Origin of the sequence: Streptomyces sp. NPDC094034, assembly GCF_040303865.1 — a bacterium.
In the GTDB taxonomy this organism is placed as follows: Bacteria; Actinomycetota; Actinomycetes; order Streptomycetales; family Streptomycetaceae; genus Streptomyces.
The window spans coordinates 1-57671 of record NZ_JBEOUD010000037.1 but is presented as its reverse complement, the minus strand read 5'-3'; the positions used below and the strand labels follow the sequence as shown (position 1 = coordinate 57671).

Sequence of the window (57671 nt, the reverse complement as noted above, 5' to 3'; positions counted from 1 at the left end):
ACGGGGGTCGGGTTGCCGTGGACATCGGTCCGGAAGTCCGTGTAACCGTCCCGGGGCGCCAGCCCGAGGACGTCCGTGCGCCACTGCCCCACCCAGTCCGACAGCGGTGGTGCGAGGGGCCTGTTGACGCGGGCGTGGTCCTCCATGTTCGTAGCCGTCGGCCGCAGGCCGGGACCCGGTGAGTACTCCCGGGAGGCGACGTGGTGCGGGTAGAGGGAGGCGAGGACGTGCGGGACCCCGAGCCGCTCAGCGATCTGGTGCGTCACCTGCCGGGAGGACGGCGAATAGACGATGAGGTCGGCCCCGCCCGAAGCCGCGTCCCACATTTCCCGCATCATCAGGGGGAACACCCGCGGGAAGAGCGCCATGGTGGACTCCCGCAGCCGGCGCTGCACCTGTGGGTCGTCGTTGTTCAGGTACAGCCCGCGGACCTCGGGGCTCGACTGGAGCCGGACCAGTTCGTCGTTGAGCGCAATGAACGGAACATCGAACTCCGCGGCGAAGTCCCCGTAGAGACGCGGCCCGACGAGCGTGGCGGCGTGTCCTGCCCGGTTGAGTGCGTGCGCCAGGGCCAGGTACGGCTGCACGTCGCCACGGCTGCCGTCCGTCACATAGACCAGAACCTTCAATTCCGTTCCTTCCTCGGGACCAGACCGGGTGCCGCTCTGACACGGAGCGCTGCCGAGGGCATCGACGCGGCTCGCAACCGGCGAACGCACGCGGTGGAGGGGGCGGCGGGCGCGCCGCGCATCAGTGTGCTGTGGCCGTGCCCCGCTCGGGGATCGTCCCGGCCGTGCCTCGGGCGGGATCGTGTAGACCATACAGGCAGCACACCACCGGACCGCACCCCACATCTCAACTCCAGCTCCCCCAAAGCCTTTTGTAGCGTTCCGGACGAGCCCCGGCACTGCCGGGCCCTGGAGGCGTATGCGTGTGATTTCCGCTTCGATTGTGTCCTTGATCACTTGCAAAATGCCCCGGCCGCAGGTCAAATCAAGGGGTTACGGTGCGATCGGCCACGGGGGCATCCGAGGATGCGGGCCATTCCCGCCGCAGGCATCGCCGTGTCCCGGCACTCGTTCCCCTGCTACTCCGCCTGCTGAGCGCCCTCGTCCGGAGCGGCTCCGAGCATGGTTGTGACAACCCGTCGAAGTAGCGAAGGAAGCCAGGGAACAGGTGGATCAGAGCAGAAGGCGGATGGGTGAGTCGTCGGCCCCGATACACCACGGCGAGGTGCTCCAGGGGATGTTCCGCGACCGGGGCACGGCGCGGCGCGGCCTCGTCACACTGCCCTGCCCCCTGTACTGCGTGCGTGCGCGCTTCGCGTCGGACGGCATGGCCGACGTCACCGTCTCTCCCGGCTGGCGCACCAAGGCTCGCACGGCCGCGCGCCTGGCCCTGTCCGCCTACGGCCTGCCCCCGGGCGGGCACCTGGAGATATCCAGCGATGTGCCGCTCGGGCGCGGGTTCGGATCGTCCACGAGTGACGTCCTCGCGGCGATCGGAGCGGTCCAGGACAGGTACGCGCTGCGCCTGACCTCGGCGGAGAAGGCACGGCTCGCGGTGCGCGCCGAGATAGCGTCCGACTCGATGATGTTCGAGTCGACGGCCGTGCTCTTCGCCCAGCGGGAGGGCGAGGTCATCGAGGACTTCGGGCATCCCCTTCCGGCGATGTTCGTCCTCGGCTTCGGATCCAGGCCGGCACAGGGGGGCCGCGGAGTCGATACCCTTTCCCTGCCGCCCGCCCGCTACACCGATGACGACGTCCTGGAGTTCGCGGAGCTGCGCGCCATGCTCCGCGAGGCCGTACTCGCCAAGGATGTCGCCCTGCTCGGCCACGTGGCCACTGCCAGCACTCGGCTCAATCAGCGGCACCTCCCGGTCCCGCAGCTGGACCGTATCCTCAACATCGTTCAGGAGGCCCGGGCCCTGGGCCTCCAGATCTCGCACAGCGGGGATGTCGCCGGGCTGCTCTTCGACCGCGACGACCCCGCGCTCACCGTCCGCTCCACACACGCCGAGGAGTTACTGCGCGACATCGGCATCGTCGAGTCATGGAAGTTCGCGACGAACGGATGAATGAGTTCATGACTATCCATCAATCGACCGTCTATCCCTCGGTGATCGAGGCGGTCGAACTACCCAAGGTCATCCATATCGGCGGCAACCTTTACGCCGCCGCGTTCACCCTGATGAAGCTCCTGCCCGCCCGCCACATCATCGACAGGGCCATCGCCGCCGGAGACATCACACCGGGCACGCCGGTCATCGAAACGTCCTCCGGCACCTTCGCCCTCGGACTCGCCCTGGTCTGCCGGCAGCGGGGCCTCCCGCTCACCATCGTCGGTGACCACTCCATCGACGACGACCTGCGCAACCGCCTGGAAATGCTCGGAGCCGAGGTGGAACTCGTCGAGGACCACGGGCAGCCCGGCGGTATTCAGGGGGCCCGGCTGGCCCGGGTGGAGGAGCTGCGCCGGGCCAGGCCGGAAAGCTTCGTGCCGCGGCAGTACACCAACCCCGAGAACCCGGCCGCCTACGCCTCGGTGGGCCGGCTTGTGTCCCGCACTTTGGGAACCGTCGACTCCCTCGTCGGGCCCGTCGGTTCGGGGGGGTCCACGTGCGGCATCGCCTCGACCCTGCGCGCGGACACACCGACGCTGCGCCTCATCGGCGTTGACACGCACGGCTCGGTCATCTTCAAGGCACCGGAGGGCCCTCGGCTGCTGCGAGGTCTGGGCAGCAGCATCGTCCCGGGGAACGTCGTGCACACCGCGTACGACGAGGTCCACTGGGTAGGGCCGGGCGAGGTCTTCCACGCCACCCGCGAACTCTACCGCCGCCACGGCCTGTTCATGGGTCCGACGAGCGGTGCCGCGTTTCTCGTGGCCTCGTGGTGGGCAGAGCGCAATCGCGACTCCACGGTCCTGGCTGTACTCCCGGACGAGGGGTACCGCTACCAGTCCACCGTCTACAACGACGCATGGCTGCGCGGCCAGAACGTGCCCGTGCGGCCCGCCGACGGCCCCCGCCTCGTGGAGAGGCCGGGAGAGGGCGACGGGAGCTGGTCCAGACTCCTGTGGAACCGCCGCTCGTACGACGACGTCGCGGGCGTCTCAACCGACCGCCAGACACAGGAGAGTTCCACGTGACCCAGCCCGTGCTCCTACTCGTCGAAAGCAACACGACGGGAACCGGACGCCAGTTCGCCCAGCAGGCGAGGACGCTGGGCATCCAGCCGGTCCTGCTCTGCACAGACCCCGGACGCTACCCGTACGTGGCCGAAGACGCCGTGCGCACCCTCGTCGTCGACACGTCGGACGACGCCGCCGTCCTCGTCGCCGCCCGACGTCTACAGGAGCAGGCTCCGATAGCCGGGGTCACGTCCAGCTCCGAGCACTATGTGGCTACGGCCGCCGCCACCGCACACGCCCTCGGCCTGCCCGGCCCGGACGTCGACGCCGTACGGGAATGCCGCGACAAGGCACGACAACGACAGCGGCTGCGGGAGGCGGACGTGAGCGTCCCGCGCCACGAGCGGGTGCACAGCGCCGACGAGGCACAGGCCGCCGCGTATCGCATCGGGTACCCCGTCGTGCTGAAGCCCGTCCAGGGTTCCGGCAGTCTCGGCGTGCGGCTGTGCGCGGACGCCGAAGAGGTGTCGGTCCACGCGGCCGCCCTGACATCCGCCGCCGTGAACGAGCGCGGCGTGGCCGTGCCCCGGGACGTCCTCGTCGAGGAGTACGTGCGCGGCGTCGAGTACTCCGTGGAAGTGTTCGGACACACGGCCGTGGTCGTCGTCGCGAAGCACCTGGGCCCGCTGCCGGACTTCGTCGAGCTGGGTCACGACGTTCCGGCCCCGATACCGGAAGACACCGCGGCACTGCTTCGGAACCAGGCCGTACGCGCGGTGAAGGCACTCGGACTCGGCTGGGGAGCCGCACACGTCGAGCTGCGCATGGACGGCGACGACGTCCGCGTCGTCGAAGTCAATCCGCGGCTGGCCGGCGGCATGATCCCGGAGCTGGTCCGTCACGCCCTCGGCATCGACCTGGTGGCCTGTCAGATCGGGGCCGCCGTCGGTGCTCCCTCGGCCCACACCCCGTCGGCGGCGGGCAAAGCCGCCGCGATCCGGTTTCTCACCTCCGACCGTCCGGGCTTCATCGCCGACCCCACCCGGACAGAGCGGGCCCTTGAGACGGCCCGTTCGGCAACCCACACCGAGACCGCCGTGCTGTACCGCGCTCCCGACGATCCGATCGAACCCGCCCGCGACTTCCGGGGCCGGCTCGGACACGTCATCGCCTCCGCCGCCGACGGGGCCCTTGCCGGGGCATCCGCCGACGAAGCACTGCGCGAACTGGCCGGCGCGCTCCGCCCGGCGCCCCAGGGGGCACAGTGATGGGCTCCGAACGCACCACGGACGCAGCGGCCGAGGCGGCGACGCGACCCGGTGTGGACACCGGAAGGCTGAGCACCGGACTGAACGACGAGGCCCACGCGATCGTCTACGACCAGTACCTCTCCGGCGGCGACGTGGCGGACGGACTCGGCGAGGAGCTCCGTCTCATCAGCGAGGTCGACCGCGCCCACCTGGTGATGCTCACCGAGCGTGGGATCGTCCAGCCGGCCCACGCGTCCGCTCTGCTGCGGGCCATCGACGACCTGCGCCGCACCGACTTCGCAGCGGTACGAGCCAGGCCCATGCCCCGGGGTATCTACCTCGCGTACGAGGGCCTGCTGACCGAGCGGCTCGGCGAGGGGATCGGCGGTGTGATGCACACGGGCCGCTCCCGGAACGACCTCAACGCGACGACGGCCCGACTGCGGGGCCGTCGGCACTTCCTGCGCCTGGTGGACGCCACCGAGGCGTTCGCGAGGACCCTTCTGGACAAGGCTGAGGAGCACAGGGCCGTCGTCATGCCCGCGTACACCCACGGGCAGCCCGCGGTCCCCATCACCTACGGGCACTACCTGGCCGGCGTGGCCTGTTCCGTGCTCCGCGCGCTCGAAGACCTGCTCCACGCCGGGCGGGAGCTCGACGTCAACCCACTTGGCGCCGGAGCCGTGGGCGGCACGTCCGTGCCCATCGACCCGGAGCGCACGAGCGTCCTCCTCGGGTTCGCGGGCCCGGCCCGCAACTCGGTCGATGCCGTTGCCTCCCGGGACTTCGCCCTCAGGCTGCTGGCCGCGGCCTCGGGGCTGGGTGTCACCGTCGCACGTGTCGCCCGGGACCTCTCGGCCTGGACCTCCGAAGAGGCCGGCCTCGTCCACCTCGCGGACGACCTGGTGGGCTCCAGCTCGATGATGCCGCAGAAGCGGAACCCGTTCCTCCTGGAGCACGTCCAGGGCCGGGCGACTGCGAGCCTCGGCGCGTTCACGGCGGCGGCCTCCTCGATGGCCACCGCCTCCTACACCAACGCCATCGCCGTGGGCACGGAGGCACTGCGGCACACATGGCCCGGGCTGGGGAACGCGACGGACGCCGTGACCCTGCTGCGGCTCGTCGTGCACGGCGCCGAACCGGATGCGGAGCGCATGCTGCGGCGCGCCGTCGAAGGCTTCACTCCCGCCACCTATCTGGCCGAGCGACTGGTCGCGACGGGGATGCCGTTCCGCAGTGCGCACCACCTGGTGGGCAAGACGGTGGTGCACGCCCTGGACACGTCCCGGTCCTTCGCCGAGGCCGCCCGTGACGTTCCGGAGATCACCCGGCTCGCGACCCACCCCGGCGCGCCTGAATCCACCAGAGAGGTGGACGACTGGCTGCACCCGGCGGCTGTCGCGCGGGCCTGCGCATACGGCGGGGGGCCCGGCGGCGACTCGACAGCTCGCGCCGTGGCCGGACTCCACGCCGATCTGGAGAAGGCGCGGGCCGGATCCGATGAACGCCGGACCCGCTGGGCCGCCGGCGCGGCCGCGCTCGATGAGGCAGTGGGGAGACTGGTGTGACCACTCCCGGGGACGGCCCCGTCCTACGCGGCCGTGGGCATCACTACCAGTTACGACATGTAACGAGGACCGTGACCGTTGGGTCAAGGCCCTCGCTACCGTATCGTCAACAATTGTGTCCGAGGGGGGACTTGAACCCCCACGCCCGATAAAGGGCACTAGCACCTCAAGCTAGCGCGTCTGCCATTCCGCCACCCGGACGAGTGGTCGAACCGCAGCGTGTGGCCGCGGCGACAGAGACAACGATACCAGGGGTTCGAGGTGGCTCTCACCCGTATATCCGGTGGTCAGGGGTCCATGGCGGTCGCGCTTCGATGTGCCGAACACCTCGCGCGGGGTGGTCGATACAGTGCGTCGCGCTCCCGCCACAGAGCGTCGTCGCGGGGAGTGGAGGGGTGCCGAGCGCTCCCTCCGGGGGGATGGGGAGCGCTCGGCACCGCAGGGGTTATGGCATCAGGTGGTAGCCCGGGAAGTTGCCCGGCGGGCGCTCTCCCGGCGGGCCGTCCGTCACCGCTCGTACGAGGAGTTCACCGCCGACGAACGCGCCGCGCCAGGAGTGGCCGAAGCCGCCGAACAGTTCGTCCCGGTCCCCGCGGGAGCGGGGTTTGCCGTGGCCGGTCTTGAAGGCGCGGATCTGCGGGGAGAGCCGGGCGTAGGTGGCCGGGTCGTCGGTGGAGAGGGTCGCGACGAGGGCGCCGTTGGAGGCGTTCATCGCGGCCAGTAGTTCCGCCTCCGTATCGACCAGGACGATGGTGTCGACCGGGCCGAAGGGTTCCGCGTGGTGCAGCGGGGAGGACGGGGGCGGGTTGAGCAGGGTGACGGGCGGGAGATAGGCGCTGGTGTCCTGGCCGGGCAGGAACAGTCCCTCTTCCAGCGCTCCCTGGTGCAGTGGGACGGCGCCGCGGCTGATCGCCTCGGACACCTGGTCGTTCAGTTCCTTGGCCTTGGCCGCGTTGATGAGCGGTCCGAAGTCCAGTTCCGGCAGCGGGTCGCCGGGCCGCTCGACCGCGAGGGGATGGCCCAGGCGGATGGAGCGTACGGCGGGGAGATAGGCGGCCAGGAAGTCGGCGAAGAGCGAGCGCTGGACCACGAAGCGTGGATACGCGGTGCAGCGCTGCTTGCCGTAGTCGAAGAGTTTGGGGATGACCGCGGTCAGTGAGGACCAGTCGCTGAAGTTCCAGATACCCCAGGTGTTCAGGCCCTCCTGTTCGAGGATATGCCGTTTGCCCAGGTCAGCGACTGCTGTGGCGATTCTGGCGCCGGTGTCGCGGCCTCCGACGAAGGAGACACAGCCGATCTCGGGCGCGCGCACGAGCGCCTCGGAGAGTTCGCCGCCGCTGCCGCTGACCAGGGTGAGGGGGACGCCCTCACGGGCGGCGAGCGCGCAGGCCAGGGTCAGACAGGCCACTCCCCCGTCGGTCGGCGCCTTGGCGATCACCGCGTTGCCGGCCAGCGCCTGCACCAGCATCGCGTGGATCAGGACGGACATCGGATAGTTCCAGCTGGCGATGTTGGAGACGGGGCCCGCAAGCGGGGTCCGGTCCGCCAGCATCGGTTCGATGCCGTCCACGTACCAGCGCACGCCGTCGATCGCCCGGTCGACATCGGCCTGGGCGAGCCGCCATGGCTTGCCGATCTCCCAGACGAGCAGGAGGGCGAGCAGTTCACGGTGTTCGGTGAGCGCGTCGAGCGTGGCCGTGACGCGTGCCGCGCGCTCGGACAGTGGGACATCGCGCCAGGCGCGGTGCGCGTCCAGGCAGGCGCGCACGGCCCGCTGGGCGGTTTCGGAGTCAAGCCGGGGCGGGCCGGCGATGGGACTGCCGTCGACCGGGCTGGTCGCGGGCACGGCGCGGCCGTCGGACTTCCAGGACGCGGCCCAGAGGTTACGCACACGGTCTTCCTGGAACGCCTCGGGTGCCACCGTGAGGCAGCGGTCCCATGCGTCCGACCAGGCTGTGCCCGGCTTGAGTATCAGTGGGGAAGTGGTGAGGGTGGGTGCCATTGAGGGTCTCCGCTCTAGCGTGGCGGGAGTTGCATGGCTCGGCTCTCGTCCGTAGTGAATCGTGATCCGGATGGGGGGAGGCACACACTCCCTTCAATTATGGGCGACGTCACGTGACGTCGCGAGGCGGTCGAGTACCAGCCGCGCGGTCTCCGAGGGGGTTGAGCCGACCCGCACGCCGACCGCCTCCAGGGCCTTCTTCTTCGCCTCCGCGGTACCGGAGGAGCCGGAGACGATCGCGCCGGCGTGTCCCATCGTCTTGCCTTCCGGCGCGGTGAATCCGGCGATGTAACCGATGACCGGCTTGGTGACACGCTCGGCGATGTACGCCGCGGCGCGTTCCTCCGCGTCGCCGCCGATCTCCCCGATGAGAACGATCAGTTCTGTGTCGGGGTCGTCCTCGAAGGCGGCGAGGCAGTCGATATGGGTGGTGCCCACGACGGGATCGCCGCCGATGCCGACGGCCGAGGAGAAGCCGGTCTCCCGCAGCTCGTACATGAGCTGGTAGGTCAGGGTGCCGGATTTGGAGACGAGTCCGATCCGGCCGGGCTTGGCGGCGATGTCCGCCGGGATGATGCCCGCGTTGGACTGCCCGGGGCTGATCAGTCCCGGACAGTTGGGGCCGACGATCCGGGTGCCCCGCTTCTTGGCGTACGCCTGGAAGGCGACGGCGTCATGGACGGGGATGCCCTCGGTGATCACGACCGCGAGCCCGATCCGCGCGTCCGCGGCCTCGATGACCGCGGCCTTGGCGAACGGTGGCGGTACGAAGACGACGGTGACGTCCGCGCCCGTCGCCGCCATGCCCTCGCTCACCGAGCCGAAGACGGGTACGGCACGGGGGGTACCTCCCCGGCCCTCGGGGCCGTGGGGGACGTCGAATTCGACGGTACGGCCCGCCTTGCGCGGGTTCACACCGCCGACGATGTCGGTCCCGGCGGCGAGCATCCGCCGGGTGTGTTTCATGCCCTCGCCGCCGGTCATGCCCTGGACGAGGACCTTGCTCTCCTTGGTCAGGAAGATCGCCATGGTCTGTCGCTCTCCTTATGCCGCGTGTCCCGCGTATCCCACATGTCCGATCGCTATCCGACGTTCGTCAGGACGGCGGCCTGCCGGGCCGCTCCGTCCATGGTGTTGACCTGCTCCACGAGTGGATGCGCGCGGTCCGCGAGGATCACTCGGCCGCGGGCCGCGTTGTTGCCGTCGAGGCGCACCACGAGCGGCTTGGTCAACCGCACCGATTCCAGGGCCTGGACGATGCCCTCGGCGACGGCGTCGCAAGCCGTGATGCCGCCGAAGACGTTGACGAACACGGACTTGACCGCCGGGTCGGAGAGGATGACCGTCAGGCCGTCCGCCATCACCTGGGCGGACGCCCCTCCCCCGATGTCGAGGAAGTTGGCGGGGCGGGCGCCGCAGCCGGCGACCACATCGAGGGTGGACATGACGAGGCCCGCGCCGTTGCCGATGATGCCGACCTCGCCGTCGAGCTTGACGTAGTTGAGCCCCTTGGCCGCCGCCAGGGCTTCCAGCGGGTCACCGTGCTCCTCGCTCTCACGGTCACCCCAACGCTCTTGGCGGAAGCGCGCGTTGTCGTCAAGGGTTATTTTTCCGTCGAGGGCGAGAATCAGCCCTTCTTCGGTACGGACCAATGGGTTGACTTCGACCAGAAGGGCATCCTCCCGGACCAGCACACGCCAGAGCGCCTGGAGTACGGGGACGGTCTCGGGGGGTAGTTGAGCCGCCCTCGCGATCTCCGCCGCCTTCGCTTCCGTGACCCCTTCCGCGGGGTCGACGGGGATCCTCGCCACCGCCTCCGGGCGGCTCGCCGCGAGCTCTTCGATGTCCATGCCGCCCTCGGCGGAGGCGATCGCGAGGAAGGTGCCCGCGGCCCGGTCGAGGACGTAGGAGACATAGAACTCCGATGCGATACGCACTGGTTGAGCCAGCATCACCTTCCTGACGGTGTGGCCCTTGATACTCGTGCCGAACATCTGACGTGCGGTCAATTCCGCTGCGGCCGGGTCGATCGCGAGCTTCACCCCGCCCGCCTTGCCCCGGCCTCCGGTCTTCACCTGCGCCTTGACGACCACCCGGCCACCGAGCCGTTCGGCGGCGAATCGGGCCTCTCTCGCCAGCTCCACCACTTCGGCCTCAGGCACCGCGATGCCATGGTCCGTGAAGAGTTCCCTCGCTTGGTGCTCGTACAGATCCATGCCGGCTCCCTTTTTGACGAAAGTGCCGCACGCCCCCTGGACACCATCCGCAGGATGCGGGATAACAAGCTTCATACAGTATTCGTCGACTGTATGCAATGTACCGCGAGGGCGAGAGCCCTCCCGTATGCGAAGGGACAGGGGCCTCCTCATGCCGGACAGAAGCGAGCGAAACACACGCCCCCGTACCCACGGACCACACCAGGTACAAGTAGAGGAGTCCCTCCATGACTCAGGCACTTGAGACCCCCAGGACGACCGCGTCGGGCAAGGCACTCTCCGGTGTACGGGTACTGGACATGACGCATGTTCAGTCCGGCCCCTCCGCGACCCAGTTGCTCGGCTGGCTCGGCGCGGACGTGCTGAAGCTGGAGGCTCCGACCGGCGACATCACGCGCAAGCAGCTGCGCGACATCCCCGATGTCGACTCGCTGTACTTCACGATGCTCAACTGCAACAAGCGGTCCATCACCCTCAACACCAAGACCGAGCGCGGCAAGGAGATCCTCACCGAGCTGATCCGGCGCTCCGATGTCATGGTGGAGAACTTCGGCCCGGGCGCCGTGGACCGCATGGGTTTCACCTGGGAGCGCATCCAGGAGATCAACCCGCGGATCGTCTACGCCTCCATCAAGGGCTTCGGCGAGGGCCCGTACACCAACTTCAAGGCGTACGAGGTCGTCGCGCAGGCCATGGGCGGCTCGATGACCACCACCGGCTTCGAGGACGGGCCCCCGCTCGCCACCGGCGCGCAGATAGGCGACTCGGGCACCGGCATCCACGCTGTCGCCGGCATACTCGCCGCGCTCTTCCAGCGTGAGCACACCGGTCGCGGCCAGCGCGTCAATGTCGCGATGCAGCACGCCGTCCTCAACCTCTGCCGGGTCAAGCTCCGCGACCAGCAGCGGCTGGCGCACGGGCCGCTCGCCGAGTACCCCAACGACGACTTCGGCGACGACGTACCGCGCAGCGGCAACGCGAGCGGCGGCGGACAGCCCGGATGGGCCGTCAGATGCGCGCCGGGCGGCCCCAACGACTATGTGTATGTGATCATCCAGCCGGTCGGCTGGCGGCCGGTCACCGAGCTGATGGGGCGGCCCGAGCTGGCCGACGACCCCGACTGGGCGACCCCGGAGGCCCGGCTGCCCAAGCTCGGCAAGATGTTCCAGCTCATCGAGGAGTGGACGAGCACGCTCCCCAAGTGGGAGGTGCTGGAGAAGCTCAACGGGCACAACATCCCGTGCGGCCCGATCCTCTCCACCAAGGAGATCATCGAGGACGACTCCCTGGCGGCCAACGAGATGGTCGTCGAGGTCCCGCATCCTCAGCGCGGCACGTTCACCACCGTCGGCAGCCCGCTGAAGCTCTCCGACTCTCCTGTTGACGTGGTCACCTCACCTCTGCTCGGTGAGCACAACGAGGAGGTGTACGTCGGCGAGCTCGGTCTCGACGACGAGGAACTGCGACTGCTCAAAACGAACGGAGTCATCTAGCGGTGGACATCACTGAGGAGCGTCAGAAGGCCGTACGCGCTGTCCTGGACGCCGCACTGGCCGAGGGACGTACGGCCCTGACCGCGCCCGAGGGCAAGAGCGTCACCGACGCGTACGCCATCCCCACCCCCGCGGAGGGCCTCGCCGAGTGCGCCGACGAGGCGGTGGCCCTCGCCGACCGGATCGGATTCCCGGTCGCGCTGAAGATCGTCTCGCCGCAGATCACGCACAAGACGGAGGCGGGCGGCGTCATGACGGGCCTGCGCTCGACCGCGGAGGTGCGCGGGGCGTTCACCGGGATCGTCACCAACGCGCGGGCGTACGACCCGCAGGCGCGGATCCTCGGCGTACAGGTGCAGCAGATGGTCCCGGCGGGCACCGAGGTGCTCGTCGGTACGGTCACCGACCCGACCTTCGGCCCGATCGTGGCCTTCGGTCTCGGCGGTGTCCTGGTGGAGGTCCTCAAGGACGTCACCTTCCGGCTCGCGCCGGCGTCCAGGGACGACGCGCTGTCGATGCTCGACGGGATCCGCGCGGCGGAGGTTCTGCGCGGGGTGCGCGGCGGCGCGGCCGTCGACCGGGACGCGCTCGCCGATCTGGTGGTGAAGGTGTCGCGGCTCGCGGCCGACTTCCCGGAGATCGCCGAGATCGATCTCAATCCGGTGTTCGCCTCGGCGAGCGGGGTGACGGCCGCTGACGTGCGTATCCTGCTGGCCTCCGAGAAGCCGGTCAGGCGCCGTACGTACACCCGCGAGGAGATCCTCGTCTCGATGCGGCGGCTGATGAAGCCCGCCTCGGTGACGGTGATCGGGGCCTCGGGCGAGCCGGGCAAGATCGGCAACTCGGTCATGCGGAACCTGATCGACGGGGGCTTTCCGGGAGAGATCCATCCGGTGAACCCCAAGGCCGATGACATACTCGGCCGTAAGGCGTACAAGAGCGTGATGGACGTCCCGGGCCAGCCCGATGTGGCGGTCTTCGCGATTCCCGCGGCCCTCGTCCCCTCGGCCCTCGAAGAGGTCGGCCGCCGGGGCATCCCGAACGCCGTGCTGATCCCCTCCGGTTTCGCCGAGACCGGCGAGCACGAACTCCAGGCGCGGATCGTGGAGATCGGCGAGGAGTACGGCGTACGGCTGCTGGGACCGAACATCTACGGCTACTACTCCACCTGGCAGGACCTCTGCGCCACCTTCTGCACCCCGTACGACGTGCGCGGCGGCGTGGCGCTGACCTCGCAGTCCGGTGGCATCGGGATGGCGATCCTCGGCTTCGCCAGGAGCACGGGAACGGGTGTCTCGGCGATCGTCGGCCTCGGCAACAAGTCGGACCTCGACGAGGACGATCTGCTGACCTGGTTCGGCGAGGACCCGAACACCGAGTGTGTCGCCATGCATCTGGAGGACCTGAAGGACGGCCGCGCCTTTGTGGCGGCGGCGCGCGCGACCGTACCGAAGAAACCGGTCGTGGTCCTCAAGGCCGGGCGTACGGCGGCCGGCGCCAGAGCGGCGGGCTCGCACACCGGCGCGCTCGCGGGTGACGACGCGGTCTACGACGATGTGCTGCGGCAGGCGGGCGTCATCCGGGCGCCGGGCCTCAACGAGATGCTGGAGTACGCGCGGGCACTGCCCGTGCTCCCCACGCCGCTGGGCGACAATGTCGTCATCATCACCGGCGCGGGCGGCTCGGGCGTACTGCTCTCCGACGCCGTCGTCGACAACGGCATGTCGCTGATGGAGATCCCGCCGGACCTCGACACATCGTTTCGCGCGTTCATCCCTCCCTTCGGCGCGGCGGGCAACCCGGTGGACATCACCGGGGGCGAGCCGCCGGCCACGTACGAGGCGACGATCAGGCTCGGCCTTGAGGACCCGCGGATCCACGCGCTGGTGCTGGGCTACTGGCACACGATCGTCACTCCGCCCATGGCCTTCGCCGAACTGACGGCCCGGGTGGTCGCGGAGTTCCGGGCGAAGGGCATCCGGAAACCGGTGGTGGCGTCCCTCGCGGGCGACATCGAGGTGGAGGAGGCCTGTCAGTACCTCTTCGAGCGCGGAGTGGTGGCCTATCCGTACACCACCGAGAAGCCGGTCGCGGCGCTCGGCGCGAAGTACGCGTGGGCGCGGGCGGCGGGGCTGTTGTGACACATCCACCGGACTTCCACCGGCCGGTCCGGGGGTCGCACCCCGGACAGGACACCGCCGTGTGGACGCGAGCGACGGGGCTGCTGACCGTCACTCGGAGGCAATACCTGACACACCATCAAATAGACGTGGTGTTAAGCCCGTTGGGAGGAAGTCGATGACCTGACCAAGTCGGGTGGCACGAAAGTTCGGACAGGGGGCGCTGGCCAGTTCTTTCGATGCAAGGGGTGTCTACACCGCATGACTACCACTCAGCTCTCCAGCACCGTTCCCTTCAAGGAGGTGACGGATGCCAACGGCCGTGTGTTCCGGATCGGTGAGTCCGACCGGGACATCATGGGCCGTGCGCGATGGACGATGGTGCTCTTCCCGTGGATCGGGATGATGGGCATCAGTTCGTCGGAGTACGCGTTCACCTCGGCGGAGGACACTCTGCACGAGGCCCATCTATGGAGCAGCGGGCACATATTCTGGCTGATGGGCGTCTGGATATTCTTCCAGGCGGCCGTGGCCTTCCCCGCGGGGCAGCTCCGTGAGAGCGGCAAGCTGCCCGCCCGGTACGCCATGATGCTCGGCGCGCTGGGTACGCTCCTCGGCTATCTCTCACTTGCCTACGCGCCGCATGTGATCGTGGCGTACATCGGCTTCGGTATGTTCAGCGGCATCGGCGCGGGTCTGGTCTATGCCACTTGTGTGAATATGGTCGGCAAGTGGTATCCGGAGCGCAAGGGAGGCAAGACCGGCCTCGTCAACGGCGGTTTCGCCTACGGCTCGGTGCCCTTCGTCTTCCTCTTCACCTCGTACATGGACCTGAGCAACTACCAGACGGTTCTGGTGATTGTCGGTGTCATCTGCTGTGCAGTGGTCGCGGTCTCCGGCTGGTTCTTCAAGGACCCGCCGAAGTACTGGTGGCCCGCCGAGGTCGACCCGCTGAAGACGTCGGACGACCCGAGGATCCGGCGTGCGCTGGAGAAGAACCCGCCGGCGGTCAAGCAGTACACACCGAAGGAAGCGGCACGTACCCCCGTGCTGTGGATGATGTGGTTCTGTCTGCTCTGCACGGCCGGCATCAATATCTTCGGAATCGCGTTCCAGGTGCCCTTCGGCAAGGACATGGGGTTCGCGGGCGGGATCGTGGCCACCGCGATGTCGCTCAAGGCGATCGTGAACGGCACGGGCCGCGGTGTCATCGGCTGGATCTCCGACCGGTACGGACGCCGTAACACCCTGATCTTCGTCTGTCTGGTCCTGGGCAGCGCGCAGTTCGGTGTGCTCGTCTCCGGGTCCATGGGCAGCATGCCGTTCTTCCTCTTCTGCTCGATGGTCTCCGGCTTCGGTGGCGGCGCGATCTTCCCGCTGTTCGCCGCGATGACGGCGGACTACTTCGGAGAGAACAACAACGCGTCCAACTACGGCATGGTCTACAGCTCCAAGCTCATCTCCGGCCTGGTCGGTTCGGGTATGGGTGCCGTCGTGGTGGCCGCCTGGGACTACGAGGGCGCGTTCATCATCGCCGGAAGCATCGGACTCGCCTCAGCGGTACTCGCCTTGTTCCTCAAGGCGCCAGGAAGGCCGAACAGCAAGAAAATCGAACCAAACCCGAACCCGATTGGCCGTGAAATCGCTTAATGTCAGCAGAACCTCTTTCCGGTAGGTCCGCGTCGGCTACGGCCGGCGCGGGCTACCGCGAAATCACAGATGATCGTGGCCGCGTCTACCGCATCGGCGAGACCGACCGACACATACTCGGACACTCCCGTAAGTTCATGGTGTACCTGCCATGGGCGGCCATGATGGCCATCAGCGTCTTCGAGTACGCCTTCGGCTCGGCCGAGAGTGTCCTCTCCGCGGCGCACGGCTGGTCCCAGAGCAACACCTTCTGGATCCTCAGCATCTGGGTGTTCTTCCAGGCGGGTGTCGCCTTCCCGGCAGGCTGGCTGCGGGAGAAGGGGATTCTGACAGCGCGCGCCGCCACACTCATCGGCGCCGCTCTCTCCTTCGTGGGCTTCCTGTCCATCTCGCACGTCAACAACGTGTCGGCCGCGGTCCTCGGATTCGGCCTGCTCGGCGGTGTCGGATCGGGTCTCGTCTACGCCACCTGCATCAATATGGTGGGCAAGTGGTTCCCGGAACGCCGTGGTGGAAAGACGGGATTCGTCAACGGCGGATTCGCCTATGGCGCGGTGCCGTTCATCTTCATCTTCAACTACGCGTTCAACCTCGGCAACTACCGGACGGTGCTGGACCTGATCGGGGTCTATGTCCTGGTCATCGTCGCCGTCTGCGCCCTGTTCTTCAGGGATCCCCCGCAGAACTGGTGGCCGGCGGACATCGACCCGCTGAAGATCGCGGCGAACAGCAGGAACGCGAAGACCCTGGCCAAGAACCCTCCGGCGGCGAAGCAGTACCGGCCCATGGAGGCCATCAGGACGGGGATGCTCCCGCTGATCTGGGTGCTGCTGGTGATCACCGCCGGTGTGTCCATCTTCGGTATCTCCTTCCAGGTGCCGTTCGCCAAGGACGTCGGGTTCGGACCGCTCGTCGCCGCCTCGTCGGCCGGTGTGCTGTCCGTCGTCAACGGCGTCGGGCGAGGAGTTGTCGGCTGGCTGTCGGACCTCTGGGGCCGCAAGAGCACACTGATCTTCGTGATCACGGTGCTGGGACTGGCGCAGTTCGGCGTCCTGTGGGCGGGGAACACGCGGAACGAGATCCTGTTCCTGGTGTTCGCCTTCATCTCCGGCTTCGGCGGCGGGGCGTTCTTCCCGCTGTTCGCGGCGCTCACACCGGACTACTTCGGTGAGAACTACAACGCCACCAACTACGGTCTCGCCTACAGCGGCAAGCTGATCAGCGGGCTGTTCGGCGGCGGGCTCGGAGCGATGGCGGTCCACTCCTGGGGCTACAACGGCGCGTATATCCTCGCCGGTGGTCTGTCCCTGGTAGCGGCGGCCATGGCCATGCTGTTGCGCAATCCCGGTCAGCCGCGGGACAACAGCGCTCCCCCCGTGCCACAGCCGGCCGGCGGGTGACCGTTCGCGAACAAGCGGCCCTCTTCGCGGCTCCTTTCGAGCCGCCAAGAGGGCCGTCGTCGTGTGGTCTCACCACTGGGCCGTCACACTGACATCACGCGCTACCGGCGTTCGCGCAGGGAGTGCAGATGCGCGGACGACTTCTTGGCGAAGAGGATGGAGTCCACCGGCTGGTCGTGCTCCACCTGCCAGTGGTGGTCACGGCGTCCGCCGCGGGTCTTGTTCACCGCCGATATGAAGCGCTGGTAGTCGATGTCACCGTCACCGACGTCCACCATGCGGTAGCCGTCGCGGGCGGCGATGTCCTCGACGCCGTCCTTCACATGGAAGAGCGGGTAACGGTGCGGCTGCTTGAGCACATAGCGCAGCGGGTCGAAGGGCGCGGGCTTGCCCTCCGGGGTCTTGCTGAAGCGGAACTGCCCCGCGAACGCCCAGTAGATGTCCATCTCCAGATAGACCAGGCTGGGGTCGGTCTCGGCCAGCAGAACGTCGTAGAGCCGGACGTTGGGCTGGTCGGTGGCGAAGGAGAACTCCTCCGCGTGGTTGTGCTGGTAGAACTTCATGCCACGCCGCTTGGCCGCGGCGCCATAGGCGTTGAAGTCCGCGGCGGCCCGCTTCCAGCCGTCCACGGTCGATCCGTAACGCCAGGGGCCCGACGCCGTACCGATGTGGTCAAGACCCAGTTCCTGGGCGTCGTCCAGGACCTTGGTGAGGTTCTGGGCGAAGCTGTAGGCGTTGGGGTTGTTGTCGTCGTAATAGTTGACATGGCTGCCGATGCCCTTGAGGCCATGGTCCCTGGCCAGCCGCTTGAGCTGGGGCAGGGTGATCGCGCCCGCGGATCCCTGGGTGTATCCGGCGAACTCGACCTCGTCGTAGCCGAAGCGCTCCAGCTCCTCGAACACCTTCGCGAAGCCGATCGTGGAGACCTTGTCACGCAGTGAGTAGAGCTGGATGCCGAGCCGGCCGGGGGGCAGGACGGGCTGGCCATGTCCATGGCCGTGACCATGACCCTGCCCGAGGCCCTGGGCGGCGGCGGGGGTCGCCGAGGCGCCGAGGACGGCGGCGGCGGTCGCGCCCGCGGCGACGCCGAGCATATTGCGTCTGCTCAGCTTCTGGGCGAGCTCTGGGTCGGCTGACTTCTTGCGGCTCATTGCGGAACTCCTTCTTTCAGTGCAGTCCGGCAAGCTGGAGGAGAAGGGATTTGACGTCGGTGGCCGCGACCCGGTCACCGACGGCGCGGGGGGTGGAGCACAGGATGAGCGGACCTTCGTCGTCGCTCTTCGGCAGCCGGCCATGGCTGCCGCGGATGGGCGAGGCGTCCAGCGGGACGACCGCGAGGCGGTAGCGCATACCGAGCTTCTTGCGGGCGATCGCCTTGGCCGCCTTGAGGCGTACGTAGGGATCGTGGGGGTCCATGAACAGCTCGACGGGGTCATAACCCGGTTTGCGGTGGATCTCGACCAGCTGGGCGAAGTCGGGGGCCCGCTCGTCGTCGAGCCAGTAGTAGTACGTGAACCAGGCGTCGGGCTCGGCGATGGCGACCAGCTCGCCCGAGCGGGGGTGGTCCAGGCCGTGAGCCTTCTTGCCCTCGTCGTCCAGGAGTTCGTCGATCCCGGGGAGATCCTTCAGCGCCTCGCGCGTGGCGTCAAGGTCCTCGGGACGGCGTACGTAGACATGGGCGAGCTGATGGTCCGAGACGGCGAAGGCCCGGGAGGCCATGGGGTCGAGATACTCCATGCCGTCCTGGGTGTGCACCTCAAGGAGCCCGGCCCTGCGCAGGGCCCGGTTGATGTCGACGGGCCGAGAGACACGCGTGATGCCGTACTCGGAGAGCGCGACGACCGTACGGCCCTGCGTCCTGGCGTCGTCCAGCAGCGGGGCCATGGCGGTGTCGAGATCGGTCGCCGCCCGATGCGAGCGTGGATCGTCGGGGCCGTAGCGCTGGAGGTCGTAGTCGAGATGCGGCAGATAGCAGAGCGCCAGATCGGGCCGCCGGGTGGTGACGATATGGCGGGTGGCGTCGATGATCCACTGCGAGGAGACGAGATCGGCGCCGGGTCCCCAGAAGTGGAAGAGGGGGAACGTACCGAGCTTCTCGGTGAGTTCGTCGTGCAGCGCGGGCGGGCGGGTGTAGCAGTCGGGTTCCTTGCGGCCGTCCGCGTAGTAGACGGGGCGCGGGGTGACCGTGTAGTCGGTGTCCGCGCCCATCGCGTACCACCAGCAGATGTTGGCGACCGTATAGCCGGGGTGCGCGCGGCGCGCCGCGTCCCAGAGCTTGTCGCCGGAGACAAGGCCGTTGTGCTGGCGCCAGAGCAGCACATCGCCCAGCTCGCGGAAGTACCAGCCGTTGCCGACGATGCCATGCTCGGCGGGGAGCGCCCCGGTGAGGAAGGTGGACTGCGCGCTACAGGTGACGGCGGGCAGCACCGTGGAGAGCGGCGCCTGGGAGCCGGACGCCGCCAGCCTGCGCAGATTCGGCATATGGGCGAGCAGTTGGGGCGTGAGCCCGACGACATCGAGAACCAGCAGCGGGTTCGGGGCCGGGGTCTCGGCCTGGTTCTCGGCCGGGGTCTCTGTCATGGCAGCTCCTTCAGGCCGAGGTCGGTCAACAGGTCCCGGGCCAGGGTGAGTTCGGCCGCGATCCCGTCGGCGAGCTGTCCGCGCGAACGGGGGCGCAGCTCCTGCGGCAGCGCCTGCCAGGTGTAGGTCTCCACCTCCAGATGGCGGGTGCGCGGACGCGGGCCGCCGACGAGCCGGGCCAGGGTGTCCCGGAGCACCGGGAGGGTGGAGGTGAGCGGCGCGGCGGGCGGCGCGTGCAGCGGGACATGGAAGTGCGCGCGCCAGGGGGCGCTGTCGGGCAGCACATCGCCGGCCAGCGCCTCGTCCAGATCGTCCGTACCGCGCAGCCCGGCGGCCGTGCGGGTACGGGTCTGGTGCAGGAAGCGGGGCTCGGCGAAGGAGGCCAGCGCCTCCCGTACCTCCGGCAGATGTGGTTGCTCGGCGTGCAGGGCGGCGGACAGCTGGGCCTTGGGAATGGCGATGTGCGCCGCCTCCAGGGCGCCGAGCGCGCCGGCCGGGTCCTCGAAGGAGGTGGCGAGATGACAGGTGTCGATACAGATGCCGATGCGGTCACCGGCGATGCCGGTGAGCGGGCCTATCGCGTCGGCGGTGGTCTCGACGGTGCAGCCGGGCTCCGGTTCCAGCGCGATCCTGATGGACTTGCCGGTCAGCTCCTCCAGCGCGTCCAGCCGCTCGGAGAGCGCGGACAGCGCCTGCCGAGCGGTACCGGCCGCGGCGTCGTCCCAGCCGGTGCGCCAGCCGAGCGGAAGGGTGGAGACGGAGCCTTCGGTGACATCGTCGGGCAGCAGCGCGGCCAGCAGCCGGGCCAGATCGCTGGTGTGGGCGAGCCGCTCGGGATCGGCCCAGTCCGGCTTGTACACGCGGTACTTGACCTCTTCGGCGCCGAAGCCCTCGTACGGAAAGCCATTGAGCGTGACGACCTCCAGACCGCGCCGGTCCAGTTCGGCGCGCAGCCCGCGCAGCACCGCCGGGTCGTTGATCAGGGCCTGGGCGGCGTCCTTGGCGAGCCAGAGGCCGATGCCGAGGCGGTCCCGGCCGAGACGTCTGCGTACCGGCTCGCAGTGGTCGCGCAGTTGGGCCAGGACGCCGTCGAGGTTCTCGGCGGGGTGCACATTGGTGCAGTACGAGAGGTGGACGGTGGAGCCGTCGGGGTGGCGGAAGCGCATGCTCTCACTCCCCCCCGCGCAGAATGGAGTTGCCCTCGTGCAGGGCCTCGGGCTCGGGGACGTCCAACTGGAGTCTGCCGCTGAGCCCGTAGAAGGCGACGGGGTTGCGCCACAGGACTTGGTCGACATCGTCCTCGTCGAACCCGGCGGCGAGCATCGCGTCGCCGACCTTGCGGGTCTTGAGCGGATCGCTGTTGCCCCAGTCCGCCGCCGAGTTGACGAGAACCCTCTCGGTGCCGTGCTCCTTGAGGACGGCGACCATCCGGCCCTCGTCCATCTTGGTGTCCGGGTAGATCGAGAAGCCGAGCCAGCTCCCGCTCTGTGCGGCGTCCTTGACGGTCGTCTCGTTGAGATGGTCGAGCAGCACCCGGTCCGGGGCGAGCGCGGATTCCCGTACGACGTCGATGGTGCGGCGCAGCCCCGACAGCTTGTCGCGGTGCGGGGTGTGGACGAGCGCGGGCAGTCCGTGATCGGCGGCGAGCTGCAACTGGGCGGCCAGGGCGGTGTCCTCGGCCGGGGTCATCGAGTCGTAGCCGATCTCGCCGACGGCGACGACACCGTCCTTGACCAGATAGCGCGGCAGTTCGTCGAGGACGGGCGTGCAGCGCGGGTCGTTCGCCTCCTTGGGGTTGAGGGCGAGCGTGCAGTGGTGGGCGATCCCGTACTGGGCGGCGCGGAACGGCTCCCAGCCGAGCAGCGCGTCGAAGTAGTCGAAGAAGCTCTCGGGTGAGGTGCGGGGCTGGCCGAGCCAGAAGGACGGCTCGACCAGGGCGCGGACACCGGAGTCGTACATCGCCCGGTAGTCGTCCGTGGTGCGGGAGGTCATATGGATGTGGGGGTCGAAGATGCGCATCAGGACTCCTCGCCGGTCAGGGTCAACGCATGGTGCAGGTCCGCGGGTACGGGACGGCCGGCGGCGGTGCGCTCCGCCGCGAAGTCGGCGAGCATTCTGGCCAGTTCGGTGTCTCCGTGGGCGCGTACGGCCAGGCCGTCGACGGCGTCGACCGGCACACCGGTGAAGAGGCACTTGAGGACGGCGTGCCGCCAGGCGTGGGGGTCGAGATGGGCGGCGGCGTACGGACCGACGGCGGCGGCGACCAGCCGGGTGTCATTGGTCCGCAGAGCGTCCTCGACCAGCGGCAGCGCGTCGGGACCCATGACACGGTGGGGCAGGGCGAGCAGGACGGCGCGCCGCTCGGCGGCGGTGCCCCGCTGGTAGAGCCGGGTCAGCGTGGCGAGCCCGGCGCCCGCCTCCTGGAGCAGCAGGGTACGTACGGCGTCGGCGTGATCCTGGCCGCAGTGCCGACCGGCGGCGGCGAAGCGCACCTCCCAGGGCGCGGCGGCAACGTTGTCGTCGTCATGGGCGGCGGTGGCCTCGGTGAGGGCGTCGTCGAGCCAGGACCTGGCGGGCGCGTCGAGCCTGAGCAGCAGTTCCTCGCGGGTGGGCGTCATCATCAGGACACCCCCTGCGCGCGGAGGAAGTCCAGGGAGGTGCGGGCCAGTTCGGGCCCGGCATGGGAGTGGCGGGGCAGCTCCACCACGGTCAGGCCCTCGTAACCGGTCGCGGCCAGCGCGGCGAGCACGGGCGGGAAGTCGATCTCGCCGTCCCCGAACGGCAGATGCTCATGCACACCGCGCCGCATGTCCTCGATCTGCACATGGCGCAGCCAGGGCGCGGCGTCCCGTACGCAGTCGGCGGGCGACGCGGACTCCAGGCACTGGCAGTGGCCGATGTCGAGAGTGAGCCCGAGTGGTTCCGGGTCGCCGAGCAGTTGTCTGAGCCGGTGGAATCCCGCGATGTCCGAGACGAGATGGCCTGGTTCGGGTTCGAAGGCGAGAGGGATGTCGGCGGCCTCCGCCGCGTCGAGGACCGGGCCCATCGCCTCTTCGAGCCGCTTCCAGGCGGTGTCGGTGTCGGTGGGGCCCGGGACGATCCCGCTGAAGCAGTGAACGGCGTGCGCGCCGAGGTCGGCGGCCACCCGAACGGCCGTGACCAGCAGGCGAGTACGGGCGGCGCGGCCGTCGGGGTCCGGGTCGAGCAGCGTCGGGCCGTGCTTGCGGCGCGGGTCGAGTATGTAACGGGCGCCGGTCTCGACGGTGACCCCGAGGCCCAGCTCCGCCAGCCGCCGGGCGACCCGCTGGGTGCGGGCGGTGAGATCGGGGGCCAGGGGGTCGAGATGCATATGGTCGAGGGTCAGCCCGACGCCGTCGTACCCGAGATCGGCGAGCAGTCCGAGGGCGTCGTCGAGGCGCAGATCGGTGAGCCCGTTGGTGCCGTATCCGAAGCGCAGACTCATGTGGGACTCACTTTCCGTGCGAACGAGCGGGCCAGCGGGACGAGTCCGATGACGCCGAGCGCGACCCCGGCGGACCCGCCGCGCGCGGCCAGCGCGGCCTGGAGTGGGATCATCGCCCGGATGCCGCCGCCGACAGCGCGCTGGGTGAGCGGTGGCGACGGGTTGAGCGCGGCGTGCAGCAGGGGCCGCCCGGCGGTCCCCGCGTAGACGAGGGCGAGCGCCCCGGCGAGGGCGGGGCCGGTCTGGGGGCCGGCGGGGGCGGATCCTGTCCGCCGCCCCGCGCCGGTGGCCCGACGCAGGGCGTCCCGGGCAGCGCCGCGCGACGCGCCGCCTGCCGCGGCGCCCAGCACACCGGTGGCCACCAGCGCGGCGAGCGGCGCGGCCGTCGAACCGCCCTGCGCCTCGCGGCGCGAGACGGTGGTGACGGCGACGGTGTGCGCGCCGACGAGGGTGGCGGAGGGCAGTGCGGCACGCAGAGCGGCCCAGCGGCCGGTGGCGCGCACGGCACCGGCACCGGCTCCCCCGCCCCCGGTCGGCGCACGGCCCTCCGTACGGGACGCCGTGTGCGCGGGAGCGCCGGGCGTCGATGTCGACGAGGTGTGCGCGGGCCCCCGGACCGGCGCTGTCGCCCGATCGCCCCCGCGTACCGTCGCCGTCGCGCCCAGCAGCACGTCCAGCGCCCTGGCCGCGCCCATCGCCGCCGGGCCCGCCGCCGTGTGCTTCAGGCGCAGATCGTACGACCAGACCGTGGCCGCCAGGGCCGTGCCCACCGCCAGGGACGGACGGCCCGCGCGGGCGGCGAGGGCGAGGCCCGCGGCCGTCAGCACACCGGCCGCCGCGAGGGCCGCCGGTGGGGAGACCCGGCCCGACGGGATGGGGCGGTGCGGGCGGTCGATCGCGTCTTCTTCGCGGTCCGCCCAGTCGTTGAGCGCCATGCCCGCCTCGTACAGGCAGAGCGAGGCGCCCACGGCGAGCGCGGTGGAGCGGTTGGGGCGTACGCCGAGGGCCGCGGCCCCGGCCAGCGCGTCGCCCGGGACCGTGAACAGGGCCGAGACACGGAGCAGTTCGGCCCAGGCCCGGATACGTCCGCGCAGGCTCACCTGGTCTCCTTCAGCCGGTCGGCGAAGGCGAGCAGTTCGTCGAACTGTTCGGCGAGCGCGGCGGGACCGCCGTCCGGATCCTTGAAGTAGAAGCCGAGTCCGGGCAGCGGCCCGCTCAGCCCGGCCTCGTGCGCGCGGGCCACCAGCCGGGCCAGGTCGAGTACGAGCGGCGCGGCGAGCGCCGAGTCGCAGCCCTGCCAGATGGTCTGGAGGATCATCCGCGAGCCGAGGAAGCCGTCGAACGCGATGTGGTCCCAGGCGGTCTTCCAGTCGCCGAGCGCCGGGACGTCGTCGATATGGACCTCGCCCTCGGGGGCCGTGCCGAGCGTGTCGGCCAGTACGCGTTCCTTGCCCGCGTTCTTGGCCGCCGCGGCCGCCGGGTCGGCCAGCGCCGCTCCGTCCCCGCCGCCCAGCAGGTTCGTACCCGACCAGGCTCGTACGGTCAGGGCGCGCTGGACGAACATGGGGGCGAGCACGGAACGGAGCAGCGTCTGGCCTGTCTTGCCGTCGCGGCCGGCGTGGGGAAGTCCGCCGGCCTCGGCGGCCGCCGTGAGGGCTTCGGTGCGCAGCCCGGTGGAGGGCGTGAAGTTGACATACGAGCAGCCGGCCCGGATCGCGGCCGCCGCGTAGAGCGAGCTGGCGGGGAGCCGTGGATCGTCCGGGGCGGGCTGGGGTTCGGTGGAGGAGACGTTGATGACGACGGTGCGGGCGACGCCGGTGCGGCGCGCGAACTCCCGGAGGTCGTCGGCGAAGGAGTCGATGATCTCCTCGTCGCTCCTGGTGTCCCCCGGCTGGGGGCCGCCGGCCCGTATCTCCCGGTCGGCGGTGGCGAGTTCGGTGTGGATCGCGGTGGGCAGACCATGCGGCAGGACACCCGCCGCGGTCAGCGCCTCCGCGCGTTTGGGCAGCGGACAGTTCGCCGTGTCGTGTCCGCCGAAGACGAGCGAGGAGAGCGCGGGGAGGCCCGTGCCCGCGAAGGGCGCGGTCTCGGTGACCATGCCCGTCGGGGGGTGGAGCCCGGCGGTGACCGCCGCGCATCCCGCGACCGCCGTCGTGGCGACGGAGCCGCGTGCTCCGACGAACCAGACTCCGGTGCGTACTGCAGTCGATTCGGTGCTGTTCGTCGTCGCGGGACTGGTCGTCGTCACGGGGCTGCCTCCCTGCCGGTGGTGTGGTGGTTGGTGGACGGCGGGCGGGGGGTACGGCGCCTCCCCGCCCGCCGCCGGCTGACGGGCCGCCCCGTCCCAGAGGCCTCTGGCTGCTGGGCCTCTAGGCGGCGGGCAGCTCCTTGAGCTGGATGTCACGGAAGGACACCTGGTCATCGGCGCCGTGGTTCTGCAGGCCGATGTAGCCGTCCTTGAGACTGCGCTCCGGGTCGGTGTTGGTGAAGTCGTTGATCTTCACGCCGTTGAGGAAGATCTGCAGACGCTCACCCTGGACCTTGATCTCGTAGTTGTTCCACTGGCCCGGGGGCCGCAGAACCTGGTCCCTGGCCTTGATGTTGGCCGACTTGAAGCCGTAGACGGCGCCGGTGGTGCGGTCGGCGGCGTCGGTGGCGTCGATCTGGATCTCGTACCCCTTGTTGACCGCGGACCACGGGTCGTCGGAGGCCGGGAAGCCCACGAAGACACCGGAGTTGTCGTCCCCGTCCATCTTCCAGTCCAGCTTCAGGGAGTAGGACTTCAGCTCCTTGGCCTGGTACCACAGCAGACCCATGCCGCCCTCCGTGCGCAGTTCACCGTCCACGACGTTGAACTTGCCCGGTCCGGCCTGCTTCCAGCCCTCCAGGGTCTTGCCGTTGAAGAGATCCCGGTAGCCGGTCGTGGGCTTGCAGTCCGCCTTCACCTGGCCGGCCGCGTACCGCAGTCCGCCGAGCAGGTGCTGGCGGAAGGCGTCCTCCGCGTACGACTCCTTGGTGTGGCCGCCGCCGGTGTAGAAGGCACGGCCGCCCTCGTAGGTCTGGCACCAGGCGATCGGGTGGTCGCCCTTCATGTTGCCGCCCTGGTAGGTGGTCTCGTCCAGAGTGGCGAGGACGCGGGCCTGGTCCCGGGGGTTGGTGCGGTAGTTGTACCACTCGTCGGTGCGCTGCCACTCGTCGTCCAGATGGGCGGTCGACGGGTGGTCATGGTCCTCGACGCGTACGGTGGCCGGCTGGATCTGCGGGTGGGAGTCGAAGTAGGCCCCCACCAGACCGCCGTAGAAGGACCAGTCGTACTCGGTGTCCGCCGCGGCGTGCACGCCCATGTAGCCGCCGCCGGTGGCGACATAGTTCTCGAACGCCTTCTGCTGGTCGGCGTTGAGGACATCACCGGTGGTGGAGAGGAAGACCACCGCGTCGTACCTGGCCAGGTTGTTGGTGGTGAACTGGCCGGCCGCCTCGGTGGCGTCGACGGTGATCCCGGTGGTCTTGCCGAGCTCCTTGAGCGCGGCGATGCCCGCGGGGATCGAGTCGTGGCGGAAGCCACCGGTCTTGGAGAAGACCAGGACCCGCTTCTCGGTCTTGCCGGGCACGGCGGTGGAGAGCTCGAAGTCGTCCACGTCGTACAGCGCGCCGGCGCCGCCCTTGAAGACCAGGAACAGCTCGGTGGTCTGCTTGGGTACGGAACGCAGCGGTACGTCGATGTCCTGGAAGGTCTCCCAGCCGCCGGTGACCGGGATCGGCGCGGAGCCGAGCAGGTTCCCGTTGGCGGAGCCGGTGCGCACCTCAAGGAATCCGCCGGCGCCGCCGGAGGAGATCCGGGCGGTGAGCGTCTTGGACCCGGTCAGGTTGTACGGCTTGAAGGAGATCCAGTCGCCGTTGTCGATGTCGCCGACGGTCTTGCCGCCGTTGGCCGGTGCCTTGTCGTAGATCTTGACTCCGGAGGAGGCGTTGAAGTGCTCGGCCTGCCGGTGGCGCGGCTGGAGCTGCGCCTGGTCGTGCGTGGTGAGCGCCGCCTGGCCGCCGCCTCCGCCGTCGGTGTACTCGGCGTCGATCACACCGAAGATATTGGCGTTGGGGTCGTGCTCGGTGTCGGCGGGCGCGGTGATGGTGCCCTCACAGCCGTTGGCCGAGGTGATCGGGTGGCCGTGGTTGTCATGGCCGAGGATGTAGCGGACGACGACCTTGGAGCAGTCGATCGTCCCGTCCTCCGGGTCGGTGACCTTCACCTTGAAGGGGACGGTGTCCCCGAAGTTGAACAGGTGCCCGTCATTGGGGAGTTCGAGCGTCACCTTCGGCGCGGTGTTGCCGACGACGATCCGTACGGACGCGCTCGCGGTGCGCTCGGTCGGGTCGGTGACGGTGAGCCGCGCGGTGTAGGTGCCGTTCTTCTTGTACGTGTACGAGGGGTTGGCCTCGGTCGAGGTGCCGCCGTCGCCGAAGTCCCACGCGTAGGTGAGGGCGTCGCCGTCGGGGTCCTGGGTGCCCTCGGAGGAGAAGGAGACCTTCAGCGGGGCCTTGCCGGACGTCTTGGTGGCGACCGCCTCGGCGATCGGTGACTTGCCGCCGGTGGAGTTCTCGATGCGGTAGAGCGCGGAGTGCTCGTCGCCGCCGAACCAGGACAGGCCGTAGTCGAGTACGTAGAGCGCGCCGTCGGGGCCGAACTCCATGTCCATGGGCTGGGTGCCGGTCCACGGGAACGGGTTGATGCTCTGGACGGTGCCGTCCTCGCCCTGCTCGATCCGCTTGATCCACTTGCGGCCGAACTCACCGGCGAAGAAGTCCCCGTCGTACGCCTCGGGGAACTTGACCGGGGAGTCGGAGTCCGCGTCGTAGCGGTAGACCGGTCCTGCCATCGGGGACTCGGAACCGGTGCCGAACTCGGGCACGCTGCCGCCGTCGTACGGGATCCAGGCGGGCTGCGCCGGCGGAAGGTCGGTGAGGCCCGTGTTGTGCGGCGACGTGTTCTTGGGCGCCGCGCAGTCGAAGGCCGCGCCGGACGCCTTGGTGGCGAAGTCGTAGTCGATGAACGGGTCGTTGTCACCCGTGCAGTACGGCCATCCGAAGTTGCCCGCCTCGGTCACCCGGGCGAATTCGACCGTGCCGGACGGACCGCGGGTCGGGGACGCGGCGCCGGCGTCGGGTCCGTAGTCACCGACGTAGACGATGCCCGTCTTCTTGTCGACGGAGATACGGAAGGGGTTGCGGAAGCCCATGGCGTAGATCTCGGGCCGGGTCTTCTCGGTGCCCGGGGCGAAGAGGTTGCCCTCGGGGATGGTGTACGAGCCGTCCTCGGCGACCTTGATGCGCAGCACCTTGCCGCGCAGGTCATTGGTGTTGCCGGAGGAGCGCTGGGCGTCGAACGCCGGGTTGCGGTCGGGCCGCTCGTCGATCGGCGTGTAGCCGTCGGAGGCGAACGGGTTGGTGTCGTCGCCGGTGGACAGATACAGATTGCCGTCCGCGTCGAAGGCTATGTCGCCGCCCACGTGGCAGCAGGTGCCGCGCGAGGTGGTGACATCGAGGACCTTCTTCTCGCTCGCCTTGTCGAGCGTGCCGTCCTCGTTCAGGGTGAAGCGGGAGAGCCGGTTGTATCCGTCGAACGGGGCGAAGTCCGCCGCCGTGCCGTTCTCGGGGGCGTCTCCCGCCGGGGTGTCGAGCTTGGGCGCGTAGAAGAGGTAGATGGCCCGGTTCTCGGCGAAGTCGGGGTCGACCCCGACGCCCTGGAGACCCTCCTCGTCATGGCTGTAGACATCCAGCGTGCCGGAGACCATGGTGTCGCCGCCGGCGTCGGTGATGCGCAGCGTGCCGTCACGCGAGGTGTGCAGCACCCGCCGGTCGGGCAGGACCGCGAGCGACATGGGCTCGCCGACCGCGTCGGCGCCCTTCGCGAGGGTCACCTGCTGGAAGCTCTCCTCCGCGACCGGTTCGTCCGGGTGCGCGGCGGCGGGTACGGCGCTGAGGCTCGACCCTGCGAGCAGGGCGCCCGTCAGGAGGGCGAGGAAGGTTCTGGCTCTGGGGCGTTTTCTGTGCACGAAAGTCCTCCACAATGGGCTGTTCGTACGTGCGGGTTGCCAAGGGAGCGCGGAGGAGCGCTCTCGCCTCCCGGGGGCGGTGCTCGTCCTGCACCGGATCCCCGGGGGGAGGTGGCTGTGTCACCGACGTGCGCCGTCACATCGGAGACCACCTGTGTCCTGTACTTATGTCGTGTACCTATGTCCTGTACATCTCAGTGGACCGTAGCTGTGTTCGTCCGGTACCGAAAGACCTTGCGCAGAGGAGAAGTTGCCTTTTTCCTCCCTCAGGACAAAGCCCTTTCCGGGCAGGCCGGACCGCCCGGCGGCGAGGTCCGCCACCGGGCTGCCCAGCCCTCCCCGAAGCCCGATCCGGGGAGAGGCCCCTACTCGCCGCCCCCGAAGGCCGCGTCGAAGGACGCGGTCGGCGGGTCGAAGTCGAAGCGCTTCAGGTCCGCCAGGGCCTCGGGGGCGCCGGCCAGCCGGTCCATGCCCGCGTCCTCCCACTCGACCGAGATGGGGCCCTCGTACTTGATGGACCGCAGCATCCGGAAGACGTCCTCCCACGGGACGTCTCCGTGGCCCGCCGAGACGAAGTCCCAGCCGCGCCGCGGATCGCCCCAGGGCAGATGCGAACCGAGCCGGCCGTTACGGCCGTCGAGGCGCTTACGGGCCTCCTTGCAGTCGACGTGGTAGATCCGGTCCCGGAAGTCGTAGAGGAAGTTGACCGGGTCCAGGTCCTGCCAGACGAAGTGGCTCGGGTCGAAGTTCAGCCCGAACGCGGCCCGGTGACCGACCGCCTCCAGCGCCTGGTGCGTGGTCCAGTAGTCGTACGCGATCTCGCCGGGGTGCACCTCATGGGCGTAGCGCACGCCCTCGGCGTCGAAGACGTCGAGGATCGGGTTCCAGCGCTCCGCGAAGTCCTCGTACCCCCGCTCGATCATGCCGGGCGGCACCGGCGGGAACATCGCCAGCAGATGCCAGATGGACGAGCCGGTGAAGCCGATGACCGTATTGACCCCGAAGGCCGCGGCGGCCCTGGCGGTGTCCTTGATCTCGGCGGCGGCGCGCTGCCTGACGCCCTCGGGATCGCCGTCGCCGAAGATCCGGGACGGCAGGATGCCCTGGTGGCGTTCGTCGATGATGCTGTCGCAGACGGCCTGGCTCACCAAATGGTTCGAGATGGCCCAGCACTTGAGCCCGTACTTGTCGAGCAGCTGGTGGCGGCCGTCCAGATAGCCCGGATCCGCGAGTGCTTTGTCGACTTCGAAGTGATCTCCCCAGCAGGCGAGTTCCAGCCCGTCGTAACCGAAGTCACGGGCGAGCCGGCACACCTCCTCCAGGGGCAGATCGGCCCACTGGCCGGTGAACAGCGTGAACGGACGTGGCATTCGGACCTTCCTCCTCGATGTGATGACTGGGGCCTTTCGTTCGGATCTTGCCGGGCTCGCGTGCCCTGGCACCGCGCCTCGCCGCGTTGTCGTCAGTCGCCGACGCTCCGCGTCGGCTCCCTCCTCCGCCTTGCGATCCACGGCACCAGACCCCGCTCCCTGATCCGGCCTGATCCAAACGAAAGGCCCTAAGGCTGCGGCACAGGCGTATACACGGCGTTCTTCGCCGCGCTGTCCTCCACCGCGGCGAGCACCCGCTGCACCTGGAGTCCGTCCGCGAAGGACGGCACCGGATCGGTCCCGGCGGCGACCGCCTCGACCAGATCGCGGGCCTGGTGGACGAAGGTGTGCTCGTAGCCGAGCGCGTGGCCGGGCGGCCACCACGCCTCCAGATAGGGATGCTCCGGCTCCGTGACCAGGATCCGGCGGAAGCCGGAGGAGGCGGCGGGCTCGGTGTGGTCGTGGAACGACAGCTCGTTGAGGCGCTCCAGATCGAAGGCGAGCGAGCCGTGCTCACCGTTGATCTCCAGTTGGAGCGCGTTCTTGCGTCCCGAGGCCATCCGGGTGGCCTCGAAGGAGGCCAGCGCGCCCGAGGCGAGCCGGCCGGTGAACAGCGCCGCGTCGTCCACCGTCACCGGGCCCGTCTCGCTGCCCGCGGTCCCCGAGAGACCGGCGCTCGCCCCGCTGAGTACGGGCCGCTCCTTGACGAAGGTCTCCGCGAGCGCCGACACCCCGACCAGCCGCTCGCCCGTCAGGAACTGCGCCAGGTCGACGATGTGCGCCCCCAGGTCGCCGAGCGCCCCGGACCCCGCGCGCTCGCGCTTGAGTCGCCAGGTGAGCGGGGCGGCCGGATCGGCCAGCCAGTCCTGGAGATAGGTGACCCGGACATGGCGCAGGGTGCCGAGCCGGCCCTCCGCGATGAGCCGCCTGGCGTAGGAGATGGCGGGCACCCGGCGGTAGTTGAAGCCGACCATGGCCAGCTGACCGCGCGACCTGGCGTCGGCCGCGGCCCTGACCATGGCCTCGGCCTCGGCCACCGAGTTGGCGAGGGGCTTCTCGCACAGGACGTGCTTGCCCGCCTCCAGCGCGGCGATCGCGATCTCCGCGTGGCTGTCCCCAGGGGTGCAGACATCCACCACCTGCACGTCGTCGCGCTCGATGAGCCGCCGCCAGTCGGTCTCGGCCGCGGCCCAGCCGTGTCTGTCCGCCGCGGCGCGGACCGCGTCCGCGTCACGGCCGCAGATGGCGGCGAGCACGGGGCGCATCGGCAGGTCGAAGACGTGTCCCGCCGTGCGCCACCCCTGTGAGTGCGCGGCGCCCATGAACGCGTATCCGACCATGCCGATGCCGAGTGTCGGTGGTGCACCGGCTTCTTTCTCCGACGCTTCCCTGGGGGTCATACGGAGTACTCCTCGTCTCTCGCTGGTGGGGGCGGCCATGACTGGACCGGTCAGCTGAAGCCCTGAGGCAGGTAGTCGTCGATGTTCGTCTTGTCGACCACGGCCGAGAACAGCGTGACCTGGGCCGGGATCTCCAGCCCTGACAGACCGCTGATGCCCTTGCTCTGTCCGAGAGCGCGGGCCAGGTCGATGGCGGACGCGGCCATGATCGGCGGGTAGAGGACGGTGGCCTTGAGCACGCCGTTGTCCGCCTTGATCGCGTCCATCGCGGCCTTGGCACCGGCCCCGCCGACCATCAGGAAGCCGTCGCGGCCCGCCTGGTCGATGGCGCGCAGGGCGCCCACGCCCTGGTCGTCGTCGTGGTTCCAGAGGGCGTCGAAGCTGGACTGCGCCTGGAGCAGCTGGGCCATCTTGGCCTGGCCGGACTCGACGGTGAAGTCGGCGGCCTGGCGCGCGACCTTCTTGATGTTCGGGTAGTTCTTGAGGGCGTCGTCGAAGCCCTGGGTGCGCTGCTGGGTCAGCTCCAGGCTGTCGGGCCCGGACAGCTCGATGACCTTCGCGTCGGGCTTGTCCTTGAGCTTCTCGCCGATGTAGTTGCCGGCGTTGAGACCCATGCCGTAGTTGTCGCCGCCGACCCAGCAGCGGTACGCCTGCGGGGAGGCGAAGATGCGGTCCAGGTTGATGACCGGGATCCCGGCGCGCATGGCCTTCAGCCCGACCTGGGTGAGCGCCTTGCCGTCGGCCGGCAGGATCACCAGGACGTCGACCTTCTTGTTGATCAGGGTCTCGACCTGGCCGATCTGGGCGGCGGTGTCGTTGGAGCCCTCGGTGATGTCGAGCGTCACATCGGAGTAGGTCTCCGCCCGTGACTTGGCGTTCTCGTTGATGGCGTTGAGCCAGCCGTGGTCGGCCTGGGGGCCGGCGAAGCCGATGGTGACGGGCTTGCCCGGCTTGTCGTCGGCGGCGGGCTGGTCGTTGGCCGCGGGCTCCTTCTTCGCCGGCTCGTTGCTGGTGCAGGCGGTGAGGAAAGCACCCGCGCCGATGGCGGCGGTGCCGAAGAGCATTCCTCTGCGGCTGGTTTCTGGCATGACGGTTCAACCCTTCAGGTAGGGCGGTACGACAGTAAGCGGGTGCGAGACCGGAATCAGGACTCGCCGTTGCGCACGGTGCGGCGCTGGACCAGTACGGCGGCGACGATGATCGCGCCCTTGGCGATCTGCTGGACGTCGCTCTGCAGGTTGTTGAGGGCGAAGATGTTGGTGATCGTGGTGAAGACCAGAACACCGAGTACGGAACCGACGATCGTGCCGCGGCCGCCGCTGAGGAGGGTGCCGCCGATGATCGCCGCGGCGATGGCGTCCAGCTCGTAGAGATTCCCGTTGGTGTTCTGGCCCGAGCCGGCCAGGACGATCAGCAGGAACGCCGCGATACCGCAGCACAGGCCGGAGAGCAGATACAGATAGAGCCGCTGCCTGCGTACGTCGATACCGGCGAGCCGCGCGGCCTCCGCGTTGCCGCCGACGGCGACGGTGCGCCGGCCGAAGGTCGTCCGGTTGAGGAGCAGCCAGCCGATGACCGTGACGGCCGCGAAGACCAGGACGAGCGGCGGGATGCCCAGGATGTACGAGTCACGGACGCCGAGGTCGAGGACCGAGTCCACGGTCACGATCTGGGTCTTGCCGTCGGTGATCTGGAGGGCCAGACCGCGGGCGGAGGCGAGCATCGCGAGGGTGGCGATGAACGGCACCATCCCGCCGTAGGCGATCAGCACTCCGTTGACCAGTCCGCAGGCCAGACCCACGATCACCGCGGTGAACAGGATGCCGGCGAACCCGTATTCCTGGGTGGCCAGTGTGGTCGCCCAGACGGACGCCAGTGCCACGATCGCGCCGACCGACAGATCGATCCCGCCGCTGGTGATCACGAACGTCATACCGACGGTGACCACACCGATCACGGACGCCTGGGTGAGCACCAGTTGGAGATTGTTGGTGTCCAGGAACTGATCGGGCTTGGTGATGCCGCCGACGATGATCAGTGCGGCGAGCACCCCGAGCAGGGAGAGGTTACGGACGTCGAGCCGCAGCCCGAGGGAGCGCCAACCGCCCTTCTCCTCCGTGGACTTGGCGGACGCGTGGGGCGTGGCGGGCGGCGTGGGCGGCTCGGGCGTGGCCGCCGCGTCGGGCCCGCCCTGCTGCGCCTCGGAGGCAGGCTGTTTCATGACGTCGGGCTCCCTTCCATCACAAGGTCGAGTACACGGTGCTCGTCGAGCTCCTGGGCGGGCGCCCGATGGACGACCTGGCCCTCGCGGAGCACCAGCACCCGGTCGGCGAGGCCCAGGACTTCGGGGACCTCGCTGGAGACGAGCAGTACGGCAAGGCCCTCGTCGGCCAGTCGGCGGATCACGGCGTAGAGCTCGGCGCGGGCGCCGACGTCGACTCCGCGCGTCGGCTCGTCGAGCAGCAGCACCCGGCAGCCGCGCAGCAGCCAGCGGGCGAGGACCGCCTTCTGCTGGTTGCCGCCGGAGAGGGTACGGATACGGGCGTCCGGGTTGTCGGGGCGCAAGGAGAGCTCCCTGGTGGCCCGCTGGGCCGCCGCCCGCTCCGCGGAGTGGTCGAGCCAGCCGGCCCGGGAGAAGCGCGACAGCGATGACACCGACACATTGCGGGTGACGGATTCGAGCATCAGCAGGCCCTGGGCCTTGCGCTCCTCGGGTGCGAGGCCGAGCCCCGCGCGGACGGCGGCGCGTACGCTGCCGGGTCGCAGCGGGGTGCCGTCGACAAGCACCCGGCCCGCGGTGGCCTTGCGTGCCCCGTAGATCGTCTCCAGGATCTCGGAGCGGCCCGAGCCGACGAGTCCCGCGAGTCCGACGATCTCGCCGGGTCGCAGTTCGAGATCGACGGGGGCGAACTCCCCTTCCCTGGCCAGCCCTTCGACCTTCAGTACGGGCTCGGTCCGGGCCGTGCCGGCCGAGGCCGGTGCGGGCCGCTCGGGGAAGACGTACTCGACGTTCCGACCGGTCATCAGCGCGACGACCTCGCGGGTCGGGGTCTCCTTCGCGGGCAGGGCGACGGCCACGGTCCGGCCGTCCTTGATGACGGTGACCCGGTCGCCGATGCGCCGGATCTCCTCCAGCCGGTGGGAGATGTAGATGACGGCCACGCCGTCGGCGGTGAGGGTGTCGACGATACGGAAGAGGTTGTCGACCTCGTCGGGGTCGAGGGCCGCGGACGGCTCGTCCATCACGATGAGCCGTACCTCGTGCGAGAGGGCGCGGGCCATCGACACGATCTGCTGCTGCGCGGCGGAGAGCGAGCCGACGGGCCGGTGCGCCTGGATCTCGGGGTGGCCGAGCCGCTTGAGCAGCGCGGTCGCGCGGGTCCTCGCCTCCCGGCCCTTGACCACGAAGCCGGCGGTGGTGGGCTCGTGCCCGAGGAAGATGTTCTCGGCGACCGTCAGCCCCTCGACCAGGTCGAGTTCCTGGTAAATGGTCGCGATGCCGAGCCGCATGGCGGCGATGGGCGATTTCAGTGTGACGGCCTCGCCGCGCCAGGTGATCACACCGCCGTCGGGCTGATGGGCCCCGGCGAGCACCTTGATGAGGGTGGACTTGCCGGCGCCGTTCTGGCCGAGCAGGCAGTGGACCTCGCCCGCCTCGACCTCCAGGTCCACACCGTCGAGGGCGCGGACACCGGGGAAGAGCTTGGTGATGCCGGACATGGTGAGCAGCAGGTTTTCGGGTGGTGCGGGTGTTGGTGCCATGGCGTATCCCCTCGGCGGATGCGGCCGTAGAGCGGGCAGGGCAGAAAGTGAACAAAAGGAAGAAGGCGGGGCGGAGTTGGGCAGGGTGGAACCAGGTGCGGCGGAGCGGTGTTGGTACGTCGTGCGGATACGGCTCGTGCGGCTGACGCGGCTCGTGCGGGTACTTCGGGAGCTGTGTGCTGTGTGCTGTGTGCTGTCGTGCTGTTGTCGCGGATGGAGCGGTGGTGTCGCGGTGGTGTCCGGTGGTGCGCCGCCGGCCCTGGACGGGGGCGTCAGGCCGGCGAGAACAGGTGGTCGCTGATGAGCCGGGCCGCGCCGGTGACTCCGGCGGTCGGGCCCAACTCCCCCAGGACTATGGGGAGATTGCCGGTGGCCAGCGGCAGGGACTGCCGGTAGACCTGGGTACGTACGCTGGCCAGCAGCGTGTGACCGAGACCGGTCACCCCGCCGCCGATCACCACGAGGCCCGGGTTGAAGAAGCTCACGAGCCCGGCGATGACCTGGCCGACGCGATTGCCGCCGGCCCGGATGAGTTCGAGTGCGGCGGGGTCACCGGCGGCAGCGGCGGCGGCGACATCCACGGCGGAGAGCCGGTCCGCGGCCTCCAGCCGGGCGGCCAGCTCGGGCGAGCGGCCGGAGCGCGCGGCGTCCTCCGCGTCCCGGGCGAGGGCGGCGCCGCTGAAGTAGGCCTCCAGACAGCCCTTGTTGCCGCAGGCACAGGCGCGGCCGTCCGACTCGACCTGGATATGGCCGATGTCGCCGGCGCTGCCGGTCGTGCCGCGGTAGACCTCGCCGCCGACGACGATCCCGCAGCCGATACCGGTACCGATCTTGACGCAGAGGAAGTCACCGACCGAGCGTGCGACGCCCGCGTGCTGCTCCCCCATCGCCATCAGGTTCACATCGTTGTCGACCATGACCGGGCAGCCGAGCTCCTGGCTGAGCGCCTCCCGTACGGGGAAGCCGTCCCAGCCCGGCATGATCGGCGGCGCGACGGGGACACCCTCGGGAAAGCGGACGGGCCCCGGTACGCCGATCCCGGCGCCGTCGAACTCGTCGGCGAGCCCGGAGACCTTGAGCTTGGCAGCCATGACGAGCACCTGCTCGAAGACGGCGACGGGGCCCTCGCGGACGTCCATGGGGTGGTTGAGATGTCCCAGCACCTCCAGCTCCGCGTTGGTCACCGCGACATCGATGGAGGTGGCGCCTATGTCGACACCGAGGAAGCGCAGGGCGGGCGCCAGCCGGATGTTGTGGGAGCGCCGGCCGCCGCGCGAGGCGGCGAGTCCGTCGGCGACCACCAGGCCGGTCTCCAGCAGCCGGTCCACCTCGACGGCGAGCTTGGAGCGCGAGAGATCGACCTGGTCGCCCAGTTGCGCACGGGAGTTGGGGCCACCGTCGCGCAACAGCCTGAGCAGTCGCGCCTGATGCGCGTTCGCGGGTCGTGCGGTCATACGTCTCACGCGCCCCTCCCCGCCTTCTCGGCCTATGCGTCGGGCTTTCGAGGGAACGTAGCAGCGCTTGCCCGCAGGGGGAAGAAGTTGAGCGGGAATCAGTCCCAACTTTCTCCACACCGAGGACAAAGCCGTAGCGAGGTGTCTCTTCAGTGACCCTTCGTGGCTACTTTTCGGATAGGTGAGGAATGCCCGGATTTGAGGTGATCAGGACTCTTGCCGGTGGTGGTACGTCTTGCGCGTGTGCTCCGTGTGCGCCTTCATGACTTCCGTCGCGCGCTGTTCGTCGCGCGTAGAAATCGCGGCGATGAGCTCCCGGTGCTCGATCCAGGACTGCTTGCCGCGCTGGCGGGCGACCGGTGTGTAGTACCAGCGCACCCGGCGGTCCACCTGCGCGGCCAGCTCGGCCAGTACGAGATTGCCCGCCAGCTCCATGACCTTGGCATGGAAGGCGGCGTTGGTGGCGACCGTCAGATCCCTGTCGTCGTCGGCCACCGACTGCTCACCCTTGGCGCACAGCGCCTCCAGCTCGGCGATCCCCGCCGCGCCGGAGTTGGCCGCCGCCAGCCGGGCGGCCTCCGCCTCCAGGAGCGTACGGACCGAGAGGAGTTGGTCCGCCTCGTCCTCGGTGGGCTCATGGACGAAGGCGCCCTGCGCCGGGCGCAGATCGACCCAGCCCTCGGTGTTGAGGCGTTGAAGGGCCTCTCGCACGGGCTGCCTGGAGACCCCCAGATGACGCGCGAGTTCGCTCTCGACGAGGTGCTGACCGGGCTGGAGCGCCCGGGTCGTGATCAGTTCGAGCAGGGCCTCGTACACACGTTCACGCAGTGGCCCCGGTCGTTCGAGCTTAGGCACGGCACCTTGCGCCAACTTCGCGGACAACATCGTGTCCCCCTCCTGGCCGGCAGTGTCATTGACTGTAGCGATGGACCGATGTCACCAGGGGTGATGAGCATCAAGACATTGGCTATCGTCTACAGTCTACCGAGAACAGGGGGATTCATGGGCAACGGATGACTTGACCCGCGTAGGAGAGGTTGCCCCCGAAGCCGAAGAGCAGTACAGGCCCACCCGACGGAATCTCACCGCGGTCCACGAGTTTGGACAGGGCCATCGGGATCGACGCCGCGGACGTATTGCCGGAATCCACCACATCGCGGGCGATGACCGCGTTGATCGCACCGATCTTCTGGGCGACGGGCTCGATGATCCGCAGATTGGCCTGATGCAGCACGACCGCGGCCAGCTGCTCGGGGGTGACACCCGCCCGTTCACAGACCCGGCGGGCGATCGGCGGCAGCTGGGTGGTCGCCCAGCGGTAGACGGACTGCCCCTCCTGGGCGAAGACCGGCGGGCTGCCCTCGATCCGTACCGCGTGGCCCATCTCCGGCACGGAGCCCCAGAGCACCGGGCCGATGCCGGGCTCCTCGTCGGCGCCGCCCGCCACGACGACCGCCGCGCCCGCGCCGTCTCCGACCAGTACGCAGGTCGAGCGATCGGTCCAGTCGGTGATCGCGGTCATCTTGTCCGCCCCGATCACCAGGACGCGGGAGGCGGAGCCCGCCCGTACGGCGTGATCGGCGGTGGCGAGGGCGTGGGTGAAGCCCGCGCAGACGACATTGAGGTCCATGACGGCGGGCGAGCCCATGGAGAGCCGGGCGGCGACCCGGGCCGCGGTGTTCGGGGAGCGGTCGATGGCCGTGGAGGTGGCCACCAGCACCAGATCGATGTCCGCCGGCGTGAGCCCGGCGGACGCCAGAGCCTTGGCGCCCGCGTGTGCCGCCAGCTCGTCGACCGGCTCGTCGGGCCCTGCCATATGGCGGGTTTTGATCCCCACCCGGCTGCTGATCCAGGCGTCACTGGTGTCGACCATCGCCGCCAGGTCGTGATTGGTGAGCACCTTGGCGGGCTGATAGTGCCCGAGCGCGGCGATACGAGTGCCGGTCATGCCCGGGACCCCCTCTGGTTCGACGTCAGGAGTGCTCCAGTCTCGTCAGCGACTCACCGGTAAGGGTGCAAGTAAACCAACAGGATTCCGCCGCGCCGCTTGGAGAGTCCATATCATCCGGTGAAAAGCTGGGCCGCCTTCAGTACCAGCTCATACACACCGTACGCGAGGGGGATCCCGACCCAAAGCCAGGCGAAGACGATCAGACCGGTACGGCGGGGCTCAGGCCGCACGGTGCTGTTCCCTGGTGACGTGGTCATCGGCGGCCTCCCTGGGGGCGGGGACGTGGTGGCGCGGGTGGACGGGCCTGACCAGTTCATTGGCGACGAAGCCGATGACCAGCAGCCCGATCATGATGGTGAACGAGAGACCGTACAGGCCCGATCCGCTCCTGCCCGCCTGTTCCTGGCTGTCCGCGACCCAGTTGACGATGAGGGGGCCGAGCACACCGGCGGTGGACCAGGCGGTGAGCAGCCGGCCATGGATGGCACCCACCTGGTAGGTGCCGAAGAGATCCTTGAGATAGGCGGGGATGGTGGCGAATCCGCCTCCGTAGAAGGACAGGATCACCAGCGCGCACAGGACGAACAGCGGCTTGGAGGAGTCGCCGAACAGCGAGATCAGCAGATACATCAGCGCGCCGACGCCGAGGTAGACGCGGTACATGTTCTTCCGGCCGATCAGGTCGGAGGTGGAGGACCAGCCGATCCGGCCCGCCATATTGGCGGCGGACAGCAGCGCGACGAAACCGGCGGCGGCCGAGACGCTGACGGGCGCGTCGGTCTCCGCGAAGAAGTCGGTGATCATCGGGGCGGCCTTCTCCAGGATGCCGATCCCCGCGGTCACGTTCATGCACAGGACGACCCACAGGCACCAGAACTGCGGGGTGCGCACGGCGGACTTCGCGGACACCTGCGCGGTGGAGATCAGCGCGGTCGCCGCGGGCTTCGCGGCGTCGGCGGCCGGCCGCGTCCCGCCGTCCCCGCCCTGCCGGTAGCCGGGCGGGGGTACGCGGATGAGCAGGACGCCGAGCGTCATGAACACCGCGTACACCAGCCCGTGCACCAGGAACGCGAGCGCGATCCCCTTGCTCTGGGTACCGAACGAGTCCAGCATCTGCGCGGACCACGGCGAGGCGATGAGGGCGCCGCCACCGAAGCCCATGATGGCGATGCCGGTGGCCATGCCGGGCCGGTCGGGGAACCACTTGATCAGGGTGGAGACGGGCGAGATATAGCCGATGCCCAGACCGATGCCGCCGACGAAGCCGTAGCCGAAGACGATCAGCCAGTACTGCTCGGTGGCGGCGCCGAGCGCCGCGAGCAGAAAGCCCGACGAGAAACAGCACAGAGCGACGGTCATCGCCCAGCGCGGCCCCTTGCGTTCGACAAGGGTGCCGCCGAAGGCCGCGGACAGGCCGAGCATGACGATGCCCAGCTGGAACGGGAGCGCGCTCGCGGTGCCGGAGAGACCGAGTGCGGATTCGAGCGGTGGCTTGAACACGCTCCAGGCATAGGCCTGGCCGATCGACAGATGCACCGACAACGCTGCGGGGGGTACCAGCCAGCGGCTCCAGCCGGCGGGCGCTAGTGGTGGCGTCATGCCGCGACTCTAAGAACCGATCAACCCTCTTGGGAAGATCCGTAGAGGAGTTTGCCGACCGCATACCTTTCCGGAGCCTTGTCGACCAGAACTACATACTGTAGACAATATATTGTCAATGCGCAGTGTGATCAACAGCACAGAAAGCAGCGAGCGGAGTGTGACCCTTCCCTCGGTCTCCCTCAAACCGAACGGAGAGCCCCACAGTGAAAGTCGCAGTTGTCGGCGCCGGAGCGATCGGCGCCTATGTCGGAGCCGCGCTCGACCGAGCGGGCGCCGACGTCCATCTCATAGCCCGTGGACCGCATTTGTCGGCCATGCGGCAGCGCGGAGTCCGGGTGCTCAGCCCGCGCGGTGACTTCACCGCACGGGTGCACGCCACCGACCGGCCGGAGGACATCGGTCCGGTCGATTATGTGTTCCTCGGACTGAAGGCCAACTCCTACGCGGCGTGCGGGCCGCTGGTGACGCCTTTGCTCAAGGACAGCACGGCGGTCATCGCCGCCCAGAACGGCATCCCCTGGTGGTATTTCCACGGCCACGGCGGTCCGCACGACGGCCGGCGGGTCGAGAGCGTCGACCCGGGCGGCTCGGTCAGCGCCGTACTCCCACCCGAACGTGCGATCGGGTGTGTGGTGTACGCGGCGACGGAGCTGGAGGGACCGGGCGTCGTCCGGCATCTCGAAGGCACCCGGTTCTCGATCGGCGAACCCGATCGCTCGGTTTCCGCGAGGTGTCTGGAATTCAGCGATGCCATGCGGACGGGAGGTCTCAAATGTCCCGTCGAGGCCGAGTTGCGCGAGGACATCTGGATCAAACTTCTCGGCAATATCTCGTTCAATCCGATCAGCGCCCTGACCCGCGCCACCATGCGGGAGATGTGCCTGCACCGCTCCACCCGCGAGGTCATCGAACTGATGATGTCGGAGGCCCTGCGGGTCGCCGAGGCGCTGGGCTGCCGCCCCGACATATCCGTTGAACGGCGGCTGGCCGGCGCGGAAAGGGTCGGTGACCACCGGACATCCACGCTCCAGGACCTGGAGAAGGGCAAGCCGCTGGAGTTGGACGTCCTGCTCGCCGCTGTCGTGGAACTCGCCGCGATCAGTGACGTTCCGGTGCCGACGCTCCGCACGGTGGACGCGATCTCCGATCTGCTGGCCCGCGGTGTGACCGCCGCCGCCTGATCACTCGTCACTTGTCCAAGGAGGGGGCGGGTACGCGTCAAATCCCCGCACCGGGGTTCCCCCGCGTGCCCGCCACCGGGATACTGTATGCAATGGGGCGCGGCCATCACTCCCAAAGGAGAGCGCAGCGTGAAGAAGCGAGACCGAACGCCGAAAACGTATGCCCGCATCACCCACCCCCTGGTGCGGGACGAGAAGGGCGGCCCCTTCCGCAGGGCGACCTGGGACGAGGCGCTGGACCGCGCGGCGGAGGGCCTGCGCGCCGCACACGGCGCGTTCGGGATGTTCTCCTGCGCCCGCGCCACCAATGAGATGAACTATGTGGCCCAGAAGTTCGCCCGCGTGGTGATGGGCACCAACAACGTGGACTCCTGCAACAGGACCTGTCACGCGCCGAGCGTGGCCGGTCTCTCCGCCGTTTTCGGATCCGGCGGCGGCACCTCCTCGTACGGGGAGGTCGACCACACGGATCTGATCGTGATGTGGGGCTCCAACGCCCGCTTCGCCCACCCCATCTTCTTCCAGCATGTGCTGCGGGGCATCAGGAACGGCGCGCGGATGTACGCCGTCGACCCCCGCCGCACCTCCACCGCCGAATGGGCCGAGAGCTGGCTCGGACTGAACGTCGGTACGGACATCCCGCTGGCCCACGCGGTCGGCCGCGAGATCATCCACGCGGGGCTGCACAACCGCTCGTTCATCGAGCGCGCCACCACCGGGTTCGAGGAGTACGCCGCCGAGGTCGAGCCGTGGACGCTCTCGGTCGCCGAGCAGGTGACCGGCGTACCGGCCGAGGCGATCCGCGAGCTCGCGCACGCCTACGCCCGCGCCGAACGGGCTCAGTTGTGCTGGACGCTGGGGATCACCGAGCACCACAACGGCACCGACAACGTACGGGCGCTGATCAATCTCTCCCTGCTCACCGGACATGTCGGCCGGTACGGTTCGGGTGTACAGCCGCTGCGCGGCCAGAACAATGTGCAGGGCGGCGGCGACATGGGCGCCATCCCCAACCGGCTGCCCGGCTTCCAGGACATCCTGGAGCCCGATGTCCGGCGGAAGTTCGAGACCGCCTGGGACACCGTCATCCAGCCGCACTACGGGCTCAATCTCACGGACATGTTCGAGGCGATGGAGACCGGCGGGCTCAAGGCCGTCTACTGCATCGGCGAGAACCCCGCGCAGTCCGAGGCGGACAGCGAACAGGCCGTGGAGCGGATGAAGCGGCTCGACTGTCTCGTGGTGCAGGACATCTTCCTCACCAAGACCGCCGAACTCGCCGATGTGGTGCTGCCCGCCACCGCCGCCTGGGCGGAGACGGACGGCACCACCACCAACAGCGAGCGCCGGGTGCAGCGGGTGCGCAAGGCCGTCGAGCCGCCGGGCGAGGCGCGTGAGGACATCGACATCATCTGCGATCTGGCCGGCCGGCTCGGGCACGCCTGGAAGTACGCGGACGCGGAGTCGGTGTGGAACGAGCTGCGTTCGGTCTCCCCCGACCACTACGGCATGACCTATGAGCGGCTGGCGGAGCATCAGGGCATCCAGTGGCCCTGCCCGGACACCGAGAAGCTCGAACCGAGCTATCTGCACGGCAGGTTGTGGGAGGCCGACCCGGCCAAGCGCGGCCGGCTCGCCCCCTTCGGCCTCGTCAAGCACGATCCGCCGGTGGATCTGACGGATGAGCAGTATCCGATCAGGCTCACCACGGGCCGTCGGCTCGACTCGTACAACACCGGTGTGCAGAGCGGGAGTTTCGCCTCGCCGCTGCGGCGCGGCGAGTATGTCGAGCTGTGCCCGGAGGACGCCGAGCGGTACGGGGTGACGGTGGGCGAGGAGGTCCGGATCTCGTCGCGGCGCGGCACCGTACAGGCACCGGTCTGGGTCGACCCGGGGCTCCGTCCCGGACTGGCCTTCATGACCATGCACTTCCCCGACGAGGTGGACACCAACCAGCTGACCATCGAGGCCAATTGCCCGATCGCGGGCACCGCCGAGTTCAAGGCGTCGGCGATCCGGATCGAGAAGCTGCCCGCAGCGGCGTCAAGGAGCTGAGACTCAGTGGACCTGCACTTCGGTGACAGCAAGCCGACCGACGAGGAGCGAGCTGCGATCGACGACCTGCTCGGCCCGCCGGCCTCGGCCTGGGAGGGCGCGGACGACCGTACGGACACGGATCTGCGCTGGGCCCGGGGCGGTCGCGAGGCACGGGCGCGACGGGACCTGCTGCTGCCGGGGCTGCACGCGGTCAACGACCGCATCGGCTGGATCAGCGAGGGCGCGCTGGACTACCTCTGCCGACGGCTCACGGTGCCGCCGGCGGAGGCGTACGGCGTGGCCACCTTCTACGCGATGTTCGCGGTCAAACCCCGCCCCGCGAAGGTGCTGCACGTCTGCACCGACCTGGCCTGCGCCGCCCATGGTTCCCAGGCGCTCTGCGCGAGCCTGGAGGAGCGCCTGGCACCCGCGGGCGTGCCCACGGCCGGCGCCGTCTGGCAGCCGAGCCCCTGTCTCGGCCTCTGCGAGCGGGCCCCGGCGGCGCTGCTCATCCAGGCGGGCGCCGCGGAGGAAGACAGGGCGACGGAGCACGACGGAACCACAGAGAGGGCCGGGGCGACGCAGCCGCCGCCCCGGCCGTACGCCACGGCCGTCATCGCCCCCGCCACCGCCGAGGCGCTCGTCCTGGCCACGGCCGCGCCCGAGGCGGCGCCCGCGGAACCCGCCGCCTCGATGGCCGTACCGCAGGCCGGGCAGCCGGGGCTGACGCTGCTCCGCCGCGTCGGGGTCGTCGACCCGTACAGCCTCGACGACTACCGGGCGCACGGCGGCTACGCGGCGCTGCGGCGGGCCTTCGACATCGGGGCCGCCGGTGTCATCAGGGAGGTCACCGACGCCGGTCTGGTCGGCCGCGGCGGCGCGGCCTTCCCCACCGGCCGCAAGTGGCAGGCCACCGCCTCCCAGCCGGCCCACCCGCACTATCTGGTCTGCAACGCCGACGAGTCGGAGCCCGGCACCTTCAAGGACCGGGTGGTCATGGAGGGCGATCCGTACTCCCTGATCGAGTCGATGACCATCGCCGGGTACGCGGTCGGCGCGCACCGCGGCTATCTCTATCTGCGCGGTGAGTACCCGCGCGCCCTGCGCCTCCTGAAGAACGCGATCGACCAGGCGCGCGCACGGGGACTGCTCGGGGACGACGTCCTCGGCCAGGGATACGCCTTCGACATCGAGATCCGGCGCGGTGCGGGCGCGTATATCTGCGGCGAGGAGACCGCCCTGTTCAACTCCATCGAGGGCTACCGGGGCGAGCCGCGCTCCAAGCCGCCCTTCCCCGTGGAACAGGGCCTGTTCGGCAAGCCGACCGCCGAGAACAACGTCGAGACACTGATCAATGTGCTGCCGATCCTGACCGACGGCGCCCAGGCGTACGCGGCGATCGGCACCGAGGGGTCCACCGGGCCGAAGCTGTTCTGTGTCTCCGGCAATGTGTCGCGCCCCGGTATCTACGAACTGCCCTTCGGCGCCTCGCTCGGCGACCTGCTCGATCTGGCGGGCACCCCGCGCGAGGTGCGGGCGATCCTGCTCGGCGGCGCCGCGGGCGGGTTCGTACGGCCCGACGAGCGGGACATCCCGCTGACCTTCGAGGGGACCAGAGCGGCCGGCACCACACTCGGATCCGGTGTGGTGCTGGTGCTGGACGACACCGTCCGACTGCCGCGGATGCTGCTCCGTATCGCCGAGTTCTTCCGCGACGAGTCGTGCGGGCAGTGTGTGCCCTGCCGGGTCGGCACGGTACGGCAGGAGGAGGCCCTGCACCGGATCCTGGACCGTACGGGCGCCGAGGCCGCCGGGGACATCGCGCTGCTGCGCGAGGTCGGCCGGGCCATGAAGGACGCCTCGATCTGCGGTCTCGGACAGACCGCGTGGAGCGCCGTCGAGTCCGCCATCGACCGTCTGGACGTCTTCGAGTCAAGGGGTGCCGAGTGACCGCGATACCGCTTCAGCCGCCGCGCCGGCTGATCGAGTTCACACTGGACGGCCAGGAGACCCGGGTGCCGGAGGGGTCCACGCTGCTGGACGCCTGCCGGGCGGCCGGTAAGGACATCCCGACGCTCTGCGAGGGCGACACACTCACCCCGAAGAACGCCTGTCGGGTGTGTGTCGTCGAGGTGGAGGGCGCCCGTACGCTGGCGCCCGCCTGCTCGCGCCGCGCGGAGCCGGGCATGGACGTCCGCACGGACACCGAGCGCGCGCGGCACAGCCGAAAGGTCGTCCTCGAACTCCTCGCCTCGTCGACGGATCTCTCGACGACCCCGAGGGCCGCCGAGTGGATCAAGGAGTACGACGCGAAGCCCGAGCGCTTCGGTCCCGACGCGGCCCGGCTGAACGAAGAGCCGAAGATCGACAACGATCTGTACGTCCGCGACTACGACAAATGCATCCAGTGCTACAAGTGTGTCGACGCGTGCGGTGAGCAGTGGCAGAATTCCTTCGCGATCTCCGTCGCGGGCCGCGGTTTCGACGCCCGTATCTCCACCGAGCACGACACGCCGCTCACCGATTCGGCCTGTGTCTACTGCGGCAACTGCATCGAGGTCTGCCCGACCGGAGCGCTCAGCTTCAAGTCGGAGTTCGACATGCGGGAGGCCGGTACCTGGAACGAGCCGGCCCAGACGCAGACCACCACGATCTGCGCCTACTGCGGTGTGGGCTGCAACCTGACACTGCACGTGCAGGACAATGAGATCGTGAAGGTCACCTCGCCGCACGACAACCCGGTGACCCACGGAAACCTCTGTATCAAGGGGCGGTTCGGCTACCAGCACGTACAACAACACTGACAGCGGCCGACAGCAGCACCGACGAGTAGGACTGGATCACCATGGGACGGGTAACCGAGCGCCGCCGCACCATCCGTATCCGGGACGGAGCCGTCTCGACCCGCCCGGACACTCTGGTGGCCGAGGAGCCCCTGGAGATCCGGCTGAACGGCAAGCCGCTCGCCATCACCATGCGCACCCCGGGCGACGACTTCGCGCTCGCGGCGGGCTTCCTCGTCAGTGAAGGGGTTGTGGCGGCGGGGTCCGACGTCCAGTCCATCGTGTACTGCGCCGGAGCGAAGGACGACGGCTCGAACACGTACAACGTGGTGGATGTGCGGCTGGCGCCGGGGGTGCCCGTGCCGGACATCACGCTGGAGCGCAATGTCTACACGACCTCCTCGTGCGGACTGTGCGGCAAGGCCAGCTTGGACGCCGTACGGACCACGGCGCGGTTCCCGATCAGTGACACTCCCCCGGTCCGCGTCGAACCCGCGCTGCTCTCCGGCCTCCCCGACCGGCTGCGAGCGGCCCAGCAGGTCTTCGACCGGACCGGGGGCCTCCACGCGGCCGCGCTGTTCTCCGAGGACGGCGAGATGCTGGACATCCGGGAGGACGTCGGCCGGCACAACGCGGTCGACAAGCTCGTCGGCCGGGCGCTGCGGCAGGACCTGCTGCCGCTCTCCCGGGCGATCCTGCTCGTCTCCGGCCGCGCGTCCTTCGAACTGGCGCAGAAGGCCGTGATGGCCGGCATTCCTGTGCTGGCGGCGGTGTCGGCGCCTTCGTCGCTCGCCGTCGATCTCGCCGCGGAGACCGGGCTGACGCTCGTCGGCTTCCTCCGCGGCACCTCCATGAACGTGTACGCGGGGGACGAGAGGATCGCCCTGCATACCGGGGTCTGACCACCCCCGCTGCACGGAACTGGGCCCGGCCGGCGGGGAGCGCCCCCTGCGTCGGCCGGGTCCGTTCTTATTTTTCTTGAGGCTCGGTTCGCCTCTTTTTCTTGAGGCTCGGTTCGCCTCCGGGGCGCTTTCTGCCGACGTCGACGGTTGACCGTGCTCGATTCGTTCGTTCCTCACGAACCTCCGCGCGCTCGCCCTTTCGACGTCGACGCGCCCCTTCGGCTCACTCGCCGGCGGGCGTGGCGACGGGCGTACGGATCGAGGCGGGCCGCTTCCTGGGCCCTGGGACATCCGGTCGCCGCGGCGGCTCGGGGGCCTTCGCCCGGCGCTTCGCGATCACCGCGCACACCATCAACTGCATCTGGTGGAACAGCATCAGCGGCAGTACGGCCAGGCTCGCCTGCGCGCCGAACAGTACGCTCGCCATCGGCAGCCCGGCCGCCAGGCTCTTCTTCGATCCGGCGAACTGGATCGCGATCCGGTCCGGGCGCCCGAAGCCCAGGCGCTTGCCGCCGTACCAGCTCAGCGAGAGCATCGCGGCGAGCAGCGCCGCCTCGACGCCCAGCAGCGCCGCCAGCCTGGCGGGGGTCACCTGATGCCAGATGCCCGCGGCCATGCCCTGGCTGAACGCGGTGTAGACGACCAGCAGGACCGAGCCGCGGTCGACCAGGCCGAGCAGCGGCCGGTGGCGGGTGAGGAAGCCGACGATCCAGCGGCGCAGCAACTGGCCCGCGAGGAAGGGCGCCAGCAGCTGGGCGACGATCCTGAACAGCGAGTCGGCGGAGATTCCGGCCGCCCCGCCGCCGATCAGCAGCGCCGCGAGCAGGGGGGTGATCACGATGCCGACGAGGCTGGAGAACGATCCCGCGCAGATCGCGGCGGCCACATTGCCCCGGGCCATGGAGGTGAAGGCGATGGACGACTGGACCGTGGACGGCACCAGGCAGAGGAAGAGCAGTCCGCTGTAGAGCTGGGGGGTGAGGACGAACGGTACGAGTCCTCGCGCGGCCAGCCCGAGCAGCGGGAAGAGCAGGAAGGTACAGGCGAGGACGGTCAGATGGAGCCGCCAGTGCTTCAGCCCGTCCACCATCTCGCGGGTGGACAGCCGCGCCCCGTAGAGGAAGAAGAGCAGCGCCACCGCGCCGGTCGAGGCGCCGCCCGCGAGGTCGGCGGCCGTCCCTGTGGCCGGCAGCAGCGCGGCGAGGGCGACGGTTCCGATGAGCGCCAGGATGTAGGGGTCGACAGGCAGCCGGGACGGGATCCGGACGCGCGGGGAAAGACGGCGATTCATGTGCTCCACTACTGACTGTCGGTACAGTGCGTGCCTCCCCATGCTCCCCCTGTTCTCCATGATCGGGAATCCCGCATACCGCTCTGACTGTCATCGCGGTCCGTGATAACGCTCTAACCTGGCGGTATGTACGACCCACGACAGCTGCGCACCTTTCTGGCCGTGGCCCAGACCCTGAGTTTCACGCAGGCCGCGCACCGGCTGGGGCTGCGCCAGTCCACGGTGAGTCAGCACATCCGCCGTCTTGAGGAGGCGACGGGGCGGCTCCTGTTCACCCGGGACACCCACAGTGTGGAGCTGACCGAGGACGGCGAGGCCATGCTCGGCTTCGCCCGGACGATCCTGGCCGCCCACGACCGGGCGGCGGCCTACTTCACCGGCACCCGGCTGCGCGGCCGGCTCAGATTCGGCGCCTCGGAGGACTTCGTCCTCACCCGGCTCCCGGAGATCCTGGAGACCTTCCGGCTCGACCATCCCGAGGTCGACCTGGAGCTGACCGTGGAGCTCTCCGGCATCCTGCACGAACAGCTGGCGGACGGCCGGCTCGATCTGGTGCTGGCCAAACGCCGCACGGGCGACCGCCATGGCGAGCTGGTCTGGCAGTCCACCCTTGCCTGGATCGGGGCACCGCGGCTGCGCCTCGACCCCGAGCGCCCGATCCCGCTGATCGCCTTTCCGCCGCCCGCCCTCACCCGTGCCCGCGCGCTGGAGGTGCTGGAGGCGCACGACCGGCGCTGGCGCATCGCGTGTACGAGCGGCAGCCTGAGCGGACTGATCGCGGCGGCCCGCGCGGGGCTCGGTGTCATGGCGCACGCCCGGGGACTGATACCACCGGGCCTGGTCCCGGTCCCGGCGAAGGCGGGGCTGCCCGAGCTGGGCGGGGTGGACTTCGTCCTGCTCCACGGCAGGCACCGCGGCCGGTCCGGGACCCAGAAGGCCGCGGACGCGCTGGCGGCGGCGATCCTGGCGGGCGGCGACCGGCTGCACCGGCCGGCGGCGGGCGACTGACGGCGGGCGGAGCACCGGCGGGGCCCCCGCAGGTACGGACCAACCGTCCCGGGTCGGTAGAGCGTGCGTGACAGCGGCGTACGGATTCGGTGGAGATTCCGCCACCGGCCACTTACTCCAGGGTCAGATGTCCGTCACGAGCCCGCGAAAGCCGCCTCGAACCGGGCCCTGACCTGCGATGACATCGCTTCCTTCCGGTTCCGTGGACGCTCTCACCCAGGAGCGCCCGTTGGGGTACCGTCACCCGCGCTGCGCGGAGCGCCACAAGGAGCAAGTCATTGCGCGAGTTCACCGTCCCCCCTCTGCCGGCCGCCCCCCACATCGGTGGGCTCGCGGACGCCGTGTTCGATCATGCCGTCGACGATCCGCGACGGGTCGCGCTGGGCCGCAAGGACGAGCGGGGTATCTGGCGGGACATGACCTCGGCCGCGTTCCGTGACGAGGTGCTGGGGCTGGCCAAGGGACTGCTCGCGCACGGCGTACGGTTCGGTGACCGGGTCGCGATCATGTCCCGTACCCGCTACGAGTGGACGCTCTTCGACTTCGCGCTCTGGGCGGTGGGCGCGCAGTCCGTGCCGGTCTATCCCACGTCCTCGGCCGAACAGGTCTACTGGATGCTGTACGACGCCGAGGTCTCGGCCTGCCTGGTCGAGCACGAGGACCACGCCATGACCATCGGTTCGGTCATCGACCGGCTGCCCAGGCTCAAGCGGCTCTGGCAGTTGGACGCCGACGCGGTGGGCGAGCTGTTCGCGGCGGGCGCCGCCATCGACGACGAGGTGGTGCACCGGCACCGCAGGGCCGTGACGCCGGATTCCGTGGCCACGGTGATCTACACCTCGGGCACCACGGGACGGCCCAAAGGATGCCTGATCACCCATGGCTGCTTCATGTTCGAGGCGGACACGGTCCTCGACCGCTGGGAGCCGGTCTTCCGGGCCAAGCCCGGTGACGAGACGTCGACCCTGCTCTTCCTGCCGCTCGCGCATGTCTTCGGGCGCATGATCGAGATCGCCGCGATCCGCGGCCGGGTGAAGCTCGGCCACCAGCCCGTCCTTCAGGCGAAAGCGCTGCTGCCCGATCTGGTGGCGTTCCGGCCGTCCTTCATCCTGGCCGTGCCCTACGTCTTCGAGAAGGTCTTCCACGCGGCGCGGCGCAAGGCCGAGAGCGACGGCAGGGCCGGGCCCTTCGACAAGGCCGTGGAGGTCGCGGTGCGGTACGCGGAGGCGCTGGAGCACCGGGCGTTCGGTCTCGGTCCCGGCCCCTCCGCGACGCTGCGGGTACAGCACCAGTTCTTCGAGAAAGCCGTCTACAGCAAGGTCCGTGAGGCGATGGGCGGCCGGGTACGGCATGCCATGTCGGGCGGTTCTGCGATGGACCGCCGGCTCGGGCTGTTCTTCGCGGGCGCGGGCGTCACCGTCTATGAGGGGTACGGACTCACCGAATCCTGCGCGGCGGCCACCGCCAATCCGCCGGAACGCCCCCGCTACGGCACGGTCGGCCAGCCGATCCCCGGCACCTCGGTGCATATCGCGGCGGACGGTGAGGTATGGCTGAGCGGCGGCCAGATCTTCTCCGGCTATCTCAACGACCCCGAGGCCACCGACGCCGTACTGCGCGACGGCTGGCTGGCCACCGGCGACCTCGGCTCGCTCGACGAGGACGGCTATCTGACCATCACCGGACGGAAGAAGGACATCCTGGTCACCTCGGGCGGCAAGAGTGTCTCGCCCACGGCCCTGGAGGACCGGGTGAGGGCGCATCCGCTGGTGTCCCAGTGCATCGTGGTCGGCAACGACCGGCCGTACATCGCGGCGCTGGTGACCGTGGACCAGGAGGCCGTCGACCACTGGCTGTCCCTTCTGGGCAGGCCCTCGCTCAAACCCACCGATCTGGTGCGGGACAAAGATCTGGAGACGGAGATCCGGCGCGCGGTGGTCGCCGCGAACACGGCGGTGTCCCAGGCCGAGTCGATCCGTACGTTCCGGATCCTCGCGCATCCGTTCAGCGAGGAGATGGGTCTGCTGACACCGTCGCTGAAACTCAAGCGCAAGGCGATCGAGGCCGCCTACGCGGTCGAGATGGACGCGCTCTACCGTTGAGGCGCCCGACGGTGCTCACCATCGCGCGCGAGCACGACAGGACCCCGGCGCCGTCCGCCGGTTCGGGCCGACGGCGCTCTGTGTCGGACAGGGCCTACGAGCCGACCGGCAGCGCGCCCGACCGGTACTCCTGGGGGCTGACGCCGCGTACGCGTTTGAAGGCCGCGCTCAGCGCGAACGAACCGCTGTAGCCGACCTTCCTGGCGACCGAATCGACCGTCGCGTCCGTGCCGCGCAGCAGATCCCCGGCGAGCGCGAGCCGCCAGCCGGTGAGATATGCCATCGGGGGCTCCCCGACCAGCTCGGTGAAGCGGCGGGCGAGACCCGCTCGTGACACCCCGCACACGGTGGCGAGCGAGGCGACCGTCCAGGCTCGGGCCGGCTCGCTCTGCATCAGCCGCAGGGCGTTGCCGACCGCCGGATCGGCCATGGCGCGGTACCACCCGGGCGGCTGCGCGCCGGGCCGGGCGAACCACGCCCTCAGTACGGCGATCAGCATCAGATCCAGCACCCGGTCCAGCACCACGCTCTGGCCCGGCTCGTCCCGGGAGATCTCGTCGTCGAGGATGGGCAGCAGCGGGCAGTTCCAGGCGTCGGCCGGCAGATGGAGCAGCGGCGGCAGCGCGTCCAGCAGCCGTCTGCTGACCTCGCCGTCCATCTGGTACGTACCGGTCAGGACGGTCGTCCCGCCGTCGGGGGCATTGCCCCAGGTGCGTACGCCCAGACGCATGGACCCGGCGAGCGGCTCGCCCTCCAGGGTGTGGCAGACGCCGCCCGGTCCGATCAGCGCGCGTGGCGCGGTGCCGGGGCTGTCGGCGGCGACATACGGCTGCGGACCGCGGGCGATCGCGACATCCCCGGGGCGCAGCGGCACCGGATCCCCGCCACCGTCGGGGACGATCCAGGCCTCACCGCGGGTGACACACATCAGGCAGAGCGGGGCCCGGTCCTCGATCCGTACGGACCACGGCGGCTCCATCACCATGCGCAGCAGAAAAGCCCCGCGCGCCCGAGGTCCGTCGAGCAGTCCCGCCAGTACGTCCATGTCACCAGCGTAAATGGCCCGGCGGGAGGTCCGGCCGCGGGACCGGCGGCGTCCGTCAGGCGGCGCCGTGCGCGGGGGCGAACGCCTCGACGCGCCGCGCCAGTTCGATGTCGCGCGCCGTGATGGCACCGCCCGCGTCATGCGTACTGACCGCGAGGGACACGGTGTGGTAGCCCAGGGTCAGCGCGGAGTGGTGGTTCAACTCCTCCTGGGTCTGGGCGATATGGACGACCATCGCGGTCGCGGCGAAGTGCGTGCCCAGCCGGTAGGTGCGGGTCAGCAGGCCGTCCTCCACGGACCAGCCGGGAAGCTCCGGCAGCAACTCCTCGATCTCGTTCTGCGACAGCGGCTGGGTGGCCATGGCCGGGGCTCCTCACGGGAACGGGCAGCGACACGGCCGACGATACGTCGTCCCGCCGCGCCGCCGGGCCCGCCGTGCCGCCCGCACCCCGTACGCCCCGCCCCGGACCGGTGCATTACCGTCCTCGTATGGCAGCTCGCGGTACGACGGCTCGGGTCACGACCGGATCCACGGCGGTTCGTGCCGCCGAGCCCGCCGTCGGTCCGCTGCTGCGCGACTGGCGCAAGCGGCGTCGGGTCAGCCAGCTGGAGCTGGCGATCCGGGCGGATTCGTCCGCCCGGCACATCAGCTTCATCGAGACGGGCCGCGCCCGTCCCAGCGAGGAGATGGTGCTCCGGCTCGCCGACCGGCTCGATGTGCCGGTTCGGGAGCGCAACACCCTGCTGCTGGCGGCGGGTTACGCGCCCCGGTTCACCGAGACGGCACTGGACGACCCGGCCATGGACGCCGTGCGTCAGGGACTGGAGCGGCTGCTCCAGGGGTACGAGCCGTATCCGGCGGTCGTCGTGGACGGGACGTACACCGTGGTGGCCGCGAACCGGGGCATCGCCATGCTGATGGAGGGGCTGCCCGCGAAGCTGCTCGCGCCGCCGCTCAACGCGATGCGGCTCACCCTGCATCCGGAGGGACTGGCTCCGCGCATCCGCAATCTGCCGGAGTGGCGCGGGCATCTGCTGGACCAGATGGAGCGCCAGCTCGCACTGGACCGCTCCCCCGCGCTGCGCGCCGTGTACGACGAGGTCGCGGCGTACCCGTCGGCGCGGTCCGCGACGGAGGAGGGCGCGGTGGCCGCCGGGGACACGGGCGCGCTCCGTTCCGTCGCGGGGCCGAGCTTCGCGCTGCCGATGATCATCGAGCACGACGGGCGGGTGCTCTCCTTTCTCTCGTCCATCTCCACCTTCAACACCCCGATGGATGTGACGGTCGCCGAGCTGGCCATCGAGACGTTCCTGCCGGCGGATCCGGCCACGGTCGCCTATCTGACCTCGCGCGCTCGGTAACCCGCCGCGGCGGTCACCAGCTCGTCAGCAGCAGATGGTTGACGAGGAGAGCCAGACAGGCCTGGGCCGCGAGCCAGCCCCGGTGGTCGCGGGACGGCAGCAGCGCGGCGGCGGCCGGAAGCCAGAGCGTGAACGGCAGCCAGATACGCTCCGTCTCGGCCTTGCTCATCCCCGACAGATCCGCGACCAGCATCGCCAGGAGCACGGCGGCCAACAGCAGAGCGACGGTCCGGTCGGCGCTCCCGGGCCCCCGGGCGGGGCCCTGGGCTCCGCGGACGGCGGCCGGCAGGCGCCGGAGCCCGGCGACCGTGGCGAGTCCCGCCGCGATCACCGCACAGGCTCCATTGGCCCAGACCCAGTAGCCGTACGGACGTTCCCTGGCCACGCCCTGGTAGTAGCGCTCCACCAGCAGTTCGTACGCCTCCCACCAGTGGAACCCGGCCAGCAGGAACGCGACCGCCACGGCCGCGAACCCCAGCACGGCGAACCCCGCCGCCGGCAGTGGCCGTGCCCCGCGGGTGAGAACGAGCACGGCCACGGCCGGGACAGCCATCAGCGTCAGCCCGTACGACAGATGGACCGTCGCCCCGAACAGCAGCCCGGAGCCGAGCGCCGCCGCCCAGGGCGCGCGCACGGTACGGGTGGCCGCGAGCGCCAGCAGGGCGAGTGCCCAGCCGGCGACGGCCGCGAAGTAGCCGTCGGCGGAGGCGCCGACCCATACCGCGCCCGGGGCGAGCACGAGGAAGGGGGCCGCCGTCCGTGCCACGCGCTCGGCCCCCAGCGCGCGCAGTGTCACGAGGACGGCGGCGGCCGTCGAGGCGCCGGTGACCACGCAGAACGCGGCGGCCCACGCGCCGCCGCCGAGCCCGATCCGGTCGAGCCCGACGAAGGTCAGGATGGCGCCCGGCGGATGGCCCGCGATATGGGTCGGCCAGTTGTCCGGCGGGCCGATCAGAATGTGCTTCGTGAAGTCGCGCAGGGTGGCGGGAATGTCGTCGAACCGGTCGACACCGCTCAGATACTCATGCCGGGTGGTCAGTCGGCCGACCACACCGCGCCCCCAGCCGTCCACCAGCGCCAGCGCCCAGGTCCAGGCCAGCGCGGCGGCCCAGCTGAGCCAGGTCAGCCGGCGCCAGGACAGCCGGACGGCCAGGGGCGGTCCGTACGCGATCACCGCGACGGCGGTCAGGAGCGCCGGGAGCGTGCCGGGCCCGAGGTGCGGCATCCACTGGGCCAGCAGGGGCGGCCAACTGACATGGAGGGTCCCGTCGTAGTGCTGGATCAGGGTGCCGGACACGGCGGCGACGGCGAAGAGAAGCGCGCCCGCTCCGGCCGCCATCAGGTCGCGCCGGCGGCCCGAGCCGTGTCCGGGGTCGGGCGGTGCGCACGCGGCGTCCGGGGTGTGCGCGGTCTCGGAGCCCGTGCCGGGGCGGGGTAGCAGGGTCACGGCGTCACGTTAGGCGGGTGACCACCCCTACCGGGGCGATCGACAGGCCGCGTCATCGAACCGTCAGATCTCCGCCGTTCGGGGCCAATGACAGACGTCAGAGTTCTGTCATGAGTCGAAAGGCGCGTCCGGCGCGCCCCGCGTCCTACCGTCACCGGTATGAACGTCCCCGCCCGTCTGACCCCATCGTGGCGCAGCCCGCTGCGTGGCCCCTGGCTGACGTCCGTCTTCGCCGTGGTGCTGCTGATCGGCATCCCCGTCCTCTTCCTGACGGGACTGGTGTCCTATCTCGCGTACAACCCCGATCTGTCGCCGGTCAATGACAAGACACCGGACAAGGGGCTGCTCGGCTTCTATCTCTTCGCCTGGCCGACCGACCCCTACTGGCTCTACCGCGTCACGCAGGGCGTGCATGTGACCCTCGGGATCGTGCTCGTACCGGTACTGCTCGCGAAGCTGTGGTCGGTCGTGCCGAAGCTGTTCGTGATGCCGCCGGTACGCTCGCTCGGCCACGCGCTGGACCGGCTGTCCCTGCTGTTCCTCGTCGGGGGCGGGCTGTTCGAGTTCGTCACCGGCGTGCTCAACGTCCAGTTGGAGTACATCTTCCCGGGCTCGTTCTATCCGCTGCACTTCTACGGTGCCTGGGTGTTCATCGGGGCGTTCGTCGCCCATGCGGCCCTGCGGTTGCCGCGTACGGTGCGGGCGCTGCGCGGCCGGGATCTCCGCGCGGAGCTGCGGACCCCGGTGTCGCGGACCGTACCCGAGCCGCTGGACGAGACCGGTCTGGTCTCCCGCGATCCGGCGCCGCCCACCCTCTCGCGGCGCGGCGCGCTCGGGTTGGTGGGCGTCGGCTCGCTGGCGCTGCTCGTGGTGACGGCCGGTCAGAGCATCGGCGGCTCGCTGCGCGGTACGGCGCTGCTCGCCCCGCACGGCCGTGAACCCGGGTCCGGTCCGAACGGCTTCCAGATCAACAAGACGGCGAGGTCCGTCGGGATCCGGGCGCGGGACATCGGCCCCGACTGGCGGCTGACCGTGCGGGGCGGTGGCCGGGAGACCGTACTGACCCGGGCCGAGCTGGCACGCATGGCCCAGCACACCTCCGCGCTGCCGATCGCCTGTGTGGAGGGCTGGTCCACCTCCGACCAGCACTGGGAAGGGGTCCGGCTGCGTGATCTCGCCGCCCTGGTGGGGTTCGGGGACGCGCCGCCGAGTGTGTACGTGGAGTCGGTGCAGTCGCACGGCTCCTTCCGGCAGGTGGCCCTGCGGGACAACCAGGTGCGCGATCCGCGCTCGCTGCTGGCCCTTCGGGTCAACGGCGCCGAGCTGTCGGAGGATCACGGCTATCCGGCGCGGACCATCGTGCCGGGCGCGCCGGGCGTGATGAACACCAAGTGGGTCCGGCAGCTGAGCTTCGGGGAGTCGTCATGGCCCGTATGAGAATGCCCCGGGTGAGTCTCCGGGACCTGCGCCGTCACCTGGACGTACGACGGCGCTTTTGCCGGTGGTACGGCGAGTCGCCCGTCCAACTCCTGATCCTGCTCGCCTCGTTCGCGGTCTGCGGATACGCGGGTGTCCGGCTGCTCGCCGGCGACTGGCCGCTGATCGTGCTCTGGTTCGTGGGCGCGGCGGTGCTGCACGATCTCGTGCTGGTGCCGCTGTACACGCTCGGCGACCGGGCCATCAGGACCGCCCTGGCCCGGCGTCGGCGGCCGGCGCCGCGCGCGGGCGTCAACCACGTACGCGTACCGGCGTTCCTCTCCGCTCTGTTGCTGCTGGTGTACTGGCCGCTGGTACTGCGGACCTCCGAGCCGTACGAGCCGGCCACGGGGCTCGATATCGATGTCTTCCTCGGCCGTTGGCTGCTGATCACCGCCGCGCTGTTCGTGATCTCGGCGGTCTGGCTGCTGCTCAGGACCTGGCCGGAGCTGTGGTCCCGGCGGCCGAGGGCGCCATGGCGGCGCCTCCCCCGTACTCCCCGCTTCGAGGGTCCCGTCCAGCGCGGCCAGTCGCTCCCGCAGCCCGGCGAGCCCTGAGCCTTTCCCGGACAG

At 69.8% G+C, this 57671-nt stretch carries 45 protein-coding genes and 1 tRNA gene (1 of these 46 running past the window's edge); 18 read left to right on the top strand and 28 right to left on the bottom strand.

All coding sequences use genetic code 11. The features are described 5' to 3' along the window. Window positions 1–629, bottom strand: partial view of a glycosyltransferase gene (locus ABTZ59_RS27655; RefSeq protein ID WP_351418836.1) — the 5' end (the start) only. Its footprint begins 664 nt before the window's first position; 629 of the gene's 1293 nt are visible here — the first part of the coding sequence; its start codon is at window positions 627–629; its stop codon lies off the left edge, out of view. Between the two features lie 547 nt (window positions 630–1176). Here ABTZ59_RS27655 and ABTZ59_RS27650 point away from each other — a divergent pair. From ABTZ59_RS27650 to argH, 4 genes are read left to right on the top strand one after another with little or no spacing between them, the layout of a single operon-like run. Continuing rightward, a complete protein-coding gene (locus ABTZ59_RS27650; RefSeq protein WP_351418832.1) occupies window positions 1177–2079 on the top strand; it encodes a GHMP family kinase ATP-binding protein in 903 nt (300 codons plus the stop codon). 8 nt (window positions 2080–2087) lie between these two features. Then, a complete protein-coding gene (locus ABTZ59_RS27645) occupies window positions 2088–3152 on the top strand; it encodes a PLP-dependent cysteine synthase family protein (RefSeq protein ID WP_351418830.1) in 1065 nt (354 codons plus the stop codon). Beyond that, complete coding sequence (locus ABTZ59_RS27640; protein WP_351418827.1) at window positions 3149–4402, top strand: ATP-grasp domain-containing protein; 1254 nt, start codon at window positions 3149–3151, stop codon at window positions 4400–4402. The genes ABTZ59_RS27645 and ABTZ59_RS27640 overlap by 4 nt, the downstream gene beginning before the upstream one ends. Then, window positions 4402–5952 (top strand): argininosuccinate lyase, encoded by a 1551-nt coding sequence (gene argH / locus ABTZ59_RS27635; RefSeq protein ID WP_351418825.1) that lies wholly within the window; start codon window positions 4402–4404, stop codon window positions 5950–5952. Before ABTZ59_RS27640 ends, argH begins: the two co-directional genes overlap by 1 nt. Window positions 5953–6068: 116 nt before the next feature. Here argH and ABTZ59_RS27630 read toward each other — a convergent pair. From ABTZ59_RS27630 to sucC, 4 genes are all read right to left on the bottom strand, one after another. Next, window positions 6069–6153 (bottom strand) — tRNA-Leu (locus ABTZ59_RS27630). Window positions 6154–6397: 244 nt separating this feature from the next. Then, window positions 6398–7954, bottom strand: coding sequence for an aldehyde dehydrogenase family protein (locus ABTZ59_RS27625; RefSeq protein WP_351418821.1), 1557 nt, complete (start codon window positions 7952–7954; stop codon window positions 6398–6400). Window positions 7955–8047: 93 nt separating this feature from the next. Then, entirely contained in the window at window positions 8048–8983 is a 936-nt protein-coding gene (gene sucD / locus ABTZ59_RS27620) for a succinate--CoA ligase subunit alpha (protein WP_351418819.1), read from the bottom strand. 53 nt (window positions 8984–9036) lie between these two features. After that, on the bottom strand, window positions 9037–10170 hold the full coding sequence (gene sucC / locus ABTZ59_RS27615) for an ADP-forming succinate--CoA ligase subunit beta (RefSeq protein ID WP_351418816.1): 1134 nt from the start codon (window positions 10168–10170) through the stop codon (window positions 9037–9039). Window positions 10171–10397: 227 nt separating this feature from the next. On the opposite strand from sucC, the gene frc reads away from it, so the two are divergent. The 4 genes from frc (at window position 10398) to ABTZ59_RS27595 (ending at window position 16833) form a co-directional block, all read left to right on the top strand. Then, window positions 10398–11663, top strand: coding sequence for a formyl-CoA transferase (gene frc / locus ABTZ59_RS27610; RefSeq protein WP_351418813.1), 1266 nt, complete (start codon window positions 10398–10400; stop codon window positions 11661–11663). A gap of 8 nt (window positions 11664–11671) precedes the next feature. Then, complete coding sequence (locus ABTZ59_RS27605; protein ID WP_351418880.1) at window positions 11672–13804, top strand: acetate--CoA ligase family protein; 2133 nt, start codon at window positions 11672–11674, stop codon at window positions 13802–13804. Between the two features lie 240 nt (window positions 13805–14044). Beyond that, window positions 14045–15433, top strand: coding sequence for an OFA family MFS transporter (locus tag ABTZ59_RS27600; protein WP_351418810.1), 1389 nt, complete (start codon window positions 14045–14047; stop codon window positions 15431–15433). After that, a complete protein-coding gene (locus ABTZ59_RS27595) occupies window positions 15433–16833 on the top strand; it encodes an OFA family MFS transporter (protein WP_351418807.1) in 1401 nt (466 codons plus the stop codon). The genes ABTZ59_RS27600 and ABTZ59_RS27595 overlap by 1 nt, the downstream gene beginning before the upstream one ends. 101 nt (window positions 16834–16934) lie before the next feature. Here the strand turns inward: ABTZ59_RS27595 and ABTZ59_RS27590 are convergent, their stop codons facing one another. The 19 genes from ABTZ59_RS27590 to ABTZ59_RS27505 form a co-directional block, all read right to left on the bottom strand. Beyond that, a complete protein-coding gene (locus ABTZ59_RS27590; protein ID WP_351418804.1) occupies window positions 16935–17984 on the bottom strand; it encodes a sugar phosphate isomerase/epimerase family protein in 1050 nt (349 codons plus the stop codon). A 16-nt stretch (window positions 17985–18000) separates the two neighbouring features. Next, window positions 18001–19413 carry an alkaline phosphatase family protein gene (locus ABTZ59_RS27585; RefSeq protein WP_351418802.1) on the bottom strand — a complete coding sequence of 471 codons (1413 nt, stop codon included), beginning with the start codon at window positions 19411–19413 and terminating at the stop codon, window positions 18001–18003. Beyond that, window positions 19410–20579, bottom strand: a complete 1170-nt coding sequence (gene eboE, locus ABTZ59_RS27580) for a metabolite traffic protein EboE (protein WP_351418799.1) — start codon at window positions 20577–20579, stop codon at window positions 19410–19412. Before eboE ends, ABTZ59_RS27585 begins: the two co-directional genes overlap by 4 nt. 4 nt (window positions 20580–20583) lie before the next feature. Next, window positions 20584–21432: a TatD family hydrolase gene (locus ABTZ59_RS27575; RefSeq protein WP_351418795.1), complete on the bottom strand. Its 849-nt coding sequence runs from the start codon at window positions 21430–21432 to the stop codon at window positions 20584–20586. Further along, window positions 21432–22031: an EboA domain-containing protein gene (locus ABTZ59_RS27570; protein WP_351418877.1), complete on the bottom strand. Its 600-nt coding sequence runs from the start codon at window positions 22029–22031 to the stop codon at window positions 21432–21434. The genes ABTZ59_RS27575 and ABTZ59_RS27570 overlap by 1 nt, the downstream gene beginning before the upstream one ends. Window positions 22032–22033: 2 nt before the next feature. After that, complete coding sequence (locus ABTZ59_RS27565; protein WP_351418792.1) at window positions 22034–22876, bottom strand: sugar phosphate isomerase/epimerase family protein; 843 nt, start codon at window positions 22874–22876, stop codon at window positions 22034–22036. Beyond that, the gene (locus ABTZ59_RS27560) at window positions 22873–23976 is read right to left on the bottom strand and encodes an SCO3242 family prenyltransferase (protein ID WP_351418789.1); all 1104 of its coding nucleotides are present in this window, start codon (window positions 23974–23976) and stop codon (window positions 22873–22875) included. The genes ABTZ59_RS27565 and ABTZ59_RS27560 overlap by 4 nt, the downstream gene beginning before the upstream one ends. Further along, window positions 23973–25124, bottom strand: coding sequence for an inositol-3-phosphate synthase (locus ABTZ59_RS27555; RefSeq protein ID WP_351418787.1), 1152 nt, complete (start codon window positions 25122–25124; stop codon window positions 23973–23975). The genes ABTZ59_RS27560 and ABTZ59_RS27555 overlap by 4 nt, the downstream gene beginning before the upstream one ends. Before the next feature lie 121 nt (window positions 25125–25245). Further along, the gene (locus tag ABTZ59_RS27550) at window positions 25246–28926 is read right to left on the bottom strand and encodes a ThuA domain-containing protein (protein ID WP_351418785.1); all 3681 of its coding nucleotides are present in this window, start codon (window positions 28924–28926) and stop codon (window positions 25246–25248) included. 365 nt (window positions 28927–29291) lie between these two features. Beyond that, window positions 29292–30296 carry a sugar phosphate isomerase/epimerase family protein gene (locus ABTZ59_RS27545; protein WP_249947591.1) on the bottom strand — a complete coding sequence of 335 codons (1005 nt, stop codon included), beginning with the start codon at window positions 30294–30296 and terminating at the stop codon, window positions 29292–29294. A gap of 188 nt (window positions 30297–30484) precedes the next feature. After that, window positions 30485–31696 carry a Gfo/Idh/MocA family protein gene (locus ABTZ59_RS27540; RefSeq protein WP_351418779.1) on the bottom strand — a complete coding sequence of 404 codons (1212 nt, stop codon included), beginning with the start codon at window positions 31694–31696 and terminating at the stop codon, window positions 30485–30487. Between the two features lie 50 nt (window positions 31697–31746). After that, a complete protein-coding gene (locus tag ABTZ59_RS27535; RefSeq protein ID WP_249947593.1) occupies window positions 31747–32784 on the bottom strand; it encodes a substrate-binding domain-containing protein in 1038 nt (345 codons plus the stop codon). A gap of 56 nt (window positions 32785–32840) precedes the next feature. Continuing rightward, window positions 32841–33917 carry an ABC transporter permease gene (locus ABTZ59_RS27530; protein WP_351418776.1) on the bottom strand — a complete coding sequence of 359 codons (1077 nt, stop codon included), beginning with the start codon at window positions 33915–33917 and terminating at the stop codon, window positions 32841–32843. After that, complete coding sequence (locus ABTZ59_RS27525; protein WP_351418874.1) at window positions 33914–35416, bottom strand: sugar ABC transporter ATP-binding protein; 1503 nt, start codon at window positions 35414–35416, stop codon at window positions 33914–33916. Before ABTZ59_RS27525 ends, ABTZ59_RS27530 begins: the two co-directional genes overlap by 4 nt. A 314-nt stretch (window positions 35417–35730) precedes the next feature. Further along, the gene (locus tag ABTZ59_RS27520; RefSeq protein WP_351418774.1) at window positions 35731–36912 is read right to left on the bottom strand and encodes an ROK family transcriptional regulator; all 1182 of its coding nucleotides are present in this window, start codon (window positions 36910–36912) and stop codon (window positions 35731–35733) included. 207 nt (window positions 36913–37119) lie between these two features. Then, window positions 37120–37797, bottom strand: coding sequence for a GntR family transcriptional regulator (locus tag ABTZ59_RS27515; RefSeq protein ID WP_351418770.1), 678 nt, complete (start codon window positions 37795–37797; stop codon window positions 37120–37122). A gap of 115 nt (window positions 37798–37912) precedes the next feature. Then, window positions 37913–38860 (bottom strand): beta-ketoacyl-ACP synthase III, encoded by a 948-nt coding sequence (locus ABTZ59_RS27510; protein ID WP_351418767.1) that lies wholly within the window; start codon window positions 38858–38860, stop codon window positions 37913–37915. A 113-nt stretch (window positions 38861–38973) separates the two neighbouring features. Further along, entirely contained in the window at window positions 38974–39093 is a 120-nt protein-coding gene (locus tag ABTZ59_RS37440; RefSeq protein ID WP_503003764.1) for an MFS transporter small subunit, read from the bottom strand. Then, window positions 39083–40462, bottom strand: a complete 1380-nt coding sequence (locus ABTZ59_RS27505) for an OFA family MFS transporter (RefSeq protein ID WP_351418765.1) — start codon at window positions 40460–40462, stop codon at window positions 39083–39085. The genes ABTZ59_RS37440 and ABTZ59_RS27505 overlap by 11 nt, the downstream gene beginning before the upstream one ends. 206 nt (window positions 40463–40668) lie before the next feature. Here ABTZ59_RS27505 and ABTZ59_RS27500 point away from each other — a divergent pair, with 206 nt between their 5' ends. The 5 genes from ABTZ59_RS27500 to fdhD all read left to right on the top strand — a co-directional run bounded on the left by ABTZ59_RS27500 (window position 40669) and on the right by fdhD (window position 47368). Beyond that, entirely contained in the window at window positions 40669–41646 is a 978-nt protein-coding gene (locus ABTZ59_RS27500; RefSeq protein ID WP_351418761.1) for a 2-dehydropantoate 2-reductase, read from the top strand. A 129-nt stretch (window positions 41647–41775) separates the two neighbouring features. Beyond that, on the top strand, window positions 41776–43701 hold the full coding sequence (locus ABTZ59_RS27495) for a molybdopterin oxidoreductase family protein (protein WP_351418759.1): 1926 nt from the start codon (window positions 41776–41778) through the stop codon (window positions 43699–43701). 6 nt (window positions 43702–43707) lie between these two features. Then, window positions 43708–45633 (top strand): NAD(P)H-dependent oxidoreductase subunit E, encoded by a 1926-nt coding sequence (locus ABTZ59_RS27490; RefSeq protein WP_351418754.1) that lies wholly within the window; start codon window positions 43708–43710, stop codon window positions 45631–45633. Then, a complete protein-coding gene (locus tag ABTZ59_RS27485; protein WP_351418750.1) occupies window positions 45630–46487 on the top strand; it encodes a 2Fe-2S iron-sulfur cluster-binding protein in 858 nt (285 codons plus the stop codon). The genes ABTZ59_RS27490 and ABTZ59_RS27485 overlap by 4 nt, the downstream gene beginning before the upstream one ends. Before the next feature lie 41 nt (window positions 46488–46528). Further along, window positions 46529–47368, top strand: a complete 840-nt coding sequence (fdhD, locus tag ABTZ59_RS27480; RefSeq protein WP_351418747.1) for a formate dehydrogenase accessory sulfurtransferase FdhD — start codon at window positions 46529–46531, stop codon at window positions 47366–47368. Window positions 47369–47591: 223 nt separating this feature from the next. On the opposite strand, the gene ABTZ59_RS27475 is transcribed toward fdhD, so the two are convergent. After that, window positions 47592–48659: a bile acid:sodium symporter family protein gene (locus tag ABTZ59_RS27475; RefSeq protein WP_351418740.1), complete on the bottom strand. Its 1068-nt coding sequence runs from the start codon at window positions 48657–48659 to the stop codon at window positions 47592–47594. Between the two features lie 126 nt (window positions 48660–48785). Here ABTZ59_RS27475 and ABTZ59_RS27470 point away from each other — a divergent pair, with 126 nt between their 5' ends. After that, window positions 48786–49667 carry a LysR substrate-binding domain-containing protein gene (locus ABTZ59_RS27470; protein ID WP_351418733.1) on the top strand — a complete coding sequence of 294 codons (882 nt, stop codon included), beginning with the start codon at window positions 48786–48788 and terminating at the stop codon, window positions 49665–49667. Between the two features lie 278 nt (window positions 49668–49945). Further along, a complete protein-coding gene (locus ABTZ59_RS27465) occupies window positions 49946–51769 on the top strand; it encodes an AMP-dependent synthetase/ligase (protein WP_503003763.1) in 1824 nt (607 codons plus the stop codon). 94 nt (window positions 51770–51863) lie between these two features. Here the strand turns inward: ABTZ59_RS27465 and ABTZ59_RS27460 are convergent, their stop codons facing one another. Beyond that, window positions 51864–52814 (bottom strand): AraC family transcriptional regulator, encoded by a 951-nt coding sequence (locus ABTZ59_RS27460; protein ID WP_351418728.1) that lies wholly within the window; start codon window positions 52812–52814, stop codon window positions 51864–51866. A gap of 55 nt (window positions 52815–52869) precedes the next feature. Continuing rightward, the gene (locus tag ABTZ59_RS27455) at window positions 52870–53175 is read right to left on the bottom strand and encodes a 4a-hydroxytetrahydrobiopterin dehydratase (RefSeq protein WP_351418723.1); all 306 of its coding nucleotides are present in this window, start codon (window positions 53173–53175) and stop codon (window positions 52870–52872) included. A gap of 128 nt (window positions 53176–53303) precedes the next feature. Between ABTZ59_RS27455 and ABTZ59_RS27450 the strand changes: the two genes are divergently transcribed. After that, the gene (locus ABTZ59_RS27450) at window positions 53304–54176 is read left to right on the top strand and encodes a helix-turn-helix domain-containing protein (protein ID WP_351418718.1); all 873 of its coding nucleotides are present in this window, start codon (window positions 53304–53306) and stop codon (window positions 54174–54176) included. Between the two features lie 13 nt (window positions 54177–54189). Here the strand turns inward: ABTZ59_RS27450 and ABTZ59_RS27445 are convergent, their stop codons facing one another. Beyond that, a complete protein-coding gene (locus tag ABTZ59_RS27445; RefSeq protein ID WP_351418869.1) occupies window positions 54190–55515 on the bottom strand; it encodes a hypothetical protein in 1326 nt (441 codons plus the stop codon). Window positions 55516–55782: 267 nt separating this feature from the next. On the opposite strand from ABTZ59_RS27445, the gene ABTZ59_RS27440 reads away from it, so the two are divergent. Further along, a complete protein-coding gene (locus ABTZ59_RS27440) occupies window positions 55783–57060 on the top strand; it encodes a molybdopterin-dependent oxidoreductase (RefSeq protein ID WP_351418711.1) in 1278 nt (425 codons plus the stop codon). A gap of 11 nt (window positions 57061–57071) precedes the next feature. Next, on the top strand, window positions 57072–57656 hold the full coding sequence (locus ABTZ59_RS27435; protein WP_503003762.1) for a hypothetical protein: 585 nt from the start codon (window positions 57072–57074) through the stop codon (window positions 57654–57656). Window positions 57657–57671 lie beyond the last annotated feature (15 nt).

What these genes read in the sequence shown, in the direction of transcription:
- ABTZ59_RS27645 (WP_351418830.1), top strand. Translation starts at nt 2,088, where the DNA reads ATGACTATCCATCAATCGACCGTCTATCCCTCGGTGATCGAGGCGGTC.
- argH (WP_351418825.1), top strand. Translation starts at nt 4,402, where the DNA reads ATGGGCTCCGAACGCACCACGGACGCAGCGGCCGAGGCGGCGACGCGA.
- ABTZ59_RS27625 (WP_351418821.1), bottom strand. Translation starts at nt 7,954, where the DNA reads ATGGCACCCACCCTCACCACTTCCCCACTGATACTCAAGCCGGGCACA.
- sucD (WP_351418819.1), bottom strand. Translation starts at nt 8,983, where the DNA reads ATGGCGATCTTCCTGACCAAGGAGAGCAAGGTCCTCGTCCAGGGCATG.
- sucC (WP_351418816.1), bottom strand. Translation starts at nt 10,170, where the DNA reads ATGGATCTGTACGAGCACCAAGCGAGGGAACTCTTCACGGACCATGGC.
- frc (WP_351418813.1), top strand. Translation starts at nt 10,398, where the DNA reads ATGACTCAGGCACTTGAGACCCCCAGGACGACCGCGTCGGGCAAGGCA.
- ABTZ59_RS27600 (WP_351418810.1), top strand. Translation starts at nt 14,045, where the DNA reads ATGACTACCACTCAGCTCTCCAGCACCGTTCCCTTCAAGGAGGTGACG.
- ABTZ59_RS27595 (WP_351418807.1), top strand. Translation starts at nt 15,433, where the DNA reads ATGTCAGCAGAACCTCTTTCCGGTAGGTCCGCGTCGGCTACGGCCGGC.
- ABTZ59_RS27590 (WP_351418804.1), bottom strand. Translation starts at nt 17,984, where the DNA reads ATGAGCCGCAAGAAGTCAGCCGACCCAGAGCTCGCCCAGAAGCTGAGC.
- ABTZ59_RS27585 (WP_351418802.1), bottom strand. Translation starts at nt 19,413, where the DNA reads ATGACAGAGACCCCGGCCGAGAACCAGGCCGAGACCCCGGCCCCGAAC.
- eboE (WP_351418799.1), bottom strand. Translation starts at nt 20,579, where the DNA reads ATGCGCTTCCGCCACCCCGACGGCTCCACCGTCCACCTCTCGTACTGC.
- ABTZ59_RS27575 (WP_351418795.1), bottom strand. Translation starts at nt 21,432, where the DNA reads ATGCGCATCTTCGACCCCCACATCCATATGACCTCCCGCACCACGGAC.
- ABTZ59_RS27570 (WP_351418877.1), bottom strand. Translation starts at nt 22,031, where the DNA reads ATGACGCCCACCCGCGAGGAACTGCTGCTCAGGCTCGACGCGCCCGCC.
- ABTZ59_RS27565 (WP_351418792.1), bottom strand. Translation starts at nt 22,876, where the DNA reads ATGAGTCTGCGCTTCGGATACGGCACCAACGGGCTCACCGATCTGCGC.
- ABTZ59_RS27545 (WP_249947591.1), bottom strand. Translation starts at nt 30,296, where the DNA reads ATGCCACGTCCGTTCACGCTGTTCACCGGCCAGTGGGCCGATCTGCCC.
- ABTZ59_RS27540 (WP_351418779.1), bottom strand. Translation starts at nt 31,696, where the DNA reads ATGACCCCCAGGGAAGCGTCGGAGAAAGAAGCCGGTGCACCACCGACA.
- ABTZ59_RS27535 (WP_249947593.1), bottom strand. Translation starts at nt 32,784, where the DNA reads ATGCCAGAAACCAGCCGCAGAGGAATGCTCTTCGGCACCGCCGCCATC.
- ABTZ59_RS27530 (WP_351418776.1), bottom strand. Translation starts at nt 33,917, where the DNA reads ATGAAACAGCCTGCCTCCGAGGCGCAGCAGGGCGGGCCCGACGCGGCG.
- ABTZ59_RS27525 (WP_351418874.1), bottom strand. Translation starts at nt 35,416, where the DNA reads ATGTCCGGCATCACCAAGCTCTTCCCCGGTGTCCGCGCCCTCGACGGT.
- ABTZ59_RS27520 (WP_351418774.1), bottom strand. Translation starts at nt 36,912, where the DNA reads ATGACCGCACGACCCGCGAACGCGCATCAGGCGCGACTGCTCAGGCTG.
- ABTZ59_RS27515 (WP_351418770.1), bottom strand. Translation starts at nt 37,797, where the DNA reads ATGTTGTCCGCGAAGTTGGCGCAAGGTGCCGTGCCTAAGCTCGAACGA.
- ABTZ59_RS27510 (WP_351418767.1), bottom strand. Translation starts at nt 38,860, where the DNA reads ATGACCGGCACTCGTATCGCCGCGCTCGGGCACTATCAGCCCGCCAAG.
- ABTZ59_RS27505 (WP_351418765.1), bottom strand. Translation starts at nt 40,462, where the DNA reads ATGACGCCACCACTAGCGCCCGCCGGCTGGAGCCGCTGGCTGGTACCC.
- fdhD (WP_351418747.1), top strand. Translation starts at nt 46,529, where the DNA reads ATGGGACGGGTAACCGAGCGCCGCCGCACCATCCGTATCCGGGACGGA.
- ABTZ59_RS27475 (WP_351418740.1), bottom strand. Translation starts at nt 48,659, where the DNA reads ATGAATCGCCGTCTTTCCCCGCGCGTCCGGATCCCGTCCCGGCTGCCT.
- ABTZ59_RS27470 (WP_351418733.1), top strand. Translation starts at nt 48,786, where the DNA reads ATGTACGACCCACGACAGCTGCGCACCTTTCTGGCCGTGGCCCAGACC.
- ABTZ59_RS27460 (WP_351418728.1), bottom strand. Translation starts at nt 52,814, where the DNA reads ATGGACGTACTGGCGGGACTGCTCGACGGACCTCGGGCGCGCGGGGCT.
- ABTZ59_RS27455 (WP_351418723.1), bottom strand. Translation starts at nt 53,175, where the DNA reads ATGGCCACCCAGCCGCTGTCGCAGAACGAGATCGAGGAGTTGCTGCCG.
- ABTZ59_RS27450 (WP_351418718.1), top strand. Translation starts at nt 53,304, where the DNA reads ATGGCAGCTCGCGGTACGACGGCTCGGGTCACGACCGGATCCACGGCG.
- ABTZ59_RS27445 (WP_351418869.1), bottom strand. Translation starts at nt 55,515, where the DNA reads ATGGCGGCCGGAGCGGGCGCGCTTCTCTTCGCCGTCGCCGCCGTGTCC.
- ABTZ59_RS27440 (WP_351418711.1), top strand. Translation starts at nt 55,783, where the DNA reads ATGAACGTCCCCGCCCGTCTGACCCCATCGTGGCGCAGCCCGCTGCGT.